We start from the raw sequence: 45,432 nt of genomic DNA, 5'->3' as shown, positions 1-45,432 counted from the left end.
TTTCATTCATATCTAAAAAAAAATGAAAAAAACATCTACTCTTTTTTAAAACAACAATTAAAATCACATTTAATTGAATAATATCTCATTTATAATTACACATATATAAAAAATAAGAGAGAGCATTTGAAAAGTAATCGAATAACGAACTCAGAGCAATTTTCCAAAACCAAAACAATTTTACATAATCAAAGCAATTATTTAATAATCCAATAACAAAAAAAGTATACTGAATAAAAAATTCATGACATAAAATAGCCTCAAAAAAACGCAAATAAAATAAAACACAATAAAATTAATTAAAAAAGACAATACACCCAATAGTGCAATTCATCCACAACTTGCAGAAGTTGTGGTATTCTTGCATTTTAAAGATAAAATTATTTTTGAGTTCAATTCTATTTAAAAGGTGAACAAAAACAATACATATAAAACATTTCAAAACAAAAAATTATATTATAATAAAATATTACAGGAACAATGTAAATGTCATTTAAAAAAGATGAAATGTTAATAATGCCTGCAGTAGACATCAAGAACGGAAAATGCGTGCAGCTTGTTCAGGGAGAACCCGGAAGTGAAATGGTTGAAATAGAAAATCCTGAAAAAGTCGCCAAGCACTGGGAAGATTTAGGAGCTAAAAATATCCATGTCATCGATTTGGACGGAACAATAAACGGAATTGCAAGTTTCGACATTATCAAAAAGATACTGAGCGAAGTATCCGTTCCGATTCAGCTCGGAGGCGGAATCAGAAGCCTTGAATATGCCCGCCAGTTATTGGACCTTGACATTGAAAGGCTAATAATCGGAACTATGGGAATTCAACATCCGGAAACTATTACAAAACTATCAGAGGAATATGGCTCAGACAGGATAATGATTTCACTTGACAGCAAGGACAACAAGGTCGTTATCAAAGGCTGGCAGGAAAAGATTGACAAAAGCCCTGTTGAGCTTTCAGCTGAGTTTAAGGACCATGGTGCGGGCAGTATTCTGTTTACAAATGTTGACGTTGAAGGCCTTTTAGGCGGATTTTACACAGACCCTGTAGTAGAACTTAAAAAATCAGTAGATTTACCTGTTGTTTATTCCGGAGGAATTACAACAATAGATGACATTAAAAAATTAAATGAAAGTGGCGTGGAAGGAATCGTTATCGGTTCTGCACTTTATAAAGATAAAATTGATTTGACTGAAGCTTTAAAATATCAAAAGAGGCAAATATAATGAAAGTAATGGCGACCGGAACATTCGACATACTCCACCCGGGACACGGAGTTTATCTTGAAGAGTCCAGAAAACTTGGTGGAGAAGATGCTGAGCTTTATGTTGTTGTAGCAAGAGACGCTACTGTTGAAAGACGTAAAAGAGTGCCTATTGTTGGTGAAGACCAGCGTTTGGAATTAATCAAAATGCTAAAACCTGTAACTGATGCTTTTTTAGGTGATGCAAATGGAGACGTATTCAAAATCGTCAGAGAAATCGACCCAGACATCATTACAGTTGGAGCAGATCAAAATCATGACATTGACAAATTACAGGCTGCCATCGATAAAAGAGGTCTGAAAGCCAAAGCAGTTCGTATTGAAAAATACCGTGACTGCCAGCTGGACAGCAGCTGTAAGATTATTCGTAAAATACAAAATACCGATTTTAAAGGAAAAATTATGGATCATTGTGAAGATTAGGAGGATAAATATGTTTAAAGTAGCTATAATAGGAGCAAGCGGATATACTGGTGGAGAACTTTTAAGGATGCTTTTAAACCATCCTGAAGTGGAAGTGACTGACATTACATCAAGACAATATGATGGAACCCCTGCACATAAGATTCACCCTCACATAAGAGACTCAGGACTTGTATTTACAAACAAAAGTCCTTCAGATTTGGATGTTGATGTTGCATTTACTGCAACCCCTCACGGAGCATCAATGAAAATTGTTCCTGAACTTTTGGATAGTGGAATGAAAGTGGTTGACTTAAGCGGGGACTACAGATACCGTGACACAGCAGTCTATGAAAAATGGTATGGAATGGAACACACAGATTCCAAAAACAAAGGAGCATTCGGACTTCCGGAGCTCTACAGAGATGAAATCAAAAAGGCAGACCTTGTTGCAAATCCAGGATGTTTCCCTACAGGTGCAATTTTATCATCATATCCGTTGGTTAAAAATAATCTTGTAGACAGAATCATAATTGATTCAAAAACAGGAGTAAGCGGCGCTGGAGTTAAAGCCTCAGCAACTACACATTACCCTAACATTGCTGACAATGTTAATCCATACAAAATATCTTCACACAGACACATGTCTGAAATCCAGCAGGAACTGCACGGATTTGAAGACGTTAAAGTATCATTTACACCTCATCTGGTGCCTGTCATTAGAGGAATCCAGACAACTAGCCACAGCTTTTTAAATGATGAAAATATAGATATTACCCCTGATGAAATCAGAGACCTTTACATCAAGGAATACGGAGATGAATACTTTATAAAACTCATGGATGAAGGAGAAATTCCTCATTTAAGTTCTGTTAGAGGATCAAACTTTGTTCATATCGGCGGATTTGAAATTGATGAAACCGGAAGACTTGTAATGTTATCCTGCATCGACAATCTTGTCAAAGGAGCATCAGGTCAGGCCATACAGAACATGAACATTATCCTCGGCATTGAAGAAACTTCAGGTTTAACACATTTCGGTCTTCATCCTTAAAGGAAGAGATACAATGAAAACACTAATAATTTATTACTCAAACGGCGGAAAAACAGACCTGGTGGCAAGAACACTGGCTAAAAACTTGCACACTGACCTGCTCAGAGTCATTGATTTAAAACCTCGTGACGGATTTAAAAACAGACTGTTTTCATCAATCAATGCATTCAGAGAAACAAAAACTGAAATTTCTCCAAAAAGTGTCGATTTGACACCATATGACACAATATACTTCGGAACACCTACATGGAACGGCAATCCTACACCTGCAATTTTAACAATAATCGACAAATGCGATTTAAAAGGAAAGGACGTTATCCTGTTTGCAACAATGGATGCCAACCGTGGAGATTCAAACATTAAAAGACTTGAAGAAAAAGTTAAGATGCGTGGAGCCAGAGTTATTGAAAGCTTTGTAATTTCAACTAAAAACAAGGATCCTGAAAAATTGGCTTTTGATACTGAAACAATAATTGAAATGAAAGATTTGAAAATGTATAAAAGGTAGATTAAATGTCTAAAGATAAATCTGAACTGAAAATCAAAGCGATTGAAAACGGTACTGTAATCGACCACATTACTGCAAATAAGGCCTTGCACATCCTTAAAATTTTAGGCCTTCCTGATGAGGACACACATAATCTTACTGTTGCTATGAACGTTTCCTCAAAAGAAATCGGCAGAAAAGACATTTTGAAAATTGAAAATAGGGAATTGGACCACAGAGAACTTAATCAGGTTGCTTTAATTGCTCCTAAAGCTACTATAAACATTATCAGAAATTACGAACCTGTAAAAAAGGATAAAATTATACTTCCGGATAAGATTACATCAATTCTCAAATGTACAAATCCGAAATGTATTACAAATTATGAAAATGAGCCGATAACACCTATTTTTAATGTTATTGAAAAAAATCCTACTGTTGTAAGATGCCATTACTGTGAAAAATTAATAAAATCAGAAGATATCGATAAACAATTCGAATAATCTTCTTTATTTATTTATTAGATAATCCGCCAGCCTTTTAGCCAATGCAAGAATGGTTAAAATCGGCGGTTTACCAGGAGATATCGGAAGCACACTTGCATCACAGACATAGAGATTAGGAATTTCTGATTCGAGATTGCTGTCCAGAGCTTTTCCTATTTGTACTGTTCCACCAGGATGAGCTCCCCTATAAACAGTTGAACCTATGGTTGTCGGGTCAACTCCTGCTTTTTCTAAAATAAATCCTGCAGTGGCAACCCCCTCAGCAAGATATCTTATATCTTCAATGGTATTCTCTTTTCTGACAAAACCGTCCGTGTGGACATATCCTTTGCATTCATCAGGTGTTTTAACCATGATTGAAAGTATGTCCTTATCATCCACATCAGGATTGTCTATATTGCCTTTAATGAATGATGAGAAATGAGGGGATAAAACAAAGTTTTTGCCTTTAACCAGTGCGGCCATCTGAACTTCTGTATTGAAATTGATATCCTTGAGATATCCTCCAACAGTAACGAAGGGATCGAAAAAGATTTCACGGCCAATACCTGTCAGCCCCATGTTTTTCATAATTATTGGAGTCTGTATTGCACCTGCACAGAGAATGATTTTATCTGTTTTGATAAGATGCTCTTCATGGTCTTTAACGTATTTAACACCGCTTGCTTCCATATTACATAGAATAATATCAATGACTTCTGCTTCACATATAAGTTCTGCACCAGCTTCTACTGCTTCATCAACAAAGTCTTTTGCAGTCCATTTGGCATTTACAGGACATCCAAATGCACATTTTCCGCATTGGATACATTCTTCTTCACGTATAGCCTTCGGCATTTTTACAACATCAAGACCCAAATCACGGGCTGCATCTAAAAAGAGCTGTGTTCCACGACCGATATGAGAATCATCGAGCTCATGTACACCAACCAATTCTTCAACATATTCATATTCTTTTGTAAGGTCAATACCAAATTCATGCAGTTCTTCATCCAAAGCTCTTACCATATTAGCCATCGATACTGCAGTGGACCCTCCAACACAGGTTGTTGACAGCAAATCAACACCAGGAGCATATTTATCATAATAATTGAATGCATCTTTAGAGTCTATGTAAGGCCCTTTTTCTAATATTACAACTTTCTTACCATTTTTTGCAAGTTCACGGGCCAATAATCCGCCACCAGCACCAGTTCCGACAATAACAAACATTTTACTTCACCAAAAATATATCATTTGTTATATATTTATTTCATAGTATAAAAACATTTTAGGATACATTATAAACAATGATTAAATTTATTTAGTTATACCTAAATATATTAAATCAGGAGATAATGATGAAAATTTCAAAATTAGTAATCATAGCTTTAATGCTAGTCTGTACAATTGGAATCGTGTCAGCTGCAGATTTACCTGAGTTAAAAGTACCGGATAAATTCACAAATTTAGATGGTGAATCTTACTCTAATCAGGCAGAAGGCATAGAAATAGAAGTGTTTGGTGAAAATTTAACCGAAATATTTACAAATGATACTGAATTAAAATTTACAATAACTCCCGGTAAAATAAACAATACGTATAATTACACCGATGGAACAAACAACATGATCGGAATTTCAGAATTAGTTACAATCGATGGCAAACATTATGTCGTTGAAGTGTGGAAAGACAGCAAAGACACCGACATAAGTCTCGACAAACTCTACGACACACTGGAAGAAGTCAACAAGCTAAACAATCTTACACCGGAAGACATATCAACATTATGAATAAGACTTTAACGTCTTATTCCACTTCTTTTTTAAAAACAACACCCCATACTCATCACTGAAAACCCTTAAAAAAAACTTTATAAATAAGTTGAAAGTATAATATATTACGTTAATGAAAATTTGAGGGATTAAAATGGAAGAATATATTTCTTTATTTGAAAAAGTTATTGAAGATACAAGCCCCAAAGTAGATTACATAGATATCCGCTCCGGAATCAGTGACAACACATCCATATTAATGAAAGACGGAAATGTGGATGAAATCAACACTGGAATGAGTTTAGGTGCAAGAATCAGAGTGTTGAACAATGGAGCCTGGGGATTTGCATACACCACAGACTTATCAAAACTTAATGATATTACTGAAACCGCAATAAAGTTATCCTCTTCACTTAAAGGAGATGTAAAACTAAGTGAAAGTGAAGTCATCAAAGATAAAACTGCAGTTGACGTTAAAATACCATTCAAAGATGTTTCTATCGATGAGAAAAAGGAAATGATGAAAGAGGCAAGTGATGCCGCCACCATCGATAAGGTCAACAGTACCACAGCAGGATACAGTGACAGTGAAATAAATGAACTGTTCATGAACAGCGAAGGGTCCCAAATCCAGGTTAAAACATCCAGAATAAGAATGGCATTGAATGCATCTGCAACAGACGGTGAAATAATCCAGTTCGGACATGGAAGTCTCGGAGGAGTAAAAGGATTTGAAGCTGTTGCTGAACGTGACCTTGAAGAGTTCGGCCGCAGCATCGGTGAAAAAGCAGTAAGGCTTCTTGATGCCAAACCTGCCCCTTCAGGACAGTTTACAGTAGTTGCTGATCCGGAACTTACAGGAGTTTTAATCCACGAAGCGCTCGGACATGCTACCGAAGGGGATTTGATTTTGCAAAACGATTCAATCCTTAAAGGCAGAATCGGTGAGCAGATTGCATCAGACATTGTAAACATCTTTGACGATGCAAGCCGTAAGGACGGATTCGGATATTACCCTTATGATGTTGAAGGAGTCAAAACAAAACCTAATCAGCTGGTTAAGGACGGCAAACTGATTTCACTTTTAAATTCAAGAGAAACATCATCACAGCTCGGAATGAAATCATCCGGAAATGCAAGATCAATCATTTCTGAAAAACCGATTGTTAGAATGAGCAACACTTACCTCCAGCCTGGAGACAATACATTTGAGGAACTGATTGAAGATATCCCTGACGGAATATATCTTAAAGGTTCCAGAGGAGGTCAGGTGGATACAGGTAAAGGAATATTCCAGTTCAATGCCGCTGAAGGATATCTTATTGAAAACGGCGAGCTTAAAACACCTCTAAGAGACGTTTCACTTTCCGGAAACATTCTTGAAACACTTAAAAATATCGATGCAATAGGAAATGACTTTAAGTTAAGCGTCGGATTCTGCGGAAAAGGAGGTCAGACTGCTCCGGTTGGTGATGGTGGACCACACACAAGAATATTGAATGCATTAGTTGGAGGAATGGGATAATGTTAACAGACCGAGCAGGAAATTACCTGGTTAAAATAGCTAAAGAAGCAATTGAACATTATATTGAAACAAAAGAAAAAATGGAAATACCTGAAGGTTATCCTATTGAACTTGATGAGAAATTAGGAGTTTTTGTCACACTTAATAAAAACAACGCTTTAAGAGGCTGTATAGGATATGCAGAACCTATTGAACCTGCAATCAAAGCAACAATTGATGTTGCAATTGCAGCTGCATTCAACGACCCTAGATTCAGTGCAGTTACCAAAGATGAGTTTCAGATACTTGACTTTGAAGTGACCGTTTTAACAAAACCTGAACTTATTGAAGTGGCACATCCCGACCAGTACTTTGAAGAGATTGAAATCGGCACTGACGGCCTTATTATACAGAAAGGATATTCAAGAGGCCTTCTGCTTCCACAGGTTGCAACCGAAAACGCATTTACAATTGAAGAGTTTTTAGAACACACCTGCATGAAAGCGGGAATCAGTGCAGACAGCTGGATGGATGAAAGCTGTGACGTGTACAAATTCCAGGGACAGATTTTCAAATAATCATGCGAGAAATGGCATCACTTGTTGGTGCCATTAAATCAAAAATTTAAACAAGCAAATTAATAGAAACACCACAATCCACTCAAATTAATGAGTCTGAATTAAAGAATTATAGACTTCAATGAAAAGTTATCTGAAATCTGCAGACAGATACACATGATTTAAGAAAATATTTTTGAAATAACTAAAATCACCATTTTAAATTGCGATTTTACATCAGATATAAATTAAATAAAAACCTATATTATTTTATGAAAACTGTAATCCTAATTCCCTGTTATAATGAGGCAGCAACTATCGAAAAAGTTGTATGTGATTTTAAAAAAAATATGCCTCATGCAGATATCTATGTCTATGACAACAACTCAACTGACAATACCGGAGAAATAGCACAAAGAGCAGGGGCAATAGTAAGAAAAGAATACAGGCAGGGAAAAGGAAATGTAGTACGGTCAATGTTTCATGACATCAAAGCAGACTGTTACATCATGGTTGACGGAGATGACACATATCCCGCCGAAGCTGCACCGATATTTGAACAGATAATCCTGGACAAGCAGGCAGATATGATAATTGGAGACAGACTGTCCTCAACCTATTTTGAAGAAAACGACAGACGATTTCACAACAGCGGAAACAAATTCGTTCGTGGATCAATCAACACGTTTTTCAAAAGCGACCTTCATGACATAATGACCGGAATGAGAGCATTCAACTATGAATTCGTCAAGTCATTTCCAATCCGCTCAAAGGAATTTGAAATCGAAACCGAAATGAGCGTGTTTGCACTTATGAACAATTTCGTAATCAAGGAAATACCTATTGAATACCGTGACCGTAAGGAAGGAAGTGAATCCAAACTTAACACTTACCGTGACGGATTTAAAGTTATCAGAATGATTTTTGCACTGATACGTGATCAGCGCCCTCTGATGTTCTTTTCAGTCATGGCACTGATTTTACTAATCATTGCAGGAATATACTTTTTCCCAATACTTTTCAAGTTTTTCAGTACCGGTTACGTGCTTCAGATTCCTACACTGATTGTAATATCCACAGTAGTAATCATTGCGGCAGTGACATTCTTTGCGGGAGTCATACTGCATGTTTTAAAACATCATCATGCAGAGGAACTTGAACGCCACCTTATTTTACTGAACGAAATGAAAAAAGAGGAATGAGATTTTGATTAACAAGCTTTTCAAAGACCCTACAGACAATATTATTATTCAGCTTTTCAGATACGTTTTCGTTGGAGGTACTGCATTTGCTGTAGATTTCTTCTTCCTTTACTTTTTCAGCGACATCTGCGGAATCTACTATCTCATATCAGCAATATTCTCATTCATAATATCCGTTCTTGTAAATTATGTAATGAGCACAAAATGGGTGTTCAACCAGGACAACATAGAAAACAAGGTTGTGGAATTTAACCTCTTTTTACTGATAAGTACAATAGGACTGGTATTTACTGAAATACTGCTTTATCTGTTTACCGACGTTTTAGGAATGTATTACCTGATTTCAAAAATCATCTCAGCAATAATTGTTCTTTTCTGGAACTTTTTAGCAAGAAGAGTAATGTTTTACGGTAAAAATTTTATAAAATAAAAAAAAAGAATTAATAGTATTTAGTGGCAAAAGCCAAAATAAGGGTTGCCATAAATCCTATTATTAAAATCATCGCATGCTTATCCTTGAAGCGGTCAAGCGGTTCTATTTTTAACGATACAATTATCGGAAGCAGAGCAAACAGCGGAATGAAATACCTCGTACTGATACCGAGATTCAACTGTCCGACATCAGCCCATGTCAGAAGTTGTATGAAACATGTTCCGATATATATGATAAGTGAAATTGCAAGAACGCCAAGTCTTGTTTTCAAGCTGAAATCAGTCTTTCTTGGATAGAATATCAGTGTGACGACAAGGAATATCCAGATAAGGACTGTAATGAATGTATATGAATCTGCATAATGCTGTCCGTTTGCAGCAGAGAAGAAATTAAATACTCCATTAATTGTAATTCCTATAGTATATGTGAAAATTGACCTGAAGAATCTCACGATAAACCAAGGATGATTCAGGACATACTCAAGCTGACGATGGGAATCCATATAATTGAGTTTTGATCTCCATGAGTGCATCAGCGCCGGTTCTGAATATGTACTCCACAGCACACCTATCAGACCTACAATGAAAACCCCTAAAAGCATGTATTTTAATATTCCCTCATTCTTGAAGTTTGCTTTTGGAACAAGCAATATCAGGAACACAAATGTAAGATATGGGAGCTTACAAAGTCCTAAAAGCAGTGAAAGCCCACAGAATAGTGCAACATGCTTAGTGTCGAGCGACCCGGGTTCTGACTTATATAAATATATGAAATAAGCTATCGTAAGTATAGACAGCCCTATTATCATCGAATCTATACTGACAGATGCCGCCTGATAAATCGAAATAGGTATACATGCAACAGCAAGAAGTGGAATCTTCAATGCAGGAGCGATTTTAACAGCCCTGGATATGATAAATGCATAGAAAATCAGATTGCATATCCTTCCAAGCCACAGCATCCATATGACATTCATGTTAAATATCTTCGCTATGAAAACACCCAACGCCTGAGGAAGATATCCGTAAAATGGATTCTGCTCAAATGCAGATCCGTCAAGCATTGTCTTATGGCTTATAGGCTTCGTATCATCAGGAGTATCAAAAACCGTATGTCCCAGATTGTTTAAAAAGAACATATGGCTTGCAGTCGTGTTGAATCCCACATCCTTATTGAGGACATTGCTGTATTTTCCGTCGGTCTTGTTGTACAGCTGAGTGAGATTGTTTGGTCCGTCTTCCCAATGAGGAAATATTATCCCCCGAGAAGTAATTTCCGCGCGCGTAAGGTGCTCAAGCTCATCACTTACATCTGCAATAGGTACAATCAATGCAGACAATAAACCAAAGCACAAAATAATCACAAATGCAACCTTATAGAGTTCCGTATCCGAGTCATGCATGAAATAATAAACAATACAGAGCACTCCTAAAATTGCAACAATAATAAATGCAGCTATCACAATCTGAGGATTCTCAAAATTTTTAGCTGAAAGCGTCGAAGCTAAAGTGATTGTGATAAAAATTAAATAAATTATCCAATATTTTTTGGATTTGACAAATAAATTAGCAAAATTGTTAAACATACTCTCATTTAGATTTATTGAAAAAATATTATTTAAATATTTACTTTGAAAACTACAATAGCTTTAAATCCTGTAGATACAATGTATTCAACAAGATAATAGAACACATATAACTAAAACTTTTCAATCTCAAAATTAGAACCAATACCCGAAACTTTTTAATTGAAGAAATTGAAATTGCCATAACTTTAATTAACCATCCCAATCAAAAAGTATTACAGAACTTACAAAAGATATAAACAAATGAATTTAATGTGATAATTATGATGATACCAACCATACCTACGACTAAAGAGCTGTTGGACAAAGGATTTAGCCGTGGGAAAAAACAGGCAGACCTTGTAAGAAGTCAAAAAATGCCTAAACACCTAAAAGGTAAAAGAATTGAAGAGAGAAGAGTAGTGACTTCATGCCAAGTCATTAAAGACAAGCTGAAATCAATATTAGACGCCGTTCCCGAAATTGAAAGTCTCCATCCCTTCTATCAGGACTACATTGACATAACCGTCGGAGTAGATGATATGAAACAAGCTCTTGGAGGACTTAACTGGGCTTACGGAATTATTACACAGCTTGAAAAGGAATATGGTGCAAAAATCAGGAAAAATCCATCTGAAAGGGCAACTGCCATTCAAAAGGAAGCTTACGGAAGAATCGCATCTGTTGTGGAAAAGATTAAAAAAGATTTGGATTTTCTCGATTTTGCAAAGCAGAATTTAAGAAATATGCCTACAATTGACTTTGATGCAACCACAATCGTTATTGCAGGTTTTCCGAATGTTGGTAAATCAACACTCCTAAGACAGATTACAGGAGCCGACCCTCAGGTTGCTAACTATCCTTTTACAACAAAAGGTATCCAGATTGGACATACCGAGATGCACTGGAGAAGCATACAGATTATAGACACACCAGGATTATTAGACAGACCTGTTCTTGAGATGAATGACATTGAGATGAACGCTATTGTAGCTCTTGAGCATTTGGCGGATGCTATTTTATTTATCTTTGATGCATCTGAAACCTGCGGATTCCATCTGGACAATCAGTATAACCTCTTAAAGCAGATTGAAAAGATTTTTTCCGAAATTCCAGTATATTATCTTTTTAACAAAATGGATCTTGTTGAAGACTCAGAATATCTCAATGAATATATTGACAATGAAGACAATTCCATTTTCATCTCAGCTATCGAAGGTGAAGGAATAGATGAAATCAACAAGGTAATACGTACAATCAAAAAGATTGAGCGTGTAGTTGATGAAGAAGAAGATGACGATGACGAATATTACTGATTCAATACGGGTTAAATTGCTTTAAGCATAATAACCCCTAATTTTTTATTTTTAATAGATATGCCAACACCACAACATTGACTGAACAAATCTAAACCCCCATTACAAATCCATTAAAAACAAAATTCAAGAAAGTTTTTTAAATAAGAAACATAAACTATAAACATAAACTATTTTTAGAAATTCAATAGTGTTTGAAGTGAATATTTTCAGTTAAATATTCAAAACTTCAAAAAATGCCTTAAAATTAAGCATTAAAATAAAATGTATGAAAGGAGAAAATTTAATATGAAAATTACAGTTGCTGGTGTAGGATATGTAGGATTATCCCTTGCAGTCCTTTTAGCTCAAAAACATGAAGTTACAGCCATTACAACAACAGAATCAAAAGCTGAAAAGCTCAATGAGTTCATAAGCCCTATTCAGGATGATGAAATAGAAAGATTTTTTAATGAAGTCCGCAACGGCGAACGTGAACTGAATCTTCACACAACAACAGACAAGGAAGCCGCTTATAAAAGTGCAGACCTGGTCATTATAGCCACACCTACAAATTACGATGATGTCAATCATTTCTTTGACACCTCTGCAGTTGAAGATGCAATAGAATGGACATTGAAAGTCAATCCTGATGTTTTAATGGTTATCAAATCAACAATTCCTGTCGGATATACCGAATCAGTACGTGAAAAGTATGGCGTGGACAACATCATATTCAGCCCGGAATTTTTACGTGAATCAAAAGCGCTTTATGACAATCTCCATCCAAGCCGTATAGTTGTCGGATGTGACGACAACCAGATGGAAGAAGGTCAGATGTTTGCTGATTTGCTTTTAGAAGGAGCCAGAGAAGAGGAAAAAAGAGCAGGTATGGCCGAACAGGACATTCCTATATTGCTGGCACATCTCACAGAAGCAGAAGCAATCAAGCTTTTCGCTAATACATATCTTGCAGTCAGAGTCAGCTACTTCAATGAGCTTGATACCTATGCACAGACCAAAGGTCTTGACACTCAGATGATTATAGACGGAGTATGTATGGATCCCCGTATCGGAGGACACTACAACAACCCTTCATTCGGATACGGTGGATACTGCCTTCCTAAAGATACAAAACAGCTTTTGGCAAACTATAAAGATGTTCCGCAGACCATGATTGAAGCGGTAGTCAATTCCAACTCAGTACGTAAGGAATTCATTGCTGACCAGATTATTTCAAGAAATCCGAAAACAGTCGGCGTTTACAGACTTACAATGAAGAGTAACAGTGACAATTTCCGTGCATCAGCTATTCAGGGCGTCATGAAACGTATCAAAGCTGAAGGAATACCAATTATTATCTATGAGCCAACACTTGATGACGGAAGCGAATTTTTCAAATCCGAAGTAGTCAATGATATTGACCGTTTCAAATCAGAAAGTGACGTAATCCTTGCAAACCGTTTTGATTCAGACATTCTCGGCGATGTTGCAGACAAGGTTTACACAAGAGACCTCTTCAGAAGAGACTAAACAATTTAAAAGTGTTTAATGCCCTTAAACACTACCTATTTTTTTCTTTATTCTATTTTTTTCCACACATTATCTAATTATGAACATTAAAATGAAAATTACATTAATTTCTGAAAGAATTATTTAAATAACATGAAATTTATATAAAATATTGAAAATATTATGGAGGGAGAAAATGGAAAGGTGGTTAAGCAGCCTACTTGCAGGGATATTCTGTTTGATAATTTCAATAGCATTAATTGTGATGAATGGAAGAATCACAGCAGGAGCCGTTGCATCATTTATCCTATTTTTCATTGGTGCAGTCAGTGCAATGAGATTAAAGCCTTAACATAGGGCTTTTTAAATTATTTTTAATCTATTTTTTATTTTAAGCAATACCCCAATTATTTTTTAAACTCCGGTACTAATCTTTTTTTAATCATACTCAAATAAACTGATTATTTTTCAGCAAAATTAAAATAAACATAAATACTTAAGACCAGAAAAATATGATTAGAAAACTTTGTTTAGGAGAATTTTATGATTAAATCGAAACATTTATCGCAAAAGCTGATAGTTCTGGTTATCTGCGGACTTCTTTTGTGCAGTATGCAGGCCTGCTTTGCATGTACTGCAGTATATGTGGGTCCGGACGTCAGCGCTGACGGTTCAATAATTTTTGCCAGATCAAATGACTATCAGGAAGTTTGGGGAAATCACATCACAATAACGCCCCGAGTAGAAAATCAGCCGGGCAGATTTATGCCTGTAAACGATAACGGAAGTGTACAGACCTAAATTCCGGCAACCACTTACAAATACACCGCCACACCATATATGAACAGCACACAGGCATACAAAGATGGCAGTCCGGATGCAGCCGCATGCACAAATGAATACGGAGTATCAATGTCAATGTCAGTTACAGCATTTCCAAATAAGGATGCATTGAAAGCGGACCCTCTGGAAGAAGGAGGAATTTGTGAAGATGCTGCAGTAGACCTTGTTATTTGTCAGAGCAAAACTGCAAGAGAAGCTGTAGAACCTCTTTGCAAAATCATAGACAAATACGGAAGCGGCGAATCCAATATTGCCATAATCGCTGATCAAAACGAAGTATGGTATGTTGAGATGTATACCGGACACCAGTATGCAGCAGTGAAATTGCCTAAAGACAAAGTAGCAGTCTTCGGCAATGAATATTCACTGGAATACTTATCCGATTATGAAGAAAACATCACATCCAAAGACCTAATCAGTCTTGCAGAAGAGAAAAGCTTTGCTGTAAACGGTACAGATAATGAGATTAATCTCTTTGAAACATATTCCGGAAAAGAGATGACAACAGAGTACTCCCACATGAGAACCTGGATAGGACACAAGATTTTAGCTCCTTCAAAATACAATTCAAACTATGATCATAATACCATGTATCCACTCTGTTTTTCACCGGACAAGGACGTTTCGCTCCAGGATGTCTGTCAGCTTCTTAGAAACAGATATGAAGGAACAGAATATTCCCCCGATGAAACTGGTAGGGTCGATGTGAGAGTCATCGGTTCAGATACCACCTTAAGCGCTCACGTGATACAGGTGTTCCCTAATCTGCTTGCAGAAATGTCATGTATCAACTGGATCAGTTCAGGTCCACCAGTATATGGAGTTTTCATACCGGTATCCAACGACTGTACAAATGTCAGTGAAGCTTATGGGGCTGACCAGCCTGCAGAGGACAAGGAAGTCTTTGATACAGAAAACTATCCGTATTATACATTTAAAGAACTTTGTACAAACTGTCTAGGACCGGACAACTACAAAATTTATGGAGAACCTGTGCAGAACTACTGGAAAAAAGCGGAAAGCAATATGTTCGACGGAATGAGTAAAGTTATCGAAAAAGCTTCAAAAATTAATGACAGTGATGTCAGGGCAAGCTATATCACTTCATACTGCAATGATATGCAGAACAAAGCATTTGAAGACGGAAAACAGATACTCAACGATGTAATCTGGACTCAAAACAAAAACAGGAACACATTTAAAATCGAAAGAAATCCTGAAACACATCAGATGACCGGAAAACAGGTAGAAATACCTCCGATGAACATAACACTTGATGCATCAAAATACAAATATGTTCCTTCAGCACAGTAGTGAGCTGATGCAAAGTAAGGAATTCATTTTCCTTACCTTTTTCTTTTTTTAAAAACTCTTAAAAAATAGTTTTTAGTGAATTTGAATTATAACTTAAATGATTTTCAAAAAAAAGTATGGAAAAATACTGAATTAAGATTTTTTGTAATATTCAGGACTGCATGGCTTTAAATGGCACGTACTTGTTTTTTTCGCATAGCAGTTGTGACATGTCTGACAAAAGCTTTCGCCGTTACCGTTGACCTGCCATTCAACCAAAAAGGTAGGATCAGCAATAAATGGCCTCTGCATTGAAACAAAATCGATGTCAGTCTGATTTAAAAGTTCATTTATTCTGTTTTGACTGTTGAGCCCGCCACCATAGATTACCGGAATATCCACTTCTTTTATAATTCTGTCTGCAGCTTCCACCAGAGGAATTTCACCTGCCTTATCACGTGTTAAAACATACTGGGAATGAGGACAGGTAATCTGAAGTGAATCGGCACCATGTTTTTCGAGCAGTTTTGCAATTTCAACTGCTTCATCAACAGTCATTCCATCTCGGTCAAATGCATTGATTCTGCAGTTTATATGCAGTTTGGTGTTATGCTTTAAAACTTTAATTATTTCAAGAATCATGCGCAGGCGATTTAATGTGTTTCCACCATACTTATCCTCACGTTTGTTAACTGAAGGATTTATAAAACGGCTAAAGAAAAAACTGTTGCCCATTGCAATCTGGATGCCGTCAAAACCTGCAAAATCCATTTTTTCAGCGGCAATGATAAAATCAGTCTGTATTTTTCTAATATCTTCAACTGACAAATCATTAACACTAACGTTTTGCTCCGTTCTTTTGTTGCACTCGATTGAACCCAGTTGGGCAAAGATTGGAACTCCATAGATATGGACCATATCAGTGAGGTCCTTAGCTTCACGCACAAAACGAGTGTAGTTAGTTGTAAGAGCATATTTTGAATAGGCATCACGGGCAACGAAAGTAAACAGTTCAGTAATTATCAATCCGACACCGCTTGCAGCGATGTTTTCATATCTTGTATATATTTCAGGAGTCAGATTGCCTGCAGATTCCCTTTCTGATTCCCACAAACCTGTTCTGACAACTCTGCTGTTAAGCTTTAAATTTCCAAAATCACAGTAATCAAACAAATCTTTCATAATTATAATTAAGATAATCTCATATAAATTGCTAATACCTCTAAACAGAATATTGCCTAAAAATTAGAAAAATAGTAAAAAAATAATTATAAAAATTTATAGGCTTCTTTGATGAATTCTTCAGCCTTATTAATACAATCTTGAGCAATATATTCATCAATATCATCAACTGCATCATAATCAGCAGTTTCTCTTAAAGATTGTGTGCTTGACAGATATTTAGAAATCTTCTTATCAAAAGAGTCTTTTAAAACATACTCCTGCCCAAATAATGAAATAACGCCCGCATGAGTTTTAGGTTTAAATCCTTTTTTAATCAGCAATGATTTAGCAACATTAAACATACAATAATAACATGCACTAACACTAGTGGAAAACTGCTCAACATCACACAATATCTTAGCAGAGATTAATTTATCGTTTGCTTTTTTCATACTCTTCTATTTCAGACAAGCACCTTTCCCTCCGCTAAAACATTTGATAAAAAAGAATAATCCTTTGAGACATTGAATCTTTCAGTATCCATTATATGAACAGAAATTAATTCCTGTTTTTCAAGAACAATCTCCCCAATGACATCTTCAATATTTTCCCAGATTTCATTGCGATAATCAGAAACAATTAAAATATCAATATCAGAATCTTTTCCATCATCACCACGAGCAACAGAACCAAACAATATAATTCTAACTATCTTATCAGAATTAATAGCATTTGCAAACTCGTAAGCAATTTTAACGCGATTATTCATCTTAATCACCAAAGAATTTCTAATTAATTATATTATCCTCATCAATAATAAATATTTTTGAAGTGCGACTTTATGAAAAAACACGTAAAAAATTTAAAGATTTTGTTAAAGATAAACACAAAAAATATTATTTTTGATTCATATCCCTAATTTTTCTTGCAAAAATTATTGCTAAAATAATAGCAATAGTCCAGGGAATAGCTTTTCTTATAACTGATTCAAAAGACAAATCAATATTAACCGCAGAGGGTCCGAATATCAGTGTAATTAAGAAAAATATTAGGATTAATAAAATCAAAAGCATTATAGAGCCATTCTTTCTTCTAACTTCAAATGGCAGAATTTCATTGAATTTATCCGGAACGACAAATAGAATTTGAAAAATTAGAGTTATAAAACCCAAAGTTATCGCTAGGCTTAAGTTACTTAATTTAAATGCATTAAAATAACCGTAAATCCCTACAGCCAAACTTAAAAGCCCGTACCATGTCGGAATATAACCTAAAATAATTTCTTCACCTTCAATTGAGCTTTCATCATTGAAAACATCATTTCTGAAGTATAATGCTAAAGCAGGAACAATGAAAGCCAAGGAGATAATAATCCCCAAATTCAATTGGTTTAAAAAATAACCAAGTACAATTAATGTAATAATTATTCCCGGAACAGAAAATGCCATCAATTTGGCTAAAAATTCATAAGTATCGCCAAATCTAATATCAGACATGATTTTATAGTTTTTTTCCAAACGCTCATAGGCCAAAATATAATAAAACCACGGACTAAACAAAATGCAATATAATATCCATATTACAATAGAAAAAAAGTCATTTAAGTTGATAGCAGTTAATATGGCCAGTAACAGGAGAGGAACAGTGTAAATTAATACCGAACATGTTCTCTCCCCCATTGATAACGATTTTATGTCTAATGGAAAGATTATTTTTAATATTCCCGAATCAAGCATATCCAATCTTATGTAACTTATTTTTAATATATTTATCGCCCCGTATTGATCCACATCTACACAGTTTAACACTACCCCATTATTTAAATAGTTATTGCAAAATTTCATCCGATTAAGCAAACTAATTAAAAATAATTATAATCAAATTTCAACAGTTCAACAAAGAGCATTTACAACAGCAATTAAATAATTTAGGAATTCAAAAAAATAAAGCACCGCAACAACATAAAATAAAATATGAATAGAATAAGTTTTTAGTAACTTTAAGTAAATTTAATCGATAAGTTTATATACTAACAAAAGGTAAATAAAACATAATTAATATTCAAGGATGTGAAATTATGGTTGATTCCGAAACAATCGAAACTAAAATTTCCGATAAAAAAGAAGAATTTGATGAAAAAGTAGAAGAAGCTAAAGACATTTTCGAAGAGAAAAAAGAAGAAAGGAAAGAAAGATACGAAGAAAGAAAAGAACAGAGCAAAAACATTGCTGACAATATGATTAACGATTTAGGCAAAACCATTGATGAAATCAAAGACAGCCTCAGAAACATGCAAAAAAGTGCAGATCAAAAATATCAGGACTACAAAAAAACAACCGTTCAAACTTTAGACATTGATTTAGTAGAAACTGACGACGCTTACCACATCAGAGCTTCTGTTCCAGGCGTTGCTAAAAAAGATGTTTTAATCGAAGCTGGCGACAACGACATCACTATCGAAACCACCTTTACTCCTTACATTGAAGAATTCGATGAAGAAGATGAAGCTGAAGTTATCGTATCCGCTGTAAAATCCGGAAGATGTGTTAAAACCGTCAGATTTGAAAACAGCATTGACATTGAAAACATCAAAGCAAAATATTCAAAAGGTATAGTTAAAATCACTTTACCAAAATTAATTATCCCAAAACATAAAGTTAATGTAGAATAATTATTCTACATTTTATCTCTTTTTTTTAAAAATTAAAAATAGTAATGTAGTTAAACTACATTTTTAGTATCTTACTTTACCGATGTGTCTTGTTGCACCAGGGTCTTCATCGTTGAAGTGTGCAAGATAATATACAAACCATTCAAGAGGAATTACCATAATGAATGGAGATAAGAGTTTATCCACATCAGCATAGTCTTTCAAATCAAAGATTATTGTTTTTGCTTCAAGATTTTCACAAAAATCAATAGCTTTTTGAGTTATTTCATCTGATTCAAAATCAGATCTTAAAATAATTACAGGGACATCTTTTTCTGCCCTTTCAATAAGACCGTGTCTGAATTCTGCAGCATATTCCGGACAGGCATGCTTGATAGCTCCTTCCATAAGCATGGTCATTGCCAGCTTATATGCAAGACCAAAGTTCGGACCGCTTCCAAGACAGTAGAAAATATCTTCACCTGCATACTTTTCAGCCAATTCTTTGTTTTCGTCTTCAGTTAAAAGCAAGAGTTTTTCCAACATTTTAGGCATGTCAAGCAGTTCTGCTATCAGTTCAGTTTTGTTTTCATAGTCAGATGCCTTGAACAGAATATAATAAAGGCTTGCCAATTGAGTAATATAGGTTTTGGTACCTAAGATAGCAGTTTCTGTTTCACACCTGGTTGCAATTGGAGTTTTAGCTTCTTTTATCATTGAACTTTCAGGTTCGTTTGAAATAGAAACAGTGTGTAAACCGTACTCATTAGCTTTTCTTAAGGCTGCTAAAGTATCTGCAGTTTCACCGGATTGAGAAGTAAATATAGCGATAGAGTTCTCATTTTTAACTAATTTTTTGTTATATTGAAATTCATAACCAGCATATACTTCAATATCAATATTGGTACTGGACATTCTGATTGCGTCACGTACGCTGTAGCAGGTGGAAATTGAACTTCCGCAACCTACAAGATATACTTTATCAGCATCACAGACCATTTGTGAGACTTCATCCATTACAGGAAGCTCACTTTCAAAAGTTTTCTGAAGTGATTCTGGCTGTTCCATCATCTCATCATACATTTTATATTTCATAGCTTAAACTCCTTTAAAATTAAATATTATAATTAATATATTGTAAATTAACATATAAAAAGGTTTTTTTAAAAAAAAATTAATGATAGTTATGAAAATTGATTTATCCCTTATCGGAATGGAAAAAGGTAGGCAATATGAAACTATTATAACCACTAAAAATGCCCAAAATGTATATAATGCAGCACCAATTGGAGTTATATGTTCCGGACCCGACAGAACAGTCAGTCGGATATTCAAAGGAAGCCACACTCTTGAAAATATCATCAATACAAAGGAGTTTGTAGTAAACATCACACATGAGCCTGAAATCTTTACTTTATCAACTCTTGGAAATCTTTCGAGAGATTACTTTAACGATGATTTGTCCCTCAAATGTGCTGAAGCATATTTCAGGTGCGAAGTTATCTCACTAACTGAAGCGGTAAAGCAGAGCGATCCTGTTAAAAAGAAAGATGAAGCAATCGTCATTAAATCTGAAGTTACAGACATGACCATCATTAAAAACACAAAAGCCCTTAACCGTGGATTCAGCTATGTCGTTGAATCACTGGCCAATCTGACACGTTTCGATATGGTTGATGACGACCAGAAGGAAATCTATTTGAGTCAGTTTAAAGAGGCTTATAGAGTCGTTAGAAAAGTAGGTACAAAAGATGATTTGAAAGCCATGGGCGAAATAAAAAAAGAATTGAAAAGCAAAGGTTATGACCTTTAGCTTCTTATTACATCTATAAATTCAAAGTTATCCCCGTCAAATAGTCCTTCATCGGATATTTTAAGGGATGGAATAACCAGAAGGGCCATGAACGCCATTGTCATGAACGGTGAGTCAAGCTTGCATCCTAAAGCTGATGCCATCCTGTGGAGGACATCCAGTTTTTTAGCAACGTCAAAGGCGTCCTCGTTGCTCATAAGTCCTGCTATTGGAAGGGACAGTGAATCTGAAAAGTCTTCGCTTACAACTGCAAGACCTCCCCTGTTTTCAATTACTGTATTTACCGCTTCAGCCATCATTTCAGATGAGTATCCCACAACAATAATGTTATGTGAATCGTGTGCAACTGATGATGCGATAGCTCCTTTTTTAAGGCCGAATCCTTTTATGAATGCATTTGTTATGGTATTTCCGCCGTAACGTTCCACAACTGATATTTTCAGGACATCTTCATAGATATCCGGCTGTACAATGCCGTCTTTGGTTTTAAGGGTTGCAGTGGATTTTTTGGTTAAAAGTTCGCCGTTATAGCATTTTATAACATTTACTTCGCATTCATCTCCGTCAAAGTAAACGTCAAAGTCACTTGCGCATTTTTTATCGGCATTTATTGAATTTGATACAACAACATCCTCCACATCAAATAGTACATTTTCACCGTCAAAAACACATTCTCCACCAATATAGGTCTCTTTGATGTTGAAATCCTGGAGATTATCCACAATTACAAAATCAGCTTTTGCACCGGTTACTATTGAACCCGCTTCAAGTGAATAGTGGGAAGCAGGATTGATTGTTACCATTTCAATAGCTTTGATAATATCGATTCCGAGTTCTGATGCCTTTTTAACGGAAAGGTTGAGATGACCATTGATTAAATCGTTAGGATGTTTGTCATCACTTACTATGAAATCGAATATGGGAGAGTGAATTCTTCTTGAGAGAACTTCAGTCGGTATGATGCCGAAACTTTCCTGATTTTTCAGATGGTCGATACGTGCTGAGAAATCCAAAAGAGCTTCCATATTTTTAGCAGATGAACCGTCACGTACCATAATTTTCATACCTTTCTGCTTTTTCTCAATAGCTTCTTTGAAATTACTGCATTCGTGGTCAGTTATGATATATTGTTCTATGTATTTATCCAAATCCTGACCGGAAACAAGTGGGGCGTGACCGTCAATAGGCTTGCGGTACTGTCTTGCCAGTTCAAGTTTCCTTAAAACTTCCCCGTCACCATTTATAACGCCAGGGAAATTCATCATTTCTCCTAAAGCCACAACTTCATCCTTTTGAAGAAGATATTCTATTTCATCGGAGTTTAAAACTGCACCTGATGTTTCAAAACCTGTTGCAGGTACGCATGAAGGAGCTGTGAAATAGAAATTGAATGGAACGGTTTTTGCATTTTCAATCATGAACTCGATTCCTTCAATTCCGCAGACATTAGCTATTTCGTGAGGATCGCAGATTACTGATGTTGTTCCGTGGCGAACAGCTATCCTTGCAAACTGTGCGGGAGTTATCATTGAACTTTCAATGTGAATATGTGAGTCAATGAATCCCGGAAGCAGAAGACCGTCCACATCGATTTTAGTCTCTTCAGTTACCTGAATAGGTATAATCTGTTTAAATATTCCGTCTTCGATGGTTATCCTTGCCGGATAAACTGAATCTGTTAGCACATCCAATATATAAGCTGTAAATTTCATTTTTAATCTTCCTGCAAAGCGTTGTATAACAATGGCAAGAATGTTCCGATATCAGTTACGATTCCTACAACCTGTGCGCTTCCCCTGTCTGAGAGTTTTGTAACTGTGGAAGGATTGATGTCTACACAGATACTTTTAACTCTTGAAGGAAGGAGATTTCCCATTGCAATTGAGTGAAGCATTGTAGAAATCATCAGTACCATGTCAACTTCCTGAGCATACTTTCTCATAAGCTTTTGTGCTTCAGCAGTATCGGTAATGACATCTGGAAGAGGTCCGTCATCACGGATGGAACCTGCAAGAACATAAGGAACATTGTTTTTGACACATTCATACATGATACCGCCGGTCAGTGTGCCGTCTTCAACCGCCTGGTGAATGGAACCTGAATTGTTGATTCTGTTAATGGCCCTCATGTGGTGAGTGTGGCCGTGGCCGACGATTTTTCCGGTTTCCACTTCAATACCCAGAGAAGTTCCAAATAGATTTGATTCAATGTCGTGAGTAGCCAAAGCGTTTCCTGCAAGGATTACGTCAATATAGCCCTGTTTTACAAGAGCTGCAAGATATTTTCCAGAACCGGTGTGTACAATTGCAGGTCCGCCCACAATACCTATTTTTCCGCCTTTGGCCTTGATTTCCTTCATTTCTTTTGCAATACCATTGATTAAATTCATTAAAGGCTTTTCAGAGGACACTTCACTGTTCATGAACTCGAATACCTGCTGTTCATCCCTTGAACGGTGAGGAGGTGTTACTCTGACACCGTCAAGACCTACAACAATCTTGTCTCCAGCCTTAACATCAGCTATTGGCTTTACGTAAGCTCTTGGAACATCTTCATCAACTACTACAAGACAGTCCATTTCAATGTCTTCAACAAGCATCCAGTTTCCTTTATAGAATACGTGAGTAGTGTGGTTTGAAGATGAATAAAAACCTTCAGGAGCAACTTTATCTTTGGTTGATGAAACCAGATTTACTTCTTTGATTTCATCGATTGAAGCCCCGAGTACAGACAGTTCATCCAGAATGGAATTCAATAGCTCGGGTGAATCTGCAGAAACTTCAATTTTAGCTTTACTGTAATCTGATTTCTTTCTTCCAACATCTATTTCCAATATATCAAAGTCTCCACCTTTATCCATAATTATTGCCATTGTTTTGGTTAAAATCAATGAATCAATAATATGGCCTGAAAGTTCTATAGTTCTTTTATTCATAACATTATGCTCCTTTTGTTAATATTATAATTATGGTTTTTGTGATATTTAATGATATTGAAAAATCATTTTATTCGGCAGGGACACAGGAATTATTTTCGATTTGATTATCGATTTTGAATCGCAGTACAAAAAACATCAAAACACTCTGGATTGCTTCACTTAAGAGAACCGAAAATACCACTCCAAAACCTCCCAAATTAAAAACTTCAGAAAATATAAACATTAAAACAATCGGGACAGCCAACTTAAGAATCTCCAAGAAAATAGACTTGTCATAGTTAAAATGTTTTAAGTCAATTTTTATGAAAGTATCATTTTTATATAAAATAAGTATAAGAATAATGCAAAAGAAACAAAATAACCTGTGATTGTAGCAAAACCTGCACCAAACATTCCCATATCGAGGTTAAAAATAAAAAAGGGATCCAAAATGATGTTAACTATATTTCCAACTATAATTATTGCAGTAACACGTTTGGTATCGCCTTCACCACCCAGTACTGCAGCAAAATAATTGGCCAGCATCAAAAAGACAATGAAACTTATTGGCAAAAAGAGATAGGCTGATATAATGCTGGAATATACAGCAATACCCACCATTTCACAAATGAGTTCAATGAAAGGAACTGACAAAGGCGGTGTGATAATTCCAATAATCAATATTAGTATTATTCCCTGAACCGCAATATTATTCGCTCTGTCTTAATGCTTTGCACCCAATTCATTGGAAATAAGAACATTGACAGAACGACCTATACCGTCACCAATCTTATTGGATGCATAAATCACATTTGCAATATATCCCAGTCCAACAAGAGCTGAAAATCCAATCCCGCTAATCCGATAAGTATCAGTAATACTGTAGACTGTTTCCAATACCAGAAGAATTATTATAGGAATCCCTAATGAAATAGTTGATTTTACAGGATTGGACTGAATTTTTTCGAAATTGTTAATCATTAATAGTATATTGTTAAAAATATACTATATAATTAATGATAATATTTATCTTTTGTTTTTGTTCCATGCTTTAATTGATTTGGAAAATCCAAAAACGGATGTGTTTTCAATTGATGAATCCTTGACTTTCTGTTTGTAGAATGCCTCTTCATCAAATGTGCCTTTCTGTTTTTCAGCGTTTATTTCTGCAAAAATTTCATTAGCCATGTCCTGATAGAATTTGACAGCTTCATCATAAGGCATGTCCTTTGTCGGAGTATAGATATGGGATGCAGCCATACTTATTACGCTTCCCGAATTGGTCATCTGATTTCTTTCAACAAGCAAAATAGTTTTTACAAAATCATCATTAATTGAATTCAATACTTCAACAAATACCGGTTCATTGTCCGCATAATATTTTATCATCTTCTCATCAAACTCAGAGAAATGATTATATCTAATTGAAGCGGACTTATCCATTATAACATCCATGGATTTGCTTTTTTTCATAACTTTTGAAAATTTTCCGGAAATTTTGTCATCAACATCAATCAGTTTATCCAAAGATGATTTTGACTCAACAGACGAATCTGACCACCCGCAATATGGGCAGAATTTGGCATTTTCATTTAATGATTTTCCGCAGTTAGGGCAAAGATTAGAGGGTGCTTCACCACCGATTTTTGTACCGCATTTTGGGCAGAAACTGCTGTTTCCCACTTCTTCACCACAGCTTGGACAAACTGGAGAGGATTCTTCTCCAATCTTTGTACCGCAGTTAGGACAGAAATTACTTTCACCAGCATCAGTACCACAGTTGGGACAAATTGAACTGGGATTGTCCTGAACTATTTTTGTACCGCAGTTAGGACAGAAATTACTTTCACCGGCATCCATACCACAGTTCGGACAAATTGAGGAATATTCTTCTATAACTTCTATTTTGGTTCCGCAGTTAGGACAAAATTTGCTTTCACCGGCATCCATACCACAGTTAGGACAGTTAACCATATTTTCACCTACATATCATCATCTAAGAAGTCATCGAATACATCATCATCGATATCGTCTTCATAGTAGTCTATATCACCGTCACCGTCTTCATCGATGCCATATTCGTCGATTTCACCGTCTTCATCATAGTCAAATCCATAAGTGTCAAAGTTTCCATCACCGTCAGTGTCTGCAGCATAAGTATCTGCATAACCGTCACCGTCAGTGTCTGCTGCTGCGATGTCAATGTTTCCATCACCGTCAGTGTCCTGACCTACAAAATCAACATAACCGTCACCATTGGTATCTGCTGCATAGGTATCATAATAACCGTCACCGTCAGTATCAGCCGCTTCAAAATCAGCATATCCGTCACCGTCAGTATCATAAATACCATAGTCAACGTTTCCGTCACCATCGGTATCATATTCTACTGCATCGTAATACCCGTCACCGTTGGTGTCATATGCATATGAATCAAATTCACCGTCTCCTGTTGTGTCCGCAGCTGCAAAATCAGCATATCCGTCACCATCAGTGTCGGCTTCAACGTAATCGACTACACCGTCACCATCAGTATCTACGCCCACTGCATCCACATAACCGTCACCATCAGTATCGACCATGATAGTATCTGTATATCCGTCACCGTCAGTATCACTTTCAATAGTGTCATAGTTACCGTCACCATCTTGATCTGACACTATACTTTCCTTGTAACCGTCACCGTCTAAATCAACATATTCTTCATCTGCCATAATATCACTACTTCCTTATTAATTCTTCATATCTGAAATCCAAAAGATATGGATCAAAATCCACCAAAGTTGAAACCTGAGGCAGGCCATTTTTGTCATAATCTATTGTGAAATATTGACGAGGTTTCTTTTTCTGTTTTTGAGGATTTCCCTGAACGGCCCTTTTTGCCTTTCTGGTTGATTTTTTTAATTTTTCCTCATGTTTTTCCTCATCAAAAGTCAGACTGTCATCAGCCAGTATTGTTCCTATATTTGCAGCCATCATTACAGGAATTCCAACACCGGTTGCCATTCCTGCAGCAGTCAGACCATACATTCCCAATCTTTTAAGATTCTTGTTTCTCTTTTTGATACGATTATATTCAATTTTCTGTTCAGGAGTTAAGCTTTCGTAATATTCCTTCTCCTTCTGGTTTTTTTCATCTTCCTTTTCTGCCTGATCGTCAATTGCATCAAAGACTACCTGAAGCTGTTCAATATTTTGGATTTTTTCGTTTTCCAAAGCTTTGTCTTTAATATTCTTCATGTTGTTAAAAAAACCCATATCAAACACCTTAATTTAATTTGGTACCACATGACTCACAGAATACATAACCTTCCTGAACATCAGCTCCGCAGCTTGGACATACTTTTTTATCGTCTTTTTTAGGCTGTTCTTTTGGAGTTTCATCATTTTTTGAAGCGGACAGATTTCCTGCGGCTTCTGATGATTTTTCCTTCATGTCGCTGAAGAGATTTGTAGCACTTGCAACATAATCTGTCTGATGCTCTTTTGGAGGCAGTTCAACCTTATTGGATGATTTTTTTGATGAATCTTTATCTTTAGGTTTTTCCTCTTTTACAACATTAGCATTGTTTTTATTCTGTTCAGCTTCAAGTTCATCTGTAAGTTCTTTTATCACTTCACCGTAGTCCTTGTGAAGGTCCTGCTGTATTTTAAGCTGGTCTTCAAGTTCTTTTTTCAATTTTTTAACTACATTTTTGTGCTGATTGACAGTTTTGTTCATGTCCATAAGGAGAGTTTTATGCTTTTTTATATCCTCCCTTAAGATATGATTCTGCTTTGACAGCTCATCGTTCATCTTTTGCTGCTGGTCGAACTTTGCATCAAGATGTGTAAGCAAATCATCCTGTTTGTCAATGATTTTTTCCAGACGTTCGACATAATCATTATCTTTTTCCATTTAATTACCTCCCTAATTTAATAAATTCAACAACCATTTAAGGTGTTTTTGTGAAAATTCCTGAATATTCTGTTTGAAATACATATTCCCAATAAATGCGAATACTATTCCCAATATAATTAAAAAGAGAATTTGGCCTCCGAATAACCATTCATATGCAGCTGCAGCATAAATTCCCAGCCAAAACTGTATAATCGGATTTTCAAGAAGGCCTAAAATAAGACCGGTGAATAATCCCATCACAATTGCATTTGCATCGTCTTTTATCAGTCCTGCGAAAAAGACTGTGCTTATTATTACTGCAAGGATAAATGAAAGCCTTGATAATCCTATTACAACCCCAATTGAAGCTAAAATCAGGGCAAATATTACTGCAAAAATTGTCGGCTTTAAAAGAATGTTGAAATCCAACCTGTCAAGAAAACTTTGATTTATCTGAGGATTTGCAGGAACAGGATTTTGATTCTTTATTCCTGTTTGAACATTGCTTCCGCATTCAGGACAGAATATTGACCCTTCTTCAAGAGGAGCTCCACAGTTTGTGCATGCATTTTGATTTTTTTGATTGCTTTCTACTTTTGTTCCGCAATTTGGACAGAATGCAACACCATCAGGAATTTCAGCACCGCAGGATTTGCAGACAGATGCATCCTCAACTTTTTTTCCGCATTTAGGACAGAATGTTGCATTTGCATTCAGCTCTGCACCGCAACCGCTGCATTTTATAGTATCCTTGATATCTGAAGAGCCAAGCAGTTTATTTCCACAGTTATGGCAAAATTCAGAAGTCTCCTTGTTTTCAACACCACATCTACTGCATTTAACCATCCATAACACCTAATTAAACAGCAAATCTTTTTTAAGCTGGTCAAATTCTTCCTGAGTGATTGCTCCGCTTTCAAGGAGTTCCTGAAATTCCCTGATTTGCTGAGCTTTGCTTGGTTCTTGAGACTGATTTTCAACAATGACCTTTTGAGGCTGACCTCTTAAGGATTCGAATAAATCAATTAAGTTCTGGCCGAACTGATAGCTTGGAAGTCTTATTTCATAGAATGTATTGTCAACGAGTTTTATGAGCAATCTGTCGAACATGTCTGCACTGTCATTGTTTGCAATCATGTCCTTGAATCTTGTTGCCTTAAGAGACTGGATATCATTCTGAATTACTCTTTTGATGTCATGAGCTGAAGTAGGTGCCCTTTTGGTAATGTCTTCATATCTGCTTTCATCACCTAAACCTAATGTAACTCTCATTGAAACAATCTTGTCAAAATAGAAGTTGTTTATACCTGCATTGACTTTTTCCCAGTCCCTGTTGTCGATTTCCATGAAAACGAACTTGTCCTCTTTAATCATGAAAAATCCGTCAATTATTGTTTCGTTTCCAAATATTTTTGAAACATTCAAAAATGGAATTCCTGCTGAGTCAAATAAGTATCTGTCTGTAAAAAGGGCATTTATAGTCTTATGTTTTGATGTGCCCTGTTCCAGCTTATTGAATCTTCTCACACTTGTTAAAAAGTAGTCTTCACCTTTAATTCCGAATTCCTCAGCAAGCTTATCATACCTGTCAAGGATTTCATCACGCCTTGCAGTCCACTCCTGCTGGCTGAATGACATTGTTTTTTCATTATTCAACCTGTATCCGCATCCGACGCAGAAGTTTGTGTTTTTATTATTTTGAGTTCCGCATTTAGGACAGATTCCGGAATCTGCTTCTGCTTTTTCAACTTTTTCTCCGCAATTAAAGCAAAAATCTGAACCTGTAACTTCAGATCCGCATTTGCTGCATCTAACCATTAAATCACCTACTGCTGATTGATTGTTTTTCTAATCTTATTTCCCCATGTATTTTCTTCAATTTCATTTACAGTATTCTGCAAATTGCTTGACATGTCTGAAAGAGATGAATTCAAAGCATTGATTTTGTTTTCAAGAATATCAATTTCAAGCTTCATGAATCCTTTTTCAATATCTGAATATATGTCTGAATTTTCTTCTGTAATCACATCAACAGCGTCCCCGTCAGTCAGCATGTCCATTAACCTTAAAAATACATGTTCCTGGTGTTGCTTTTCGTATTCCTTGATATCAGCAACGGAATAAATCTTGTCAAGCAACATTTTAATGATATTTATGAAATCTTCCCTGTCATGATGATCATTGACATTGTTTGGAAGAATATCAGTTTTAAGCAAAAAGACTGAATCAATTTTATTGTCATCTTTTAAAACAAGAGAATAACCTTTATTTTCAATGTAAACCAATGAAATGGATTGCTTATCATGAATTTCAACTTCAACTTTTGAAAATTCTTTCGGGATTGATAAAAAGTCTAAATTACGCACTAACATTTTCCCACCTAATTTAAAAATTCAATGGTGTTTGCATACCTTTTAACATCATCAAGGTTTTTGCCACCAACAAAAACAGCTTCACTGCCATCTTCATTTGATTTTCCCACCAAATATGGAGGCATTTTTTTCATATCAATATCATTGGTCAGGACAACCAGATTGCCATCATTTGAAGCCCTTTGATATAGATAAGATGTTGTAAGTCCATTGAGAGCATGCTGCCATGCATTTGACTCCCCTTCAGCCAAAAGAGAGTTATTATAATAATAGACCACTATATCTCCCTCTTCTATATCACAGCCTGCATTAACTTCCCAATATTCGGCTTCAGAACCTAATCCTCCGTTTGGAAGACAATATGATATATCACGATACTGTTTTCCCACCGGAACATTCATGGTGAAATGTCCGTCAAAATCCTGAGCAAAGAGGTTCACAGGAAATACAAACACAATCAAAGCAATGGCAAGAATTATAATTGCGACTAAAATCTTTTTGTTCATAGCAAAACACCACAATTCGGTAATAATAAATATATTACACACAACATATAAGTATTGCTATTAGCATGCTAATAGCGTATAGATATCTACTAAAAAGTTTAAATCAAACTTAAAAACATGAATAAAAAGGACGATATGAGCATAATATCTCTACTTGCAAGGTCCAAAAAAAGAATCAAAGTGCTCAAATCACTTGAACGTGAAGATAAGATACCATCAAGAATAAGCAAAGACATTGATGACAACAGCAACCACGTTTCAAAATATCTAAAAACCCTCAAGGATGTTGAACTTGTAGAATGCCTTAACGAGGAAGATAAACGTTACAGATTCTACAGCATTACCGAGAAAGGTAAATATTACTTGGACAAAGTAGAAAAAGATTATAATGATTAATTTTAAAAAAAAGTACTTGTTTTAGTCTACCCTGCAGAGAATAATCTAAGCCCAGAATAGATTATTCCCTCTCAGGAAAAAATGGCGACAAAATATTTAATTAAAATCACTATGATTTTATATTTCTTAATTATAATTGTAAAGAAGTTATATATAAAAGTAACTGATTTAAACTTTGTTTTACCTAAAAAAAGTAGTTATATTTAGTTATGCCTAAATTTAAAAACAAATAACTATTTGAATGTTATTTTAGACAATTACCAATTCCAAAACAATTTCAAGCACATCAATAATCGTTCGCAAATTATCTAATAAATCGACAAACATAGAACAATTTTTTTATAAAATAAGAAGTGAATACGAATTTAAAAAAAAGATTATTCAATCAGTGTTAAAAAGTCATAAATGATTTTAGCCGCCACAACTGCAGTATTGTCTCCCAACTTATCTGTAGCAGTTTCAACGACATCCAAACCAACAATATTTTTGTGGCATAATGTTTCAAGAATCTTTTCAAGATGGAATACTTCCAGTCCGCCGGGAGTCGGGTTTCCAACGCTTGGCGCAATGGCAGGATCAATTACATCCATATCTATTGATATATAAATAGGTCCGTCAATGTTTACCAGATAATACTCAATTGCATCCATATGCTTATGGACATCTCTGTTTCTGAATGTCTGGATGTCATATGTTGATTTTACGAATTCCTCTTCCTTCTTGGAAGATGATCTAATTCCAATTTGTACAAGATTTGCTCCCATTTCATGAGCTCTTCTCATTACGGTTGCATGAGAGTACTTTTCACCTACAAAATCAAATGCCAGGTCCCTGTGAGCATCAAGATGTATTACAGTAAGCTTTTCATATCTGTCAGTCAAAGCCTTGATTGCTCCGATTGATGCAGAATGTTCTCCGCCGATTATTATAGGTTTTAGATTCAAATCAAGTAGTTCATTGACTGTGTCTTCAACGATGTTGCATGTTTTCTGGCAGTTTCCAGGAACAACGTTAACATCACCGAAATCATAAAAATCAGTATCCAAATCCTTGTTAAAAACAGTATTAAATTTTTCAAAACCAAATGAAGCTTCACGTACAACAATTGGCCCTAAACGTGCACCGGAGTGATAAGAAGTAGTGCTGTCAAATGGAACTCCGATTAATCCAAATGAATTTTCCTTTATATCCTCAATTTCTTGAGAGAATGCAAATTTCCACGGTTCGTAAGTATTTAAAAGCATAATTAATCTCTAAAGGAAAATAAATAAGAGAAAAGGAATCTAGTTAGATCCTCTAGTTCTCATTATTTTCATGTTTCCTAAAGCGACAATGTATTCAACTTCAATACCTTCAACGATAGAGTCTTTTAAGTCTTCAGGCATTGGTAAGTCAATGGTGTCGTAGTTTTCCATATCCATTAACTGAACAGTGTCACCTTGGATTGAAATAACTTGTCCTAATCTTTTGTCGATAATAGGAGTATCTACTTTGTTATCTACAGGTTTTACGAGGCTTCTTTTTTGGTTGTCAAAGATACCTACAGCTTCGATTCTAGCTTTTGCAGCTCCGTGTTTACCTGGGGATGAAGTAGTGTAACTGATAATTTTACAAGCTTCTCCGCCTAATACAATGTATTTTCCAACTTTTAATGTTTTAATTTCTACAACTTTTGTTGACATTCATTTTCCTCCATAATTAAAAACCGGTTTTTAATCTTATAATAAGCATTATTATTAGATTAATATAAACTATATTTCCTATTTTATATAAAGTATTCGTTTATTTCAGCGGTTTTTAGAAATTGAAAAATTTTTAAAAATAAAAAAAGGAAAAGTGAAAAAGAATTTTTCACTATAATAATTTTTCACCAAGTTCGCTAGCCTGTTTGAGCTGTTCAGCTTTGTCTTTTATTGAACCCGGAACATTGTTGTCATTGAGTGCAAGGATATCGCCCGGCTGGAATCCTAAAACCTGAAATGCTGCCATCTGAGTGTTGAGGGAACTTTCAAATGCTTCTAAAGGTGCAGCTCCATGAGTTGCAATGATGGATACTTTTTTGGAAGAGAAAAGTTCCTGATAGGTTTCATCCATGAAATAGGAATACAACCTGTCAATTACAGCTTTTGCCTGTGCGTTTACGTCACAGAAGTATATTGGGCTTGCAAGAATAATTCCGTCAGCCTCTTCGATTTTTTCGTATATATCAACCATATCGTCGTTTAAAGCGCACTGGGATTCGTGTTCTTTGCAGTAGTTGTCACCCTGACATGGGGAGATTACCATTGCGTTAACATCAACAATTTCACATTCGACATCTTTTGCTTCAAGTGCCTTCAGGGCAGTCTCCAAAGCAATTCTTACGTTACTTTCTTTTCTTGGACTTGTATTAATTCCTAATACTTTCATTACAATCACCAAAATATATACTATTTATAAAATTAAGCATTTAAATAGTTAATCTAAATATTTTTAACCTAATTGAACTAAATATAATTATTATGAAAATAGCTATTGTTAATGGAAAAGATGAAGGCCCAACAAAATTGAACGCTTTTGACAATGCATTAAGCGATGCCGGAATTGGAGATGTAAATCTCATCAAAGTTTCCAGCATGCTTGCAGGCAATGCCCAAATTGTGGATTTGCCTGAATTGAAACCAGGAAGCATGGTGAACTGCGTTCTTTCATGTGTTACTTCAGATAATCCCGGCGATGAAATAACCGCAGTAACAGCCATAGCAATTGGAGAGCGACTAGGATGCGTTGTTGAAACATCAGGAATCAACAAAGACCCTGATGAGCTTGTTGATGAAGCTGAATTTATGGCAAGATACATGATGGAAAAACGTGACGTTGAAATCAAAAAACTGATCATCAATCCCTCAACAACCACAGTTAAAGAAATCGCATCAGTCGTATCAAGCGTAGTCTACATTACAGATGAAATTATTCAAAAATAACTATTAACAAAAAACGGTGAAAACATGGATGCTAAGGACAAAAAAATTGCAACAGACCTTGCATATGAAATCATTAAGGAAGTAAGCCGAGCAACAAGGCCCTACTTTGGAAAACCTGAAGCGGGTGAAAAGGTAAAGATAGGTGCTGACGGAACACCAACTTCCTTAATTGATGTTATATCAGAAGAAAAAGTTGTGCATATACTAAAGGAAGCACCAGTTTATTCTTATATAGTCAGTGAGGAAATCGGTGAGCTGAAATTAGGTAAAGGAACAAAAAGAAGCGTTTCCCTTACTCAGGAGCTTAGACGTACTGACATTCCAGAAGATGAAAAACCTAAATTCATCTTTCTGGTTGATCCTATTGACGGAACAAGCAATGCAATCAAGGAAATTCCGGCATTTGCAATTTCACTTGCCGTTGCAAGCGTACCGGACGGAAGAGTTGCAACATTGAATGACGTCGAACTTGCTTTTATAAGCAACCTTGCAAACGGTAACTTCTTTGAAGCCGAAAAGGGAAAAGGATGCTGGCTCAATAATAAAAGGGTTCATCCAAGCGATGAAGTCAGAATAAGCAACATGACCCTTGGAGGTTTTACCAAAAGCGGAACATCACAGGCATCAAAACTTGTTGATAATGCAAGAAGAATGAGAGTGCTTGGAAGCGTAGTTCTGGAACTTTCATATGTTGCAAGCGGAAGATATGACGCATTCATTGACCTTAGGGGAAGCCGAATAATTGACATTGCCGCTGCCAAACTTATTCTTGAAGAAGCCGGCGGAATAATCACCGATAAGTATGGTGAAAACTTGAACAACACATTGAGCATCTATGAAAAGACAATTGTCGTTGCAGCAAACACCACAATACTTCACAAGCAGATGATTGATATTTTAAATGACAATCAGACTGACGTAATCGGTAAAATCGGAATTGTGGGAAGAATCGACCAGGACAAGGCCGTGCTTTTTGCAGCAAAGCTCGTTGACTATCTTCTAACCAACGGACGTGAAGTGATTATTGAAAAAAGTGTTTCAAGAAAGATTATCGAACTTGTTGAAAGTCCAAGGTTATCTGAAGTCATTGAAAATGCCAAAAAGGCGTATCCTGAAATTGCAGACGAGTTTTCAAACATCAACTTCAAAATCAACTATGATACCCTTTCAAGAAACATCTATGACTTTGAATGCGATATGGCAATCATTCTTGGAGGAGACGGAACACTGCTCCGTGCACAGGCCAAAATGAAACCTACAATACCAATATTCGGTATAAACATGGGAACTGTCGGATTTTTAACAGACACAGAAGTTAAAGACACATTCACCGCCCTTGATGAAATCCTTAAAGGAGAATATTACCGTGAGAAAAGAACACGGCTTGTAGTCTCCCACGAAAACAACCACTACTCAGCAATCAATGAAGTGGTTATAATGACCAATCAGACCGCCAAGATGCTCCAATTCGAGATTAAGGTAGACGGAGAAATCATTGATGAGGTCAGAGCTGACGGACTTATCATTTCAACTCCGAGCGGTTCTACAGCATATGCGATGTCTGCCGGAGGCCCTATTCTTGATCCTAAAGTCGGAGGATTCATTATCATTCCAATCTGTCCTTACAAGCTTGGAGCAAGACCGTTTATCGTATCTGACAACAGTGAAATTACAGTAAAACTGCTTAAAAAGGGAAAAACAGCAGTATTTGTTATGGATGGTCAGCGAAACGAGGAAGCTGAATACGAAGAGGAAATCAAATTCAAGAAATCCGACAAGCCTGCATACTTCATCAGAACATCATCCAAATACTTCTACAAGAAAGTTAAAGACAAACTGAACGCTGGAGGCATCAATAACTCCAACGGGTGCGCAAATGAATAATCTTGTAATTGATCTCACTCACGGAGGAGTAAAAATATCCGTAAGCCTTAAAAAGAAGGGTGAAAATGTTTATGCCTATGACATTTACGGAACTTTAAAAAGTGCCGACATGCAGATGCTTGAAGCCTACGGTGTCGAACTGCTTGAGGATTTATCTGATTTGGCCGGTTTTGAAGATGATTTGAAGATAATTTATCCGGTTCACCTTCCTTTAACCCGAGATGAAATTTCAAAAAACAATCCGAATTTAAATTATACCTTTTTAACACATCATGAAGCCGTATGTGAAATTCTTGAGGGCTGGGGCGATGATATCCCTGTTGTTGAAGTTACAGGCGTTAAAGGAAAGACCAGCTCTGTTTTTATGCTTAAAGAAATCATGATCAGTGAAAATCCGCTGATTTTATCAAGCCTCGGCGCCATTTTATATGAAAACGGCAAGGAGATTATACTTAAGAAAAACATTTCAATCACCCCTGCAAACATAAAAGAGACAGTTGATCTTGCATATAAGATTGCAAATCCTGTATGTGAAATCGCTGAAGGTCATGTTGAAAGTGAAAACCTCAGAAAATACTCATCAGCAATATTTGAATCATCACTTGGAGTAAGCGGTGTTGGAGATGTGGGGCTTTTAACCAATATCTCTGAAAACTACTCAATAGCTAAGAAAAAATCAACAGCAAGTCAGGCCAAAAGGCAGGTTTTCAGATGCCCTAATGTAGTGTGTGAAAAGGAAGCTTATGATAAGTACTACAGTGATGTTTCACATCCCCACATCAGCACGTTTTCACTTACCGACAAAAGTGCAAATCTCTATGTCGAAAAGGTTGATTTTTCACTTGACAGAACTGAAATCCGGATAAAATACCGTGAAATAACCACAATTTCAGGCCAAAATTTATCAGGTGCTTTAACGGTTAAAACATTTGCACCAGGACCTCATCACGTTTCAAACGTATTGGGAGTTGTACTGACCGCATTAGTTTTGGAAATTGATGAAAAACAAATTGCTGAAGGATTAAGAAATTATAATGGAATTACTGGAAGAACCAATAAAAGAAGTAATGGAGAATTTATTATAATTGAAGAGATTAATCCAGGCATAAATACCGAAGCCATAAAGCAGTCTATAAACATGATTAGGAATTTGGACTCCTATTACATTGCAGTTGGCGGTGACTATGGAATTACATGTGAAGAAATTGATGAGTTAAAAGTTAGCGAATACCTGGACAGTCTGAACTGTGATATTATACTTACAGGAGACGTCGGTTCTTCAATAGCTTCACTGATGAAGCGCGACGTTAAAGTCATGGCCGATTACACTAATATTTTTGATATGGCAAAACGGGACGGTAAAAATCTTCTGTTTATCTACCGCTCCAATTACAGCAAAGTTTCACAGAGATAAATTACAACTATTTTATACTAAAAATTGAAACATTTAATAATAAATAGCTATAAAAATTAACAATGTAGGACTAGTTACAAGTATCAACTTGTATTCTAGTAAAAATTAATTTTTCTAGAAAAGAAAAATTCGGAGATTTAAATAATGATTGTTGGAACTCGTGGAAGTAAATTGGCTCTAGCGCAAACTACACAAGTCTGTAGAGACCTGTCTCGAATTACAGGTGAGAAAATTGATGTAGAAGTTATTAAAACTAAAGGAGATAAAATTACCACCTCACAATTATACAATATGGATTCCAAAGGTCTTTTCACCAAGGAACTTGATATTGCACTTCTTGAAGAGGAAGTTGATTTTACCGTACACAGTTTTAAGGATTTGCCAACAGAACTCGACGAAGATTTAAGAATTGTTGCTGTTCCAAAGCGTGAATCTCCACATGAAGTCCTCATATCTCACAAGAACTGGGATGAACTGGAACCTGGATCCAAAATGGGAACCAGCAGCCTTAGAAGAGAGGCCTTTTTAAATCACTACGAAAAGGATTTCGAGCTTAAACCTATTCGTGGAAATATTGAAACCAGAATAGACAAGGCTTTAAACAGTGATTTGGATGGGACAATTATGGCTGAAGCCGGACTGAAAAGGTTGAATCTGACAGAATACATCAAAGACGTATTTCCGCTGGACTACATTACACCTCCTGCAGGTCAGGGGGCTCTGGCCATCATTACCAGAAAGGATTGTGAATTCAACAGGACTATTGAAAAATTGAATGATTATGTTTCAATGCAGGAAGTACTTGCAGAAAAAAGCGTGCTTGAAGAGCTTGGAGTTGGGTGTCAATGGCCTATTGGAGCAATTGCACGTGTGAGAGATAAAGAATTTAATATTTATTCAATATTATTAACTAAAGAAGGAGAAATCCTTAAAAAGCAGACTGAAAAAGGTTCCATCAAAAATGCGCTTGAACTTGGGAGACGCATTGGAAAGACTTTTGAAGATTACGTATAAACGGAGGAATTGTAGTGAAAACTGTTAAAGTAGGAGTTATCGGAGTAGGAGCTATGGGTGAAAACCATGTCCGTGTATATCATAAGATGGAAGAGGCAGATTTAATTGCTGTTTCTGACGTTAGTGAAAGAGCACTTAAGAAAATAGAAAGAAAATATGGTGCCAAAGGATATACGGATTATTGCGAACTACTTAAAAACCCGGAAATCGAAGCTGTAAGCGTATGTGTACCGACCACTTTCCACCATGCTGTGGTAATGGAAGCTATCAAGGCTAAAAAGCACGTACTTGTTGAAAAACCAATCGCATTTACATTAAATGAAGCAGAAGAAATGATTGCTGCTGCAAAAGAAGCTGGAGTAATGCTTGCAACCGGACATGTAGAGCGATTTAACCCGGCAGTTCAAAAAGCTAAAGAACTTATTGATGACGGAGTAATTGGAGATGTAGTATCAGCATTTGCAAAAAGAGTAGGACCTCTCCCACCAAGAATCAAGGATGTAGGAGTATCAATCGATTTAGCTATTCACGATTTGGACATTATGAATTATCTCTTTGAAGAAGAAGTCATTCAGGTATACGGTTCAATGAACTGCAGTTTTGACGACTCTGAATTTGAAGACCATGCAGAGATTATGGTTAACTTTGAAAACGAATCAACAGGTATTATTGAAGTAAACTGGTTAACTCCGTACAAACGTAGAGAACTGGAACTTACCGGTACTGCAGGAATCATTTCCGTTGACTACATCAAACAAAGTATTGAAGTATTCGGTAAATTCGCTCAGGATATTGAAATCAAACATGAAGAACCATTGAAAGGAGAGTTAAAATCATTCCTTAACGCTGTTGTGAATGATTTGGAACCTGAAATTACAGGTGAAGATGGACTTAAAGCTCTTAAAATGGTTATTGCTGCTAACAGATCTTCTAAAGAACATAAACCAATTAGTTTTGATGAACTGGAATAAGGTGATAGTGTGAAACAAAAATTAATTCAAAAGGCTCAAGAACTTAGACAACACGGATTTACAACCGGAGAAATTGCTGACGAACTTAATGTAAGTATGGACACTGCCAGATGGCTTACCCTTCAAAAAACAGCTGAAGTAAAAGCTGAAGCTCCTGGAGACTTTGCAATTAACTGGAAAAGCATCGGCGGAAATTCAACCCGTTTAAGTTATGTTTCAGGCGCTTTAAGCGATTTGGCAATTGCACATGGTGATGCGGAAGTTGTCTGCGGAATTGCAGTCAGCGGTATTCCATTTGCAACCGTAATGACTGAATTTTTAGAAGACTTGACTGGATTCGACACATCCCTTGCTATTTTCCACCCTAACAAACACAGAAAAGATACTGATGAAAGCGATGACGAAGGAACAATCAGTACCAACTTCGGAACTGTCGAAGGCAAAAAAGTCGTTATTGTAGATGACGTCATTACCAGTGGAAAAACAGCACGTGAAGTAATCCACACAGTAAAAGATTTAGGTGGAGAGCCAACATGCGTTGTTGTCCTCATTGATAAAGCGGGACTTTCAGAAATTGAAGGCATTCCTGTCGAATCTTTAATTAAAGTTAGTAGAATTTAAATCTACTACACCTTTTTCTTTTTAACACCACAGCATTACTTTAACTATTACCTGACACTTAATTAAAATTATATTGATGTAAAAAATATATAACTGACAATATATTGATTTAATATACCTAATTAAACACGAGGAAAAAATGGATATTTTATTGCTTAAAAACATATCAATGATTCTTATAACAGCCGTATTCGTGCTGCTTATTTTCAATAAACTTAAATTGCCAACAATGATTGGCCTTTTTATAACAGGAATCGTACTGGGACATGTAATTAACGACACCAGTATGATTTCAAGCCTTTCTGAGCTTGGAGTGATATTTCTGCTGTTTATAATCGGTCTTGAGTTTTCAGCCGAAAAGTTCTCGGCAATCAAGAAGTATGCTCTTGTTGGAGGGATACTGCAGGTAGTCATTACAACCGCCCTGATAACACTGCTTGGCCTTGTTTTAGGGCTGAATTTAAACAGCGCCGTATTTTTAGGACTTCTCGTTGCATTTTCATCAACAGCAATTGTGATGAAAGTCATGCAGCAAAAGCGCATCACCCATTCAGTTCAGGGAAGAGTGACACTGGGTATTCTGATTTTCCAGGATATTGCAGTAATTATCGTTATTTTAATTACCCCATTATTAGGAGGCCAGGACTTAGTCATAAATGCACTTCCGACACTGATTTTAAAATATCTGGGATTGGCAGTGATAATCTATGTTGGAGCAAAATGGTTCATACCTCTTGCCCTTAGAGATTCTGCCCGTACAAAAAACAGGGATCTCTTTATGCTTCTGACACTGTTCATCTGCATGGGAACAACATTTGCAACAAGCCTTATCGGAATCGGACCCGAACTTGGAGCGTTTCTGGCAGGACTTCTCATTTCAAATACCGAATATTCCCACCAGACACTGGGATACATCCAGCCTTTCCAGGACGTGTTCATGAGCCTGTTTTTCATAAGTATCGGTCTGATGGTCAATCTCCATCTTTTCCTTGCAAACATAGGCATTATCATTGCTCTGACAGTTGTAATATTACTTATCAACTTTACAGCAACACTTATAACAGGAATGGCTCTTAAACTGCCTACAAAAATATCAGTCAGTATTGCAATCCTTTTAAGCCAAATTGGGGAATTTTCCTTTGTACTGGCCCGTGAAGGAATGACCTATGGACTTATGACAAATGAGTTTTTCTCAATATTTCTGGGTGTGAGCATCCTTACAATGTCATCAACACCGTTTTTAGAAAAGCTTACGCCTAAAATCGTTTCTGCAATATCCAGAATAGACTACTTCAAGGTTGACAGTGATCTTAAAAGCCTTCCTGAAGAGATAGAAAGTCCCCGTGAAATTAAAGACCATGTAATTCTTGTAGGTATGGGGCGTAACGGAAAACAGATGGCAAAGGCCTGCAGTGAATTCAAGATTCCCTACCGCATCGTTGACATGAATCCAGTCATTGTTGAAAACCAGCAGGCTTTGGGAATACCTATCATTTACGGAAATGCATCAAACGAAAGTGTCTTAAAAGAGCTCAACATTACCTCAGCTCAGTGCATAGTCATTTCAGCATCCACCTATGAGGGAACACTTAAAACAATCGATGCTGCAAGACGCCTTAATCCTGACATCCACATTATCGTACGTACAAAATATCTGAGAAACATCAACGAAGTAATTGAGGCAGGAGCTGACGAGGTAATTCCAAAAGAGTTTGAAACAAGTATTATGATGTTTACAAGAATCATGGACTACTACAACAAGGATTCAGATGAAATTGCTGATGCCCTGAATGATTTAAGGTCAGACAACTATGATGCATTCAGAACCGTTACAAGCGAAGACATCGAGACATACCTCAACCACAAATACACAGATCTGGAAATCGACTCCTTAAGAGTCAGTGAAAATGCCCATCTTGACGATTTCCCATTTGAAGAGCATAATCTGAAGGTAACCGGAGTCGTTCGTGGAAAAGATACTTTTATTGAAGTCAAACCGGATTTCAAGTTCCTGGAAGATGATTTGATACTCTTTATAGGTCACAGGGAAAATATCAACAATTTCTTTAGAAACATTTAAATATTAAAAAATTCACAATATATACACAAGGTGATAATATGTACATTACAATAACATCATTTAATGACCTGCATGGTGAAAAGCCATTGAAACTTAACGGAATCGTAAAGCTTGTAAAGGAACCTGACAACAAATACGATACCGAAGCTATAAGATGTGAAATGAGATATTTCGGAAAAATAGGATACATAGCAAACAGCACAAGAACCGTCATCAAAGGAACAATGAGTGCAGGAAGACTATACGATAAAATCAATGACGAATACTTCGCATCAATCAAATTCGTAAGCGGATCAACTGCAATTGCTAAAATTCTCACTGCCGATGAATACATAAAAGAAGTGGAAGATCCTGAAAGTGACGTACATTATCTTGTTGAAAACGAAGCAAAAATCGATTTGGATTTCATTAAAAAGCATTTCGGAGGAATGTAAATGATTGCAGGAGATGACATCACACTGATGAGTCCTCAAACACATAGAAACGTTACAATAATTCCAGTAATGACTCCCCCATCATATAAATTCGACATACTGACCCTTAAAAAAGGTTTTGAACTGGACCTTGTGGAAGTTAAGGAATGTGAACACTCAACTGTAAATACCCTGATTGTTAAAAACAGCTCAGTAACTCCCCTTATTTTAGTTGACGGTGAAGAAATCATTGGAGGTGACCAGAATCGTATTGTCAGTGCAACAATTCTTATAGCACCTGAGAGTGAAAAGCCGATTCCTGTCAACTGTACAGAACATGGACGCTGGGGCTACAAGCATGAATTTGTACAGTCCAATTATATGGCAAACTACAGAACACGTTCATCAAAAGAAGTTGCAAGCAGAAATAATATGAGCGACCAGCAGGCAGTCTGGGATTCAATAGAATGCCTTGAAGTCGAAAGGTCATTTTCTTCCCCGACACAGGCAATGAGTGAAAGCTATGACAATGCAAAAATGGACCTTGATGAAGCATTAACCCACTTTAAAATTGAAGATAAACAGAACGGTGTTGTGATAATTGTTGACGGTGAAATTAAAGGTTTTGAAATCTTTTTAAATTCCCCAATCTATAAGGAATACCATGAAAAGATTTTAAAAAGCTATCTGATTGACATTAACATTAACGATTCAGTTTTTACAATCAACACCGATGAGGCAAAAAGTCTTGTTTCAGATGCTTTAGACAGTGAGTTTAATGCAGGAAAAAGCAACGGCATGGAAGAAGTGCTTGAATTTGAAAATTCAGAAGGTCTTGGAAAAATCTACACTTACCAGGATGAAATGATACACATGTCATACTTTAAAAACGCATCTGAAAAAATTGCTATTAACGACAAAAATGGCGAAGGAGCTGATGAGAGAATCATTTTCTAAGATTCAGCTCATCCATCATCCTATCTATTTTTAAATTTAATTTTTTGATATTTAATGTGATTTCTTTCTTTTCATTTTTTAAATCTTCAAGTCTGATGAATTCCCCTTCAAAGGTATCGACATATCTTGAAATTGACAGATTGAAATCATTTTTACAGATTTCCGGCATACTGACAATACTTGAGTATTTATCCACAATTTCACGTTTTTTATAGACATCTACAAGATATTTAAGGGATTCCAAGTCAAATGTAAGATTCCTTTTGAAAAGTCCCGGAACAGTATATCTTTCTTTTTTGAGGTTGTAGTCTGTTGACATGTCTATAAAAAGAATGTCATCTGAAACCCTGTCCTTTTTAAATATAACTACAATATCTGAGCTTTTGCGTCTTGAAAGCTCATTCGGGATGTTGATTATAACATCGATATAGTTTTTTTCATATGTGAGATATTTTCTTAAAGTCCTGAGTGTGTTTTTGAAAAGAATGCTTTGAGACATTGCAACAGCCATTATTCCGTCATCATTTAAAGAGTTGATAAGATTAATCAAAAAGAGATATTCATTATCCTGCAGGCTTGCATATTCTCCTCTAAACTGGACTTTTGATTCCTCTTCAAGGTCAATCTTGTCAACTAGACTTTCGATAGTGCTATTTAGCTCCGAATCATTTGAAAATGACTCTTCGTCAATGTTGAAGTTATCTGCCAGGAGACTTTGAAGCTCTTTTCTTTTGTTCTGCTTTGCAATCTCCATGCTTTGAGCCCTGCTGAGTCTTTGAAAATTTTTATTTGTGATTGGAGGAATTCTTGCAGTTATAACGTCAAAGGATTTTCCGGAAATATCCATTGCTTCAAAAGGAGAGCCGAATTCGAGAAATACGCTATCCATATCATAATATCCAATTGTGAACTTGACGATATTTGTGCAGTATGTTAATCTGTCATTGCTTCTTGCATAGATATGTCTGAATCCTGCATTATAGCGGTAAGAAAGATCAATCAGTGCTGATGCATCGTTTAAAAATGGATTGTAGATATCGCCAATTGAATATCTGCTTTCAGCTATCAGAGATGATAGAATTGAAGTTATATAATCCGGATCAGTGTCAATTCTAAAAAGACGTGACTCGCACAGTCTGTCAAATACCTTTTCGAAGGGATATTCCCTTTCAAAAACATCCATCTTGGATATGGCATAGACAATATCCTTGACAATGATATGGTTTTCCCCTTCAAATTCATATTTGTTGAAGTTGACAACATCCTTTAATACGTCAAATATGAAATGGAAGTATTTTTCATAGTTTGATTTCTCACCAAACTCTATACTTCCGGAAAATGATTTGAAGAATGTATATACAAAGTAATTTTCAGAAAAGCTCCTGTTTATTACCTCATCAAAAAAGCAGTCAGGACTGTTTATGAAAAATCCGTGTTTCTGGATTGACTGGGATTTAAACATTTTCAGGCACTTTTCGTCAGAGTATGCCTCATCCAGAGTTATGGCCTTATCCTCAATCAGCATCAGGAGATATTCTTTCAGTGAATCTGAGCAGTATTTATAAAGAAATGTGTAGGCCACCATATAGGAGATATCGGGAGTTATGCGAATCTGGCGGATTTTAGAGATAATTGTCCTTAAATTGCGAAGATTGTTGGAGTATTTATTCCTCATGGCATTTCACCCCATAGTTCGTTGAGTATTCCCTCTTTAAGTCTTCGGTCATATTCGACTACTTTCAA

Annotated in this window: 50 protein-coding genes and 1 pseudogene (1 of these 51 cut by a window edge); 28 read left to right on the top strand and 23 right to left on the bottom strand. The window is 36.1% G+C overall.

The window, feature by feature from the left end; all coding sequences use genetic code 11:
• Positions 1 to 486: 486 nt before the first annotated feature.
• From hisA to pyrI, 5 genes are read left to right on the top strand one after another with little or no spacing between them, the layout of a single operon-like run.
• The gene (hisA, locus tag QZN33_RS05070; RefSeq protein ID WP_296789868.1) at positions 487 to 1,230 is read left to right on the top strand and encodes a 1-(5-phosphoribosyl)-5-[(5-phosphoribosylamino)methylideneamino]imidazole-4-carboxamide isomerase; all 744 of its coding nucleotides are present in this window, start codon (positions 487 to 489) and stop codon (positions 1,228 to 1,230) included.
• A complete protein-coding gene (locus QZN33_RS05065; RefSeq protein ID WP_296789872.1) occupies positions 1,227 to 1,691 on the top strand; it encodes an FAD synthase in 465 nt (154 codons plus the stop codon). The genes hisA and QZN33_RS05065 overlap by 4 nt, the downstream gene beginning before the upstream one ends.
• A 10-nt stretch (positions 1,692 to 1,701) precedes the next feature.
• Positions 1,702 to 2,724, top strand: coding sequence for an N-acetyl-gamma-glutamyl-phosphate reductase (gene argC / locus QZN33_RS05060; protein ID WP_296789867.1), 1,023 nt, complete (start codon positions 1,702 to 1,704; stop codon positions 2,722 to 2,724).
• Between the two features lie 13 nt (positions 2,725 to 2,737).
• A complete protein-coding gene (locus QZN33_RS05055; RefSeq protein ID WP_296789866.1) occupies positions 2,738 to 3,232 on the top strand; it encodes a flavodoxin in 495 nt (164 codons plus the stop codon).
• Between the two features lie 5 nt (positions 3,233 to 3,237).
• Positions 3,238 to 3,714: an aspartate carbamoyltransferase regulatory subunit gene (gene pyrI, locus QZN33_RS05050; protein ID WP_296789865.1), complete on the top strand. Its 477-nt coding sequence runs from the start codon at positions 3,238 to 3,240 to the stop codon at positions 3,712 to 3,714.
• 6 nt (positions 3,715 to 3,720) lie between these two features.
• Here pyrI and QZN33_RS05045 read toward each other — a convergent pair whose 3' ends face one another.
• Positions 3,721 to 4,929 carry an FAD-dependent oxidoreductase gene (locus tag QZN33_RS05045; protein WP_296789864.1) on the bottom strand — a complete coding sequence of 403 codons (1,209 nt, stop codon included), beginning with the start codon at positions 4,927 to 4,929 and terminating at the stop codon, positions 3,721 to 3,723.
• Between the two features lie 128 nt (positions 4,930 to 5,057).
• Here QZN33_RS05045 and QZN33_RS05040 point away from each other — a divergent pair, with 128 nt between their 5' ends.
• From QZN33_RS05040 to QZN33_RS05020, 5 genes are all read left to right on the top strand, one after another.
• The gene (locus QZN33_RS05040; RefSeq protein ID WP_296789863.1) at positions 5,058 to 5,489 is read left to right on the top strand and encodes a hypothetical protein; all 432 of its coding nucleotides are present in this window, start codon (positions 5,058 to 5,060) and stop codon (positions 5,487 to 5,489) included.
• Positions 5,490 to 5,625: 136 nt separating this feature from the next.
• Positions 5,626 to 6,996, top strand: a complete 1,371-nt coding sequence (locus QZN33_RS05035) for a TldD/PmbA family protein (RefSeq protein ID WP_296789862.1) — start codon at positions 5,626 to 5,628, stop codon at positions 6,994 to 6,996.
• Complete coding sequence (locus QZN33_RS05030) at positions 6,996 to 7,553, top strand: TIGR00296 family protein (protein WP_296789861.1); 558 nt, start codon at positions 6,996 to 6,998, stop codon at positions 7,551 to 7,553. Before QZN33_RS05035 ends, QZN33_RS05030 begins: the two co-directional genes overlap by 1 nt.
• A 251-nt stretch (positions 7,554 to 7,804) precedes the next feature.
• Entirely contained in the window at positions 7,805 to 8,734 is a 930-nt protein-coding gene (locus QZN33_RS05025) for a glycosyltransferase family 2 protein (RefSeq protein ID WP_296789860.1), read from the top strand.
• Positions 8,735 to 8,738: 4 nt separating this feature from the next.
• Positions 8,739 to 9,164 carry a GtrA family protein gene (locus QZN33_RS05020; protein ID WP_296789859.1) on the top strand — a complete coding sequence of 142 codons (426 nt, stop codon included), beginning with the start codon at positions 8,739 to 8,741 and terminating at the stop codon, positions 9,162 to 9,164.
• Positions 9,165 to 9,174: 10 nt separating this feature from the next.
• On the opposite strand, the gene QZN33_RS05015 is transcribed toward QZN33_RS05020, so the two are convergent.
• A complete protein-coding gene (locus QZN33_RS05015; protein WP_296789858.1) occupies positions 9,175 to 10,752 on the bottom strand; it encodes a DUF2142 domain-containing protein in 1,578 nt (525 codons plus the stop codon).
• Positions 10,753 to 11,015: 263 nt separating this feature from the next.
• On the opposite strand from QZN33_RS05015, the gene QZN33_RS05010 reads away from it, so the two are divergent.
• The 5 genes from QZN33_RS05010 (at position 11,016) to QZN33_RS04990 (ending at position 15,695) form a co-directional block, all read left to right on the top strand.
• Positions 11,016 to 12,047: an NOG1 family protein gene (locus tag QZN33_RS05010; protein ID WP_296789857.1), complete on the top strand. Its 1,032-nt coding sequence runs from the start codon at positions 11,016 to 11,018 to the stop codon at positions 12,045 to 12,047.
• Between the two features lie 288 nt (positions 12,048 to 12,335).
• Positions 12,336 to 13,559, top strand: coding sequence for a nucleotide sugar dehydrogenase (locus QZN33_RS05005; RefSeq protein WP_296789856.1), 1,224 nt, complete (start codon positions 12,336 to 12,338; stop codon positions 13,557 to 13,559).
• A 175-nt stretch (positions 13,560 to 13,734) separates the two neighbouring features.
• Entirely contained in the window at positions 13,735 to 13,890 is a 156-nt protein-coding gene (locus QZN33_RS05000) for a hypothetical protein (protein ID WP_296789855.1), read from the top strand.
• 191 nt (positions 13,891 to 14,081) lie between these two features.
• A complete protein-coding gene (locus tag QZN33_RS04995) occupies positions 14,082 to 14,339 on the top strand; it encodes a C69 family dipeptidase (RefSeq protein ID WP_296789854.1) in 258 nt (85 codons plus the stop codon).
• The gene (locus tag QZN33_RS04990; protein ID WP_296789871.1) at positions 14,340 to 15,695 is read left to right on the top strand and encodes a C69 family dipeptidase; all 1,356 of its coding nucleotides are present in this window, start codon (positions 14,340 to 14,342) and stop codon (positions 15,693 to 15,695) included.
• Positions 15,696 to 15,827: 132 nt separating this feature from the next.
• Here the strand turns inward: QZN33_RS04990 and QZN33_RS04985 are convergent, their stop codons facing one another.
• The 4 genes from QZN33_RS04985 to QZN33_RS04970 all read right to left on the bottom strand — a co-directional run bounded on the left by QZN33_RS04985 (position 15,828) and on the right by QZN33_RS04970 (position 18,334).
• The gene (locus QZN33_RS04985; RefSeq protein WP_296789853.1) at positions 15,828 to 16,856 is read right to left on the bottom strand and encodes a tRNA-dihydrouridine synthase; all 1,029 of its coding nucleotides are present in this window, start codon (positions 16,854 to 16,856) and stop codon (positions 15,828 to 15,830) included.
• Positions 16,857 to 16,942: 86 nt separating this feature from the next.
• Positions 16,943 to 17,290 carry a HEPN domain-containing protein gene (locus QZN33_RS04980; RefSeq protein ID WP_296789852.1) on the bottom strand — a complete coding sequence of 116 codons (348 nt, stop codon included), beginning with the start codon at positions 17,288 to 17,290 and terminating at the stop codon, positions 16,943 to 16,945.
• Between the two features lie 11 nt (positions 17,291 to 17,301).
• Positions 17,302 to 17,607, bottom strand: coding sequence for a nucleotidyltransferase domain-containing protein (locus QZN33_RS04975; RefSeq protein WP_296789851.1), 306 nt, complete (start codon positions 17,605 to 17,607; stop codon positions 17,302 to 17,304).
• A gap of 127 nt (positions 17,608 to 17,734) precedes the next feature.
• Positions 17,735 to 18,334: a hypothetical protein gene (locus tag QZN33_RS04970; RefSeq protein ID WP_296789850.1), complete on the bottom strand. Its 600-nt coding sequence runs from the start codon at positions 18,332 to 18,334 to the stop codon at positions 17,735 to 17,737.
• A 581-nt stretch (positions 18,335 to 18,915) separates the two neighbouring features.
• On the opposite strand from QZN33_RS04970, the gene QZN33_RS04965 reads away from it, so the two are divergent.
• Positions 18,916 to 19,509, top strand: a complete 594-nt coding sequence (locus tag QZN33_RS04965) for an Hsp20/alpha crystallin family protein (RefSeq protein WP_296789849.1) — start codon at positions 18,916 to 18,918, stop codon at positions 19,507 to 19,509.
• A 63-nt stretch (positions 19,510 to 19,572) separates the two neighbouring features.
• Here QZN33_RS04965 and QZN33_RS04960 read toward each other — a convergent pair whose 3' ends face one another.
• Positions 19,573 to 20,583: an SIS domain-containing protein gene (locus tag QZN33_RS04960; RefSeq protein WP_296789848.1), complete on the bottom strand. Its 1,011-nt coding sequence runs from the start codon at positions 20,581 to 20,583 to the stop codon at positions 19,573 to 19,575.
• A 91-nt stretch (positions 20,584 to 20,674) separates the two neighbouring features.
• Between QZN33_RS04960 and QZN33_RS04955 the strand changes: the two genes are divergently transcribed.
• Positions 20,675 to 21,301: a DUF447 domain-containing protein gene (locus QZN33_RS04955; protein WP_296789847.1), complete on the top strand. Its 627-nt coding sequence runs from the start codon at positions 20,675 to 20,677 to the stop codon at positions 21,299 to 21,301.
• Here QZN33_RS04955 and ade read toward each other — a convergent pair.
• Positions 21,298 to 23,013 (bottom strand): adenine deaminase, encoded by a 1,716-nt coding sequence (gene ade / locus QZN33_RS04950; protein ID WP_296789846.1) that lies wholly within the window; start codon positions 23,011 to 23,013, stop codon positions 21,298 to 21,300. The genes QZN33_RS04955 and ade overlap by 4 nt on opposite strands.
• Positions 23,014 to 23,015: 2 nt before the next feature.
• Positions 23,016 to 24,236, bottom strand: a complete 1,221-nt coding sequence (locus QZN33_RS04945) for a TIGR00300 family protein (RefSeq protein WP_296789845.1) — start codon at positions 24,234 to 24,236, stop codon at positions 23,016 to 23,018.
• A 116-nt stretch (positions 24,237 to 24,352) separates the two neighbouring features.
• Between QZN33_RS04945 and QZN33_RS04940 the strand changes: the two genes are divergently transcribed.
• On the top strand, positions 24,353 to 24,517 hold the full coding sequence (locus QZN33_RS04940; protein ID WP_296789844.1) for a hypothetical protein: 165 nt from the start codon (positions 24,353 to 24,355) through the stop codon (positions 24,515 to 24,517).
• Between the two features lie 22 nt (positions 24,518 to 24,539).
• Here QZN33_RS04940 and QZN33_RS11720 read toward each other — a convergent pair.
• The 9 genes and pseudogenes from QZN33_RS11720 to QZN33_RS04890 all read right to left on the bottom strand — a co-directional run bounded on the left by QZN33_RS11720 (position 24,540) and on the right by QZN33_RS04890 (position 30,976).
• Positions 24,540 to 25,199, bottom strand: a pseudogene (locus QZN33_RS11720) (MATE family efflux transporter).
• Between the two features lie 45 nt (positions 25,200 to 25,244).
• Complete coding sequence (locus QZN33_RS04925) at positions 25,245 to 26,192, bottom strand: zinc ribbon domain-containing protein (protein ID WP_296789842.1); 948 nt, start codon at positions 26,190 to 26,192, stop codon at positions 25,245 to 25,247.
• A gap of 8 nt (positions 26,193 to 26,200) precedes the next feature.
• The gene (locus QZN33_RS04920) at positions 26,201 to 26,932 is read right to left on the bottom strand and encodes a hypothetical protein (RefSeq protein WP_296789841.1); all 732 of its coding nucleotides are present in this window, start codon (positions 26,930 to 26,932) and stop codon (positions 26,201 to 26,203) included.
• A gap of 7 nt (positions 26,933 to 26,939) precedes the next feature.
• On the bottom strand, positions 26,940 to 27,476 hold the full coding sequence (locus QZN33_RS04915) for a hypothetical protein (RefSeq protein WP_296789840.1): 537 nt from the start codon (positions 27,474 to 27,476) through the stop codon (positions 26,940 to 26,942).
• 10 nt (positions 27,477 to 27,486) lie between these two features.
• Positions 27,487 to 28,116, bottom strand: a complete 630-nt coding sequence (locus QZN33_RS04910; protein ID WP_296789839.1) for a zinc ribbon domain-containing protein — start codon at positions 28,114 to 28,116, stop codon at positions 27,487 to 27,489.
• 12 nt (positions 28,117 to 28,128) lie between these two features.
• Entirely contained in the window at positions 28,129 to 28,944 is an 816-nt protein-coding gene (locus QZN33_RS04905) for a zinc-ribbon domain-containing protein (RefSeq protein ID WP_296789838.1), read from the bottom strand.
• A 9-nt stretch (positions 28,945 to 28,953) separates the two neighbouring features.
• Positions 28,954 to 29,916 carry a zinc-ribbon domain-containing protein gene (locus QZN33_RS04900; RefSeq protein WP_296789837.1) on the bottom strand — a complete coding sequence of 321 codons (963 nt, stop codon included), beginning with the start codon at positions 29,914 to 29,916 and terminating at the stop codon, positions 28,954 to 28,956.
• Between the two features lie 8 nt (positions 29,917 to 29,924).
• On the bottom strand, positions 29,925 to 30,470 hold the full coding sequence (locus tag QZN33_RS04895) for a hypothetical protein (protein WP_296789836.1): 546 nt from the start codon (positions 30,468 to 30,470) through the stop codon (positions 29,925 to 29,927).
• An 8-nt stretch (positions 30,471 to 30,478) separates the two neighbouring features.
• Positions 30,479 to 30,976, bottom strand: coding sequence for a hypothetical protein (locus tag QZN33_RS04890; protein WP_296789835.1), 498 nt, complete (start codon positions 30,974 to 30,976; stop codon positions 30,479 to 30,481).
• 117 nt (positions 30,977 to 31,093) lie between these two features.
• On the opposite strand from QZN33_RS04890, the gene QZN33_RS04885 reads away from it, so the two are divergent.
• Complete coding sequence (locus tag QZN33_RS04885; RefSeq protein ID WP_296789834.1) at positions 31,094 to 31,372, top strand: winged helix-turn-helix domain-containing protein; 279 nt, start codon at positions 31,094 to 31,096, stop codon at positions 31,370 to 31,372.
• 377 nt (positions 31,373 to 31,749) lie between these two features.
• Here QZN33_RS04885 and speB read toward each other — a convergent pair whose 3' ends face one another.
• The 3 genes from speB to QZN33_RS04870 all read right to left on the bottom strand — a co-directional run bounded on the left by speB (position 31,750) and on the right by QZN33_RS04870 (position 33,781).
• On the bottom strand, positions 31,750 to 32,616 hold the full coding sequence (gene speB / locus QZN33_RS04880) for an agmatinase (RefSeq protein ID WP_296789833.1): 867 nt from the start codon (positions 32,614 to 32,616) through the stop codon (positions 31,750 to 31,752).
• Positions 32,617 to 32,655: 39 nt separating this feature from the next.
• Positions 32,656 to 33,054: a translation initiation factor IF-5A gene (locus QZN33_RS04875; RefSeq protein ID WP_296789832.1), complete on the bottom strand. Its 399-nt coding sequence runs from the start codon at positions 33,052 to 33,054 to the stop codon at positions 32,656 to 32,658.
• Between the two features lie 172 nt (positions 33,055 to 33,226).
• Entirely contained in the window at positions 33,227 to 33,781 is a 555-nt protein-coding gene (locus QZN33_RS04870) for a flavodoxin family protein (protein ID WP_296789831.1), read from the bottom strand.
• A 92-nt stretch (positions 33,782 to 33,873) separates the two neighbouring features.
• Here QZN33_RS04870 and QZN33_RS04865 point away from each other — a divergent pair, with 92 nt between their 5' ends.
• The 9 genes from QZN33_RS04865 (at position 33,874) to QZN33_RS04825 (ending at position 43,689) form a co-directional block, all read left to right on the top strand.
• Entirely contained in the window at positions 33,874 to 34,335 is a 462-nt protein-coding gene (locus tag QZN33_RS04865; protein WP_296789830.1) for a pyruvoyl-dependent arginine decarboxylase, read from the top strand.
• 24 nt (positions 34,336 to 34,359) lie between these two features.
• Positions 34,360 to 36,219, top strand: coding sequence for a bifunctional NADP phosphatase/NAD kinase (locus QZN33_RS04860; protein WP_296789829.1), 1,860 nt, complete (start codon positions 34,360 to 34,362; stop codon positions 36,217 to 36,219).
• Positions 36,212 to 37,633, top strand: a complete 1,422-nt coding sequence (gene cfbE, locus QZN33_RS04855) for a coenzyme F430 synthase (RefSeq protein ID WP_296789828.1) — start codon at positions 36,212 to 36,214, stop codon at positions 37,631 to 37,633. The genes QZN33_RS04860 and cfbE overlap by 8 nt, the downstream gene beginning before the upstream one ends.
• Before the next feature lie 144 nt (positions 37,634 to 37,777).
• Positions 37,778 to 38,647, top strand: coding sequence for a hydroxymethylbilane synthase (hemC, locus tag QZN33_RS04850; protein WP_296789827.1), 870 nt, complete (start codon positions 37,778 to 37,780; stop codon positions 38,645 to 38,647).
• A 14-nt stretch (positions 38,648 to 38,661) separates the two neighbouring features.
• Positions 38,662 to 39,618, top strand: a complete 957-nt coding sequence (locus QZN33_RS04845) for a Gfo/Idh/MocA family protein (RefSeq protein WP_296789826.1) — start codon at positions 38,662 to 38,664, stop codon at positions 39,616 to 39,618.
• Between the two features lie 9 nt (positions 39,619 to 39,627).
• Entirely contained in the window at positions 39,628 to 40,239 is a 612-nt protein-coding gene (locus tag QZN33_RS04840; protein ID WP_296789825.1) for an orotate phosphoribosyltransferase-like protein, read from the top strand.
• 169 nt (positions 40,240 to 40,408) lie between these two features.
• Complete coding sequence (locus tag QZN33_RS04835; RefSeq protein WP_296789824.1) at positions 40,409 to 42,319, top strand: cation:proton antiporter; 1,911 nt, start codon at positions 40,409 to 40,411, stop codon at positions 42,317 to 42,319.
• Between the two features lie 38 nt (positions 42,320 to 42,357).
• Complete coding sequence (locus QZN33_RS04830; RefSeq protein WP_296789823.1) at positions 42,358 to 42,753, top strand: HIRAN domain-containing protein; 396 nt, start codon at positions 42,358 to 42,360, stop codon at positions 42,751 to 42,753.
• Complete coding sequence (locus tag QZN33_RS04825) at positions 42,754 to 43,689, top strand: ARPP-1 family domain-containing protein (RefSeq protein WP_296789822.1); 936 nt, start codon at positions 42,754 to 42,756, stop codon at positions 43,687 to 43,689.
• Here QZN33_RS04825 and QZN33_RS04820 read toward each other — a convergent pair.
• The gene (locus QZN33_RS04820; protein WP_296789821.1) at positions 43,679 to 45,364 is read right to left on the bottom strand and encodes an N-6 DNA methylase; all 1,686 of its coding nucleotides are present in this window, start codon (positions 45,362 to 45,364) and stop codon (positions 43,679 to 43,681) included. The two genes, QZN33_RS04825 and QZN33_RS04820, sit on opposite strands and share 11 nt — an antisense overlap.
• Positions 45,361 to 45,432, bottom strand: the final stretch of a protein-coding gene (locus tag QZN33_RS04815) for a restriction endonuclease subunit S (protein ID WP_296789820.1). It continues 495 nt past the right edge of the window; the window shows 72 of its 567 coding nt (coding positions 496–567); its start codon lies beyond the right edge, outside the window; the stop codon is at positions 45,361 to 45,363. The genes QZN33_RS04820 and QZN33_RS04815 overlap by 4 nt, the downstream gene beginning before the upstream one ends.

It is taken from the genome of uncultured Methanobrevibacter sp. (assembly GCF_900314615.1).
In the GTDB taxonomy this organism is placed as follows: domain Archaea; phylum Methanobacteriota; class Methanobacteria; order Methanobacteriales; family Methanobacteriaceae; genus Methanocatella.
Note: the sequence above shows the minus strand (reverse complement) of the source record. Positions and strands in the feature narration are given on the sequence as shown.

Excerpts from the sequence above, each read along its gene's own strand:
- QZN33_RS05040 (WP_296789863.1), top strand. The coding sequence starts at position 5,058 with ATGAAAATTTCAAAATTAGTAATCATAGCTTTAATGCTAGTCTGTACA.
- QZN33_RS04875 (WP_296789832.1), bottom strand. The coding sequence starts at position 33,054 with ATGTCAACAAAAGTTGTAGAAATTAAAACATTAAAAGTTGGAAAATAC.
- QZN33_RS04890 (WP_296789835.1), bottom strand. The coding sequence starts at position 30,976 with ATGAACAAAAAGATTTTAGTCGCAATTATAATTCTTGCCATTGCTTTG.
- QZN33_RS04895 (WP_296789836.1), bottom strand. The coding sequence starts at position 30,470 with ATGTTAGTGCGTAATTTAGACTTTTTATCAATCCCGAAAGAATTTTCA.
- QZN33_RS05025 (WP_296789860.1), top strand. The coding sequence starts at position 7,805 with ATGAAAACTGTAATCCTAATTCCCTGTTATAATGAGGCAGCAACTATC.
- QZN33_RS04980 (WP_296789852.1), bottom strand. The coding sequence starts at position 17,290 with ATGAAAAAAGCAAACGATAAATTAATCTCTGCTAAGATATTGTGTGAT.
- QZN33_RS04835 (WP_296789824.1), top strand. The coding sequence starts at position 40,409 with ATGATTCTTATAACAGCCGTATTCGTGCTGCTTATTTTCAATAAACTT.
- QZN33_RS04965 (WP_296789849.1), top strand. The coding sequence starts at position 18,916 with ATGGTTGATTCCGAAACAATCGAAACTAAAATTTCCGATAAAAAAGAA.
- QZN33_RS04955 (WP_296789847.1), top strand. The coding sequence starts at position 20,675 with ATGAAAATTGATTTATCCCTTATCGGAATGGAAAAAGGTAGGCAATAT.
- QZN33_RS04900 (WP_296789837.1), bottom strand. The coding sequence starts at position 29,916 with ATGGTTAGATGCAGCAAATGCGGATCTGAAGTTACAGGTTCAGATTTT.
- QZN33_RS04905 (WP_296789838.1), bottom strand. The coding sequence starts at position 28,944 with ATGGTTAAATGCAGTAGATGTGGTGTTGAAAACAAGGAGACTTCTGAA.
- QZN33_RS04985 (WP_296789853.1), bottom strand. The coding sequence starts at position 16,856 with ATGAAAGATTTGTTTGATTACTGTGATTTTGGAAATTTAAAGCTTAAC.
- QZN33_RS04925 (WP_296789842.1), bottom strand. The coding sequence starts at position 26,192 with ATGGTTAACTGTCCTAACTGTGGTATGGATGCCGGTGAAAGCAAATTT.
- QZN33_RS04970 (WP_296789850.1), bottom strand. The coding sequence starts at position 18,334 with ATGTCTGATATTAGATTTGGCGATACTTATGAATTTTTAGCCAAATTG.
- hemC (WP_296789827.1), top strand. The coding sequence starts at position 37,778 with ATGATTGTTGGAACTCGTGGAAGTAAATTGGCTCTAGCGCAAACTACA.
- cfbE (WP_296789828.1), top strand. The coding sequence starts at position 36,212 with ATGAATAATCTTGTAATTGATCTCACTCACGGAGGAGTAAAAATATCC.
- QZN33_RS04830 (WP_296789823.1), top strand. The coding sequence starts at position 42,358 with ATGTACATTACAATAACATCATTTAATGACCTGCATGGTGAAAAGCCA.
- QZN33_RS04920 (WP_296789841.1), bottom strand. The coding sequence starts at position 26,932 with ATGGCAGATGAAGAATATGTTGATTTAGACGGTGACGGTTACAAGGAA.
- QZN33_RS05010 (WP_296789857.1), top strand. The coding sequence starts at position 11,016 with ATGATGATACCAACCATACCTACGACTAAAGAGCTGTTGGACAAAGGA.
- QZN33_RS05000 (WP_296789855.1), top strand. The coding sequence starts at position 13,735 with ATGGAAAGGTGGTTAAGCAGCCTACTTGCAGGGATATTCTGTTTGATA.
- QZN33_RS04975 (WP_296789851.1), bottom strand. The coding sequence starts at position 17,607 with ATGAATAATCGCGTTAAAATTGCTTACGAGTTTGCAAATGCTATTAAT.
- QZN33_RS04915 (WP_296789840.1), bottom strand. The coding sequence starts at position 27,476 with ATGGGTTTTTTTAACAACATGAAGAATATTAAAGACAAAGCTTTGGAA.
- QZN33_RS04865 (WP_296789830.1), top strand. The coding sequence starts at position 33,874 with ATGAAAATAGCTATTGTTAATGGAAAAGATGAAGGCCCAACAAAATTG.
- QZN33_RS05045 (WP_296789864.1), bottom strand. The coding sequence starts at position 4,929 with ATGTTTGTTATTGTCGGAACTGGTGCTGGTGGCGGATTATTGGCCCGT.
- QZN33_RS05030 (WP_296789861.1), top strand. The coding sequence starts at position 6,996 with ATGTTAACAGACCGAGCAGGAAATTACCTGGTTAAAATAGCTAAAGAA.
- QZN33_RS04885 (WP_296789834.1), top strand. The coding sequence starts at position 31,094 with ATGAATAAAAAGGACGATATGAGCATAATATCTCTACTTGCAAGGTCC.
- argC (WP_296789867.1), top strand. The coding sequence starts at position 1,702 with ATGTTTAAAGTAGCTATAATAGGAGCAAGCGGATATACTGGTGGAGAA.
- QZN33_RS04870 (WP_296789831.1), bottom strand. The coding sequence starts at position 33,781 with ATGAAAGTATTAGGAATTAATACAAGTCCAAGAAAAGAAAGTAACGTA.
- ade (WP_296789846.1), bottom strand. The coding sequence starts at position 23,013 with ATGAAATTTACAGCTTATATATTGGATGTGCTAACAGATTCAGTTTAT.
- speB (WP_296789833.1), bottom strand. The coding sequence starts at position 32,616 with ATGCTTTTAAATACTTACGAACCGTGGAAATTTGCATTCTCTCAAGAA.
- QZN33_RS04820 (WP_296789821.1), bottom strand. The coding sequence starts at position 45,364 with ATGAGGAATAAATACTCCAACAATCTTCGCAATTTAAGGACAATTATC.
- QZN33_RS05055 (WP_296789866.1), top strand. The coding sequence starts at position 2,738 with ATGAAAACACTAATAATTTATTACTCAAACGGCGGAAAAACAGACCTG.
- QZN33_RS04910 (WP_296789839.1), bottom strand. The coding sequence starts at position 28,116 with ATGGAAAAAGATAATGATTATGTCGAACGTCTGGAAAAAATCATTGAC.
- hisA (WP_296789868.1), top strand. The coding sequence starts at position 487 with ATGTCATTTAAAAAAGATGAAATGTTAATAATGCCTGCAGTAGACATC.
- QZN33_RS04960 (WP_296789848.1), bottom strand. The coding sequence starts at position 20,583 with ATGAAATATAAAATGTATGATGAGATGATGGAACAGCCAGAATCACTT.
- QZN33_RS04945 (WP_296789845.1), bottom strand. The coding sequence starts at position 24,236 with ATGAATAAAAGAACTATAGAACTTTCAGGCCATATTATTGATTCATTG.
- QZN33_RS05035 (WP_296789862.1), top strand. The coding sequence starts at position 5,626 with ATGGAAGAATATATTTCTTTATTTGAAAAAGTTATTGAAGATACAAGC.
- QZN33_RS04860 (WP_296789829.1), top strand. The coding sequence starts at position 34,360 with ATGGATGCTAAGGACAAAAAAATTGCAACAGACCTTGCATATGAAATC.
- QZN33_RS04995 (WP_296789854.1), top strand. The coding sequence starts at position 14,082 with ATGATTAAATCGAAACATTTATCGCAAAAGCTGATAGTTCTGGTTATC.
- pyrI (WP_296789865.1), top strand. The coding sequence starts at position 3,238 with ATGTCTAAAGATAAATCTGAACTGAAAATCAAAGCGATTGAAAACGGT.
- QZN33_RS04825 (WP_296789822.1), top strand. The coding sequence starts at position 42,754 with ATGATTGCAGGAGATGACATCACACTGATGAGTCCTCAAACACATAGA.
- QZN33_RS05005 (WP_296789856.1), top strand. The coding sequence starts at position 12,336 with ATGAAAATTACAGTTGCTGGTGTAGGATATGTAGGATTATCCCTTGCA.
- QZN33_RS05015 (WP_296789858.1), bottom strand. The coding sequence starts at position 10,752 with ATGTTTAACAATTTTGCTAATTTATTTGTCAAATCCAAAAAATATTGG.